At 72.0% G+C, this 54,820-nt stretch carries 52 protein-coding genes and 4 pseudogenes (1 of these 56 running past the window's edge); 26 read left to right on the top strand and 30 right to left on the bottom strand.

Features of this window, described 5'->3' with window-relative positions; genetic code table 11:
• Positions 1-222, bottom strand: partial view of an HAD family hydrolase gene (locus ABD932_RS19505; RefSeq protein ID WP_345014357.1) — the start only. Its footprint begins 552 nt before the window's first position; only the first 222 of its 774 coding nucleotides appear in the window; it begins with the start codon at positions 220-222; its stop codon lies beyond the left edge, outside the window.
• Positions 223-679: 457 nt separating this feature from the next.
• Positions 680-1,561, bottom strand: coding sequence for a LysR family transcriptional regulator (locus ABD932_RS19500; RefSeq protein WP_345014355.1), 882 nt, complete (start codon positions 1,559-1,561; stop codon positions 680-682).
• Positions 1,562-1,629: 68 nt separating this feature from the next.
• Between ABD932_RS19500 and ABD932_RS19495 the strand changes: the two genes are divergently transcribed.
• A complete protein-coding gene (locus tag ABD932_RS19495; protein ID WP_345014353.1) occupies positions 1,630-2,547 on the top strand; it encodes an EamA family transporter in 918 nt (305 codons plus the stop codon).
• Between the two features lie 75 nt (positions 2,548-2,622).
• Here the strand turns inward: ABD932_RS19495 and ABD932_RS19490 are convergent, their stop codons facing one another.
• Positions 2,623-2,970: a DUF418 domain-containing protein gene (locus tag ABD932_RS19490; protein ID WP_345014351.1), complete on the bottom strand. Its 348-nt coding sequence runs from the start codon at positions 2,968-2,970 to the stop codon at positions 2,623-2,625.
• 536 nt (positions 2,971-3,506) lie between these two features.
• Here ABD932_RS19490 and ABD932_RS19485 point away from each other — a divergent pair.
• The 3 genes from ABD932_RS19485 to ABD932_RS19475 all read left to right on the top strand — a co-directional run bounded on the left by ABD932_RS19485 (position 3,507) and on the right by ABD932_RS19475 (position 7,389).
• Complete coding sequence (locus ABD932_RS19485) at positions 3,507-4,178, top strand: response regulator (protein WP_345014349.1); 672 nt, start codon at positions 3,507-3,509, stop codon at positions 4,176-4,178.
• A complete protein-coding gene (locus ABD932_RS19480) occupies positions 4,175-5,299 on the top strand; it encodes a sensor histidine kinase (RefSeq protein ID WP_345014347.1) in 1,125 nt (374 codons plus the stop codon). The genes ABD932_RS19485 and ABD932_RS19480 overlap by 4 nt, the downstream gene beginning before the upstream one ends.
• Positions 5,300-5,436: 137 nt before the next feature.
• On the top strand, positions 5,437-7,389 hold the full coding sequence (locus tag ABD932_RS19475; protein ID WP_345014345.1) for a protein-arginine deiminase domain-containing protein: 1,953 nt from the start codon (positions 5,437-5,439) through the stop codon (positions 7,387-7,389).
• A gap of 57 nt (positions 7,390-7,446) precedes the next feature.
• Here ABD932_RS19475 and ABD932_RS19470 read toward each other — a convergent pair whose 3' ends face one another.
• The 4 genes and pseudogenes from ABD932_RS19470 to ABD932_RS19455 all read right to left on the bottom strand — a co-directional run bounded on the left by ABD932_RS19470 (position 7,447) and on the right by ABD932_RS19455 (position 11,824).
• Positions 7,447-9,417 (bottom strand): potassium transporter Kup, encoded by a 1,971-nt coding sequence (locus ABD932_RS19470; protein ID WP_345014343.1) that lies wholly within the window; start codon positions 9,415-9,417, stop codon positions 7,447-7,449.
• 408 nt (positions 9,418-9,825) lie between these two features.
• Entirely contained in the window at positions 9,826-10,113 is a 288-nt protein-coding gene (locus tag ABD932_RS19465) for a hypothetical protein (protein ID WP_345014340.1), read from the bottom strand.
• A gap of 343 nt (positions 10,114-10,456) precedes the next feature.
• A pseudogene (locus tag ABD932_RS19460) lies at positions 10,457-10,799 on the bottom strand (PLP-dependent transferase); the annotation flags it as partial.
• Complete coding sequence (locus ABD932_RS19455; protein WP_345014338.1) at positions 10,796-11,824, bottom strand: isopenicillin N synthase family dioxygenase; 1,029 nt, start codon at positions 11,822-11,824, stop codon at positions 10,796-10,798. The pseudogene ABD932_RS19460 and the gene ABD932_RS19455, both read right to left, overlap by 4 nt.
• A gap of 564 nt (positions 11,825-12,388) precedes the next feature.
• Here ABD932_RS19455 and ABD932_RS19450 point away from each other — a divergent pair.
• The 3 genes and pseudogenes from ABD932_RS19450 to ABD932_RS19440 form a co-directional block, all read left to right on the top strand.
• Positions 12,389-12,700: pseudogene (locus ABD932_RS19450) on the top strand (PLP-dependent transferase); the annotation flags it as partial.
• A 262-nt stretch (positions 12,701-12,962) separates the two neighbouring features.
• The gene (locus tag ABD932_RS19445; protein WP_345014336.1) at positions 12,963-13,793 is read left to right on the top strand and encodes a DUF1684 domain-containing protein; all 831 of its coding nucleotides are present in this window, start codon (positions 12,963-12,965) and stop codon (positions 13,791-13,793) included.
• 37 nt (positions 13,794-13,830) lie between these two features.
• Positions 13,831-14,049, top strand: coding sequence for a hypothetical protein (locus ABD932_RS19440; protein ID WP_345014334.1), 219 nt, complete (start codon positions 13,831-13,833; stop codon positions 14,047-14,049).
• A gap of 4 nt (positions 14,050-14,053) precedes the next feature.
• Here ABD932_RS19440 and ABD932_RS19435 read toward each other — a convergent pair whose 3' ends face one another.
• The 7 genes from ABD932_RS19435 to ABD932_RS19405 form a co-directional block, all read right to left on the bottom strand.
• A complete protein-coding gene (locus tag ABD932_RS19435) occupies positions 14,054-15,181 on the bottom strand; it encodes an LLM class flavin-dependent oxidoreductase (RefSeq protein WP_345014332.1) in 1,128 nt (375 codons plus the stop codon).
• A complete protein-coding gene (locus ABD932_RS19430; RefSeq protein WP_345014330.1) occupies positions 15,174-16,256 on the bottom strand; it encodes an LLM class flavin-dependent oxidoreductase in 1,083 nt (360 codons plus the stop codon). The genes ABD932_RS19435 and ABD932_RS19430 overlap by 8 nt, the downstream gene beginning before the upstream one ends.
• On the bottom strand, positions 16,253-17,629 hold the full coding sequence (locus ABD932_RS19425) for an NtaA/DmoA family FMN-dependent monooxygenase (RefSeq protein ID WP_345014328.1): 1,377 nt from the start codon (positions 17,627-17,629) through the stop codon (positions 16,253-16,255). The genes ABD932_RS19430 and ABD932_RS19425 overlap by 4 nt, the downstream gene beginning before the upstream one ends.
• Positions 17,630-17,650: 21 nt before the next feature.
• Positions 17,651-18,859, bottom strand: coding sequence for an LLM class flavin-dependent oxidoreductase (locus ABD932_RS19420; RefSeq protein ID WP_345014326.1), 1,209 nt, complete (start codon positions 18,857-18,859; stop codon positions 17,651-17,653).
• Between the two features lie 82 nt (positions 18,860-18,941).
• Positions 18,942-19,076 (bottom strand): putative leader peptide, encoded by a 135-nt coding sequence (locus ABD932_RS19415; RefSeq protein WP_345014482.1) that lies wholly within the window; start codon positions 19,074-19,076, stop codon positions 18,942-18,944.
• 11 nt (positions 19,077-19,087) lie between these two features.
• Entirely contained in the window at positions 19,088-19,834 is a 747-nt protein-coding gene (locus ABD932_RS19410; RefSeq protein ID WP_345014324.1) for a GNAT family N-acetyltransferase, read from the bottom strand.
• A gap of 226 nt (positions 19,835-20,060) precedes the next feature.
• Positions 20,061-20,672: a nucleotidyltransferase domain-containing protein gene (locus ABD932_RS19405; RefSeq protein WP_345014322.1), complete on the bottom strand. Its 612-nt coding sequence runs from the start codon at positions 20,670-20,672 to the stop codon at positions 20,061-20,063.
• Between the two features lie 268 nt (positions 20,673-20,940).
• On the opposite strand from ABD932_RS19405, the gene dhaK reads away from it, so the two are divergent.
• The 3 genes from dhaK to ABD932_RS19390 are packed head-to-tail and all read left to right on the top strand — an operon-like array spanning position 20,941 to position 23,012.
• On the top strand, positions 20,941-21,933 hold the full coding sequence (gene dhaK, locus ABD932_RS19400; protein ID WP_345014320.1) for a dihydroxyacetone kinase subunit DhaK: 993 nt from the start codon (positions 20,941-20,943) through the stop codon (positions 21,931-21,933).
• Positions 21,934-21,982: 49 nt separating this feature from the next.
• A complete protein-coding gene (gene dhaL, locus ABD932_RS19395) occupies positions 21,983-22,582 on the top strand; it encodes a dihydroxyacetone kinase subunit DhaL (RefSeq protein ID WP_345014318.1) in 600 nt (199 codons plus the stop codon).
• A 7-nt stretch (positions 22,583-22,589) separates the two neighbouring features.
• The gene (locus ABD932_RS19390; protein WP_486389368.1) at positions 22,590-23,012 is read left to right on the top strand and encodes a PTS-dependent dihydroxyacetone kinase phosphotransferase subunit DhaM; all 423 of its coding nucleotides are present in this window, start codon (positions 22,590-22,592) and stop codon (positions 23,010-23,012) included.
• Between the two features lie 211 nt (positions 23,013-23,223).
• On the opposite strand, the gene ABD932_RS19385 is transcribed toward ABD932_RS19390, so the two are convergent.
• Entirely contained in the window at positions 23,224-23,874 is a 651-nt protein-coding gene (locus ABD932_RS19385; RefSeq protein WP_345014314.1) for a TetR/AcrR family transcriptional regulator, read from the bottom strand.
• A gap of 120 nt (positions 23,875-23,994) precedes the next feature.
• Here ABD932_RS19385 and ABD932_RS19380 point away from each other — a divergent pair, with 120 nt between their 5' ends.
• Entirely contained in the window at positions 23,995-24,756 is a 762-nt protein-coding gene (locus ABD932_RS19380; RefSeq protein WP_345014312.1) for an SDR family NAD(P)-dependent oxidoreductase, read from the top strand.
• A gap of 23 nt (positions 24,757-24,779) precedes the next feature.
• Here ABD932_RS19380 and ABD932_RS19375 read toward each other — a convergent pair whose 3' ends face one another.
• Positions 24,780-25,556, bottom strand: coding sequence for a glycoside hydrolase family 75 protein (locus tag ABD932_RS19375; protein WP_345014310.1), 777 nt, complete (start codon positions 25,554-25,556; stop codon positions 24,780-24,782).
• 417 nt (positions 25,557-25,973) lie between these two features.
• Between ABD932_RS19375 and ABD932_RS19370 the strand changes: the two genes are divergently transcribed.
• Positions 25,974-26,948 (top strand): fibronectin type III domain-containing protein, encoded by a 975-nt coding sequence (locus tag ABD932_RS19370; RefSeq protein ID WP_345014308.1) that lies wholly within the window; start codon positions 25,974-25,976, stop codon positions 26,946-26,948.
• Between the two features lie 165 nt (positions 26,949-27,113).
• The gene (locus tag ABD932_RS19365) at positions 27,114-27,653 is read left to right on the top strand and encodes a hypothetical protein (RefSeq protein ID WP_345014306.1); all 540 of its coding nucleotides are present in this window, start codon (positions 27,114-27,116) and stop codon (positions 27,651-27,653) included.
• A 69-nt stretch (positions 27,654-27,722) separates the two neighbouring features.
• Here the strand turns inward: ABD932_RS19365 and ABD932_RS19360 are convergent, their stop codons facing one another.
• Positions 27,723-28,274 carry a PadR family transcriptional regulator gene (locus ABD932_RS19360; RefSeq protein WP_345014304.1) on the bottom strand — a complete coding sequence of 184 codons (552 nt, stop codon included), beginning with the start codon at positions 28,272-28,274 and terminating at the stop codon, positions 27,723-27,725.
• 31 nt (positions 28,275-28,305) lie between these two features.
• Positions 28,306-30,321, bottom strand: a complete 2,016-nt coding sequence (locus ABD932_RS19355) for an oxidoreductase (protein WP_345014302.1) — start codon at positions 30,319-30,321, stop codon at positions 28,306-28,308.
• Positions 30,322-30,454: 133 nt separating this feature from the next.
• On the opposite strand from ABD932_RS19355, the pseudogene ABD932_RS19350 reads away from it, so the two are divergent.
• Positions 30,455-31,612 (top strand): annotated as a pseudogene (locus ABD932_RS19350) (M20 family metallopeptidase); the annotation flags it as partial.
• A 54-nt stretch (positions 31,613-31,666) separates the two neighbouring features.
• Here the strand turns inward: ABD932_RS19350 and ABD932_RS19345 are convergent.
• Positions 31,667-32,047: a hypothetical protein gene (locus ABD932_RS19345; RefSeq protein ID WP_345014480.1), complete on the bottom strand. Its 381-nt coding sequence runs from the start codon at positions 32,045-32,047 to the stop codon at positions 31,667-31,669.
• A gap of 167 nt (positions 32,048-32,214) precedes the next feature.
• Complete coding sequence (locus ABD932_RS19340) at positions 32,215-33,087, bottom strand: hypothetical protein (RefSeq protein ID WP_345014300.1); 873 nt, start codon at positions 33,085-33,087, stop codon at positions 32,215-32,217.
• Between the two features lie 267 nt (positions 33,088-33,354).
• Between ABD932_RS19340 and ABD932_RS19335 the strand changes: the two genes are divergently transcribed.
• The 3 genes from ABD932_RS19335 (at position 33,355) to ABD932_RS19325 (ending at position 36,328) form a co-directional block, all read left to right on the top strand.
• Positions 33,355-35,433, top strand: a complete 2,079-nt coding sequence (locus ABD932_RS19335) for a SpoIIE family protein phosphatase (protein ID WP_345014298.1) — start codon at positions 33,355-33,357, stop codon at positions 35,431-35,433.
• Between the two features lie 141 nt (positions 35,434-35,574).
• Positions 35,575-35,856 carry a hypothetical protein gene (locus ABD932_RS19330; protein WP_345014296.1) on the top strand — a complete coding sequence of 94 codons (282 nt, stop codon included), beginning with the start codon at positions 35,575-35,577 and terminating at the stop codon, positions 35,854-35,856.
• A 52-nt stretch (positions 35,857-35,908) separates the two neighbouring features.
• On the top strand, positions 35,909-36,328 hold the full coding sequence (locus tag ABD932_RS19325) for a hypothetical protein (protein WP_345014294.1): 420 nt from the start codon (positions 35,909-35,911) through the stop codon (positions 36,326-36,328).
• 18 nt (positions 36,329-36,346) lie between these two features.
• Here the strand turns inward: ABD932_RS19325 and ABD932_RS19320 are convergent, their stop codons facing one another.
• Positions 36,347-37,153, bottom strand: coding sequence for a putative protein N(5)-glutamine methyltransferase (locus tag ABD932_RS19320; protein ID WP_345014292.1), 807 nt, complete (start codon positions 37,151-37,153; stop codon positions 36,347-36,349).
• Between the two features lie 288 nt (positions 37,154-37,441).
• Here ABD932_RS19320 and ABD932_RS19315 point away from each other — a divergent pair, with 288 nt between their 5' ends.
• The 3 genes from ABD932_RS19315 (at position 37,442) to ABD932_RS19305 (ending at position 39,473) form a co-directional block, all read left to right on the top strand.
• Positions 37,442-38,047 (top strand): sulfite oxidase-like oxidoreductase, encoded by a 606-nt coding sequence (locus ABD932_RS19315; RefSeq protein ID WP_345014290.1) that lies wholly within the window; start codon positions 37,442-37,444, stop codon positions 38,045-38,047.
• The gene (locus tag ABD932_RS19310; protein ID WP_345014288.1) at positions 38,040-38,810 is read left to right on the top strand and encodes a ferredoxin reductase; all 771 of its coding nucleotides are present in this window, start codon (positions 38,040-38,042) and stop codon (positions 38,808-38,810) included. Before ABD932_RS19315 ends, ABD932_RS19310 begins: the two co-directional genes overlap by 8 nt.
• Positions 38,811-38,888: 78 nt before the next feature.
• Entirely contained in the window at positions 38,889-39,473 is a 585-nt protein-coding gene (locus ABD932_RS19305) for an Rv1733c family protein (protein ID WP_345014286.1), read from the top strand.
• A gap of 16 nt (positions 39,474-39,489) precedes the next feature.
• Here ABD932_RS19305 and ABD932_RS19300 read toward each other — a convergent pair whose 3' ends face one another.
• A complete protein-coding gene (locus ABD932_RS19300; protein WP_345014284.1) occupies positions 39,490-40,869 on the bottom strand; it encodes an 8-oxoguanine deaminase in 1,380 nt (459 codons plus the stop codon).
• Between the two features lie 103 nt (positions 40,870-40,972).
• On the opposite strand from ABD932_RS19300, the gene ABD932_RS19295 reads away from it, so the two are divergent.
• The 3 genes from ABD932_RS19295 to ABD932_RS19285 all read left to right on the top strand — a co-directional run bounded on the left by ABD932_RS19295 (position 40,973) and on the right by ABD932_RS19285 (position 44,141).
• Positions 40,973-41,941, top strand: coding sequence for an acetylxylan esterase (locus ABD932_RS19295; protein ID WP_345014282.1), 969 nt, complete (start codon positions 40,973-40,975; stop codon positions 41,939-41,941).
• Positions 41,942-42,100: 159 nt separating this feature from the next.
• Complete coding sequence (locus ABD932_RS19290) at positions 42,101-43,267, top strand: serine hydrolase domain-containing protein (protein ID WP_345014280.1); 1,167 nt, start codon at positions 42,101-42,103, stop codon at positions 43,265-43,267.
• 130 nt (positions 43,268-43,397) lie between these two features.
• Positions 43,398-44,141: a GntR family transcriptional regulator gene (locus ABD932_RS19285; protein ID WP_345014278.1), complete on the top strand. Its 744-nt coding sequence runs from the start codon at positions 43,398-43,400 to the stop codon at positions 44,139-44,141.
• On the opposite strand, the gene ABD932_RS19280 is transcribed toward ABD932_RS19285, so the two are convergent.
• From ABD932_RS19280 to ABD932_RS19270, 3 genes are all read right to left on the bottom strand, one after another.
• Positions 44,111-44,887 (bottom strand): acyl-CoA thioesterase, encoded by a 777-nt coding sequence (locus ABD932_RS19280; protein ID WP_345014478.1) that lies wholly within the window; start codon positions 44,885-44,887, stop codon positions 44,111-44,113. The genes ABD932_RS19285 and ABD932_RS19280 overlap by 31 nt on opposite strands.
• Before the next feature lie 81 nt (positions 44,888-44,968).
• A complete protein-coding gene (locus ABD932_RS19275; protein ID WP_345014276.1) occupies positions 44,969-45,697 on the bottom strand; it encodes a class I SAM-dependent methyltransferase in 729 nt (242 codons plus the stop codon).
• A gap of 5 nt (positions 45,698-45,702) precedes the next feature.
• Positions 45,703-46,260 (bottom strand): PadR family transcriptional regulator, encoded by a 558-nt coding sequence (locus ABD932_RS19270; protein ID WP_345014274.1) that lies wholly within the window; start codon positions 46,258-46,260, stop codon positions 45,703-45,705.
• 70 nt (positions 46,261-46,330) lie between these two features.
• Here ABD932_RS19270 and ABD932_RS19265 point away from each other — a divergent pair, with 70 nt between their 5' ends.
• Positions 46,331-46,729, top strand: a complete 399-nt coding sequence (locus ABD932_RS19265) for a nuclear transport factor 2 family protein (RefSeq protein ID WP_345014272.1) — start codon at positions 46,331-46,333, stop codon at positions 46,727-46,729.
• Between the two features lie 255 nt (positions 46,730-46,984).
• On the opposite strand, the gene ABD932_RS19260 is transcribed toward ABD932_RS19265, so the two are convergent.
• Genes ABD932_RS19260 through ABD932_RS19250 form a run of 3 tightly spaced genes read right to left on the bottom strand, consistent with a single transcriptional unit; the run spans position 46,985 to position 49,292 of the window.
• Positions 46,985-48,244: an RNA polymerase sigma factor gene (locus ABD932_RS19260; RefSeq protein WP_345014270.1), complete on the bottom strand. Its 1,260-nt coding sequence runs from the start codon at positions 48,242-48,244 to the stop codon at positions 46,985-46,987.
• The gene (locus tag ABD932_RS19255) at positions 48,241-48,582 is read right to left on the bottom strand and encodes a YciI family protein (RefSeq protein ID WP_345014268.1); all 342 of its coding nucleotides are present in this window, start codon (positions 48,580-48,582) and stop codon (positions 48,241-48,243) included. The genes ABD932_RS19260 and ABD932_RS19255 overlap by 4 nt, the downstream gene beginning before the upstream one ends.
• Complete coding sequence (locus ABD932_RS19250) at positions 48,579-49,292, bottom strand: SgcJ/EcaC family oxidoreductase (RefSeq protein WP_345014266.1); 714 nt, start codon at positions 49,290-49,292, stop codon at positions 48,579-48,581. Before ABD932_RS19250 ends, ABD932_RS19255 begins: the two co-directional genes overlap by 4 nt.
• 369 nt (positions 49,293-49,661) lie before the next feature.
• Between ABD932_RS19250 and rho the strand changes: the two genes are divergently transcribed.
• Together rho and ABD932_RS19240 are read left to right on the top strand one after the other, a co-directional pair.
• Positions 49,662-50,804: a transcription termination factor Rho gene (gene rho / locus ABD932_RS19245; RefSeq protein ID WP_345014264.1), complete on the top strand. Its 1,143-nt coding sequence runs from the start codon at positions 49,662-49,664 to the stop codon at positions 50,802-50,804.
• 94 nt (positions 50,805-50,898) lie between these two features.
• A pseudogene (locus tag ABD932_RS19240) lies at positions 50,899-51,732 on the top strand (D-alanyl-D-alanine carboxypeptidase family protein); the annotation flags it as partial.
• Positions 51,733-51,818: 86 nt separating this feature from the next.
• Here the strand turns inward: ABD932_RS19240 and ABD932_RS19235 are convergent.
• Positions 51,819-53,195 (bottom strand): glycosyltransferase 87 family protein, encoded by a 1,377-nt coding sequence (locus ABD932_RS19235; protein ID WP_345014263.1) that lies wholly within the window; start codon positions 53,193-53,195, stop codon positions 51,819-51,821.
• Positions 53,192-54,586, bottom strand: a complete 1,395-nt coding sequence (gene mptB / locus ABD932_RS19230) for a polyprenol phosphomannose-dependent alpha 1,6 mannosyltransferase MptB (RefSeq protein ID WP_345014262.1) — start codon at positions 54,584-54,586, stop codon at positions 53,192-53,194. Before mptB ends, ABD932_RS19235 begins: the two co-directional genes overlap by 4 nt.
• Between the last annotated feature and the right edge of the window lie 234 nt (positions 54,587-54,820).

Genomic DNA, 54,820 nt, shown 5'->3' with positions numbered 1-54,820 from the left:
GTGGCGCAGGTAGTCGTCCCGCTCGTCGAAGGGGCGGCGCAGGTCGGGGTCCTCGGGCGGGTGGGCCTGCAGGAAGGCGTCGAAAGCCTCCTTCCAGGCGGCGGCGTGCACCCGGGCCGAGTCGGTGATCACGCCGTCGGTGTCGAAGACGACGGCGCGTACGTCGCGCAGGACGGGGGCGAGCGCGGCGCGGGACGTGTCGGGGCTGCGGGGCCGGGGCATCGGTCACCTCCGCCGCGGCAGGACGGTGACCGGGCCTGGTGCGGGGCGGCACCGCGGGCGTACGGCATCCAGGGGATGCCCGCGCGCGCCGACGTCACGGAACGCGAATCGCACGGCCTCCTCACCTCCGCTCGACGGCTCTCCCACGCCCTGCGGGATCCGCTCATGGGTACCCGCCGAGCCCGCCTTGTCACCTCCGGGCGTCGTCTCCGGCCGCAACGGGGCCGAGCGGCCCTGGCGCATCCGCCCGGCGCGTGGTGTGCTGGAGGTGACGGGAAGGACCCGTAACGACGCGGAGAAGCGGCTGACGGCCGTGCACCGCGCAATCAGGATCCGCGAGAAGTGGATGGGGCCCTTCCCGCCCCGTGCTGTGGCCCGCCTTGTTTCCCGGGCTCGTCGCCACACCTCTCATGACACGCCACCGCAGGCCTGCGCGCATCCCCGGGACACGACGGCGTCAGTCCCCCCGGTACAGCGCGGTGAGTAGTTCGATCGCCGCCTGTGCGGCGGGATGCGGGTCGTCGCGCCACCAGGCCAGCCGGACGGCGATGGGTTCGGCGTCCCTTACCGGTCGGTAGACGACGCCGGGGCGCGGGTACTGGTTGGCGGTGGCCTCGGCGGTCACGCCGACGCAGCGGCCGGTGGCGATCACCGTGAGCCAGTCGTCGACGTCGTGCGTCTCCTCGGTCGCCGGGCGCGCGTCGGGCGGCCACAGGTCGGTGGTCGTGGTCCCGGTGCGGCGGTCGACCAGGAGGGTACGGCCGCTGAGATCGGCCAGCCGCACCGCGCGGCGCCGGGCCAGCGGGTCGTCGGCGGCCACGGCGCACAGCCGCCGCTCCAGCCCGACGATGGCGGAGTCGAACCGCCGGTCGTCCAGCGGCCGGCGTACGACTGACAGGTCGCAGGCGCCCTCCGCGAGCCCCGCGGTGGCCGAGTTGACGCGCACGAGCTGCAGATCGGTCCCGGGGTGCGCGGCGGCCCAGCGGCGCTGGAAGGCCGGGGTGTGCCGGCCGAGCGCCGCCCAGGCATAGCCCATCCGCAGCCGGGCGTGCCCGGAGGTGGCCTCCCGGACCAGGTCGTCCACCTCCCCGAGCACGCGCCGGGCGTGCGCCAGGACCCGCAGCCCGGTGCCGGTCGGGGTCACCTCGCGGGAGGTGCGCCGCAACAGCCGTACGCCCAGGGCGCGTTCGAGGGAGGCCAGTGAGCGGGAGACGGCCGCCTGGGAGACGCCGAGGGCGATGGCGGCGTCGGTGAAGGTGCCCTCGTCGATGATCGCGACGAGACAGCGCAGCTGCCTCAGCTCCACACCCGCGACCGACGCGTTGACCGAAGCATCCATGACCGAAGCGTATAGCTGGGCTCGACAACGCATTTTGCGCAAGCACGGAGCGGTCCCACGATGGGCGCATGCGCACCCGCCCCGCGTCAGCGCCTGCTCCCGCGTCCGCCCCCGCACCTGCCTCCGCGGCCTCGCCCGTGGACGCCGAGCCGGTCCGCGGACGTCTCGCCGGTGTGGCCACCATGATCGGCAGCGGTCTGTCCACCCAGACCGGTGCCGCGATCGGTTCCCTCGCCTTTCCCGTCCTCGGCCCCGTGGGCGTCGTCGCCGTACGCCAGTACGTCGCCGCCCTGGTTCTGCTGGCCGTCGGCAGGCCGAGGCTGCGTACGTTCACGTGGGGTCAGTGGTGGCCGGTCGCCCTGCTGGCGCTGGTGTTCGGCACCATGAACCTCTCCCTGTACTCCGCGATCGACCGCGTCGGGCTGGGCCTGGCGGTGACGCTGGAGTTCCTCGGCCCGCTCGCCATCGCGCTGGCTACCTCCCGCCGCCGTGTCGACGTCTGCTGTGCGGTGATCGCCGCGGCCGGCGTCGTCACCCTGATGCGCCCGCAGCCCTCGACCGACTACCTCGGGATGGCCCTGGGCCTGCTGGCCGCCGCCTGCTGGGCGTCGTACATCCTGCTCAACCGCACCGTCGGCCGACGTGTCCCCGGAGCGCAGGGCGCGGCGGCCGCGTCCTGCCTCTCCGCCCTGATGTTCCTGCCGATCGGCGTCGTCGTCGCCCTCCGGCATCCGCCCACGGCCGGCGCCGTCGCCTGCGCGGTGGCCGCCGGTGTGCTCGCCTCCGCCGTGCCGTACCTCGCGGACCTGTTCACCCTGCGGCACGTCCCGGCCCGGGCCTTCGGACTGTTCATGAGCGTCAACCCCGTCCTCGCGGCCCTGGTCGGCCTGATCGGTCTGGGCCAGGAGCTGGGGGCGCCGGAGTGGGCGGGCATCGGCGCGATCGTGGCCGCCAACGCGCTCAGCATTCTGACTTCGCGGAGATGACGCGAGGGCACGTCGGCCGACTCGATCGTCGCCCCGTTCCAGGGCCGGCCCCCGAGGCGCTTCCCGCCGGGCCGCTCACCGGACCAGCTCCGCGACCTTGGTGACCTTGCCGAGCAGCCACTCCAGGGGTCCCCGGCGGAAGAACCGGGACCACACCACGGCGAACACGGTGACCGTGACGATGAAACCGAGCAGCACGCGCGGTGAGGATCCGGGCAGTTCCTCGATGCCGAGGAGCCGAATGGCGACCACGTGGAAGACGTAGGCGGTCAGGGACATCGTGCCGACCGCGATCACCGGGCGGACCATGCGGTGGAAGCGCGGCAAGGAGTCGACGGCCGCGATACAGGCAATCAGGACCGCCAGGGCCACACCGGTGTTGGCCACGACCGACAGGGTCGTCTCACTGTGCGGCGAGGCCACCAGGAGGGCGTACGGGGTGTCACCGCCGGGGTAGCCCCAGGTGTCGGACCACCACGCCGACGCCGCCGATCCGCCCTCGCCCCAGCCGCCGTCGCGGCCAGCACAGCCCCGTACACGCCTCCGAACAGCACGTTCGGCTGGGCCACCGCGCGGCGCAGGCCACGGCCACCATGGCGGAGGGCGGGGAGAACAGGCATGGACGGTTCCTCGGGATGGTGGGAGGGGTGTGCGGGGGCTGAGAGGTGCCTCTGCGGGAGGGAGACGGGGCTGACCTCTCCTCCACGACAACCGACCGGTCACGGCCGCCGCCATCCGTCACGCCACCGGAACCACCCCACCAGCCGGACCCCATGAACCCCCCGGTCGGCTGGTCCCGTCCCCCCGAGTGGCGGGAGTGCCCGGCCGGGCCGTCTCCCGCCGCGCGTGGCGCTCTACGGTCGGGTCTACCGTCGGAGCGACAGCGCCGACGATCGGCATCGGCCGAGCGCGCGGCCCAACACCTACGCGCAGCACAACGACGACGAGGCGGGACACGCGTGATCCGGGTAGTGGTGGTGGACGACGAGGCCCTTGTGCGGTCCGGCTTCAAGCTGATCCTCGGCGCGGCGGACGACATCGAGGTCGTCGCCACCACGCAGGGCGCCGAGGCGGTCGACACGGTGCGTCGGGAGCGGCCGGACGTCGTGCTGCTCGACATCCGGATGCCGGACGTCGACGGGCTGACCGTGCTGCGGCAGCTGCGCGCGCTGCCGGTACCGCCGGTGGTGGCGATGCTGACGACGTTCGACGCCGACGAGTACATCCTGACCGCGCTGCGCACGGGGGCGGCAGGGTTCCTGCTCAAGGACACGGAGCCCGAACAACTCGCTCACCTGGTAAGGACGTTGGCCGCGGGCGGGGTGGTCCTGTCGCCCAAGGCGTCCCGTGCCATCTGGCAGAACCACCCCGGTGCCGCCGCGGCGGACGACGTCGAGGCCGGTCGTGTGCGCCTGCTGACCGAACGCGAGCGCGAGGTGCTCGTACTGATCGCGGAGGGACTGTCCAACGCCGACATCGGCGCCCGTATCCACCTCAGCGCGGGCACGGTCAAGGACCATGTGAGCGCCATTCTCACCAAGCTGCGGGTCAGCAGCCGGGTCCAGGCGGCGCTGCTCGCCCAGCGGGCCGGGCTGCTCGACCAGGCGCCCCGCTCGGGGTCGGAGCGATGACCGGGCTTCGGCCGTGGTGGGCGCGTGTCCCGGATCCGGTCATCGACGCCGTGATCGTGGCCGTCGCGTCCGCCGACGTCTGGTTCAGTCTGGGGGAAGAGGGCGGCGTCGAGCGGGCGATGGCCGCGCTCGCCTGTCTGGCGCTGGCCGTCCGCCGGCGCTTCCCGCTCGCCGTTTTCCTGCTCACGCTCCCGGCCAGCCTGATGCTGGACATTGTGTTCGCGCCGTTCGCGGCGCTGTTCACCCTGGCCGAGCGGTGCCGCGACCGACGGCTCCTCATCACCTGCGCCGTGCTGTTCGCCGTCGCCTCCGCGGCCCCCTGGCCGCTCGACGCACTCTCCTCGCACGACCGGACCTGGACCCTGGTCTACTTCTTCTACACGCTGGCCACCGCCGCGACGCCCGTCCTGCTGGGCCAACTCCTCCAGGCACGACGGGACTTGGCGCGCCAACTCGTCGAGATCGAGGAGGCCCGCGAACACGAGCGGCTGCTGCACGCCCAGGCGGTTCTGGCCCGTGAGCGCGCCCAACTCGCCCGCGAGATGCACGACGTCGTCTCCCACCAGGTCAGCCTGATCGCCGTACAGGCCGGAGCCCTCCAGGTCGCCGCCAAGGACCCGGACGTCAAGGAGGGCGTCCGCACCATCCGCTCCCTCAGCGTCGGCACCCTCGACGAACTGCGCCAGATGGTCACGCTGCTGCGCGCCTCCGGGGGCCACGCCACCGAGCTGACCCCGCAGCCCACACTCGCCGACCTCCACGAGCTCGTCGCGACGAGCGGCATCACCACCAACCTCACCGGTGAACTCCCGCCGGACATCGGCACCCCTGCGCAGCGGGCCCTGTACCGCACCGTCCAGGAGGCCCTCACCAACGTCCGCAAGCACGCCCCGGGTGCCGCCGCGACCGTACGGCTGTGGCAGGCCGACGACGGTGCCGCGCTCGGCGTGACGGTGACGAACACGCCGCCCACTCGCCCTTCGCTGCCTCTCCCCGGCTCGCACCAGGGCCTGGTCGGCCTCAGGGAGCGGGCCGAACTCCTCGGCGGCACCTTCGAGTCCGGCCCGACCGCCGACGGCGGCTACCAGGTACGGCTCCGGCTCCCGGCCCGCGCCGACTGACGTCTGCGCATCACCTCTCCCAGCCCTGGCGGGAGTTGCCGTCAGCCTCAGGTATGAACTGTGTTCCCACAGTGAACGCACAGTGTGCGTTCACCCTCTTGCACGGCGAAACACCCCCCACCTGAAAGGGATACGCCGTGCGCACACGTACGCGTATACGTACGACCCCTGCGGGACATGTGCTCCTCGCCCTCACCGCGGCGGGCTCCGTGCTCGCCACCCCGCTCTCCCCCGCCTCCGCGGCGCCGTCGGCCGCGACCGCCGACCTCCGCGCGGACGTCGACCGCGACGGGCGGGTCGACGTCACCGGGGACACCGACTCGGCCGGCGAGGACAGATGGTCCGTCGGCCGGGGAGCGGTCCACCTCCCCAACCTCGACGACGACACCAAGCGCTGCCCGGTCAAGGGCCCGGATGGCCGGCCGCTGTCCGACGCCAAGCTGGCCGCCTGCAACGACGCCTCCGACAAGAAGGTCAATGGCAGTGCCGACGCCGCCGATCTCGCCCGGGTCCGCTCGGTGCCGATGCCGGGCCTGGCGTCCGGGGCGAAGGGCAGCGTGCAGGTGACGGCCGGGGCCAAGTACACCCGGGTCTTCCTCAAGCGCTCCGGTGACTGGGTCCTGGTCACGGCCGACACCCGGCTGTCGGCGGCGGAGTTGCGCTCCGGCGTGGAGTTCGGCGTCGAGGCCACCGACATCATCCGGGACACCGCGAAGTGGGACGGCCGGGCGGTGATCCGGTTGAGCGTGACGTCCGCGGGCCGGACCACGTCCGACGCGGTCACCCTGCGCGTCGCCCCGCTCCTGACCCACCACCACCTGCAGAACACGCAGCAGGTCATGGTCACCAAGGTGCCCGGCAACAGCTCCGCCGACCAGCCCTACCGGCAGTTCGTGAAGAACCTGGAGACGGAGGTGCGGCGCGCCGGGATCACCAAGCCGCTCGTGACCTTCGACAAGTACGGCGACATCTGGGCGCAGGACTTCGTCGAGCCGGCCTACGTCAGCATGGCCGGTCCTGGCGGGAAACGGCACGCGATGCGCGTACTGCTGCGCTCGGCGCAGCCCGACCGCGAGGCGGGCCGGGAGCTGTTCGAGAAGGTGCGCGGCCGCGACGTCGGCGTGGTGCAGGTCTCCGGCGTGCGCGACTCGGAGGAGTGGACGCTCAACTCCATGGGGAACCTGGAGACCATTCCGCCCTACACGCACGGCGGACGCTCCTTCCCGGCCGGCCGCATCATCATGGGCCACCGCAAGGACACCGGTTCCAAGCCGGCGCAGGCGATGCGCACCCTGCTGAAGTCCCAGGGCCTGCAGGACCCGCTCCTGCTGGACACCTCGTGGCTGGGTGTCGGCCACGTCGACGAGTTCGTGCAGTTCCTGCCCGCCGACACCCCGCGCGGCTGGCGGATCGGGGTCGCCGACCCGCAGGCCGGGCTGAAGCTGCTGCGCGACGCACAGCGTGACGGCCACGGCAGGACGAAGATGTTCTCCGTTCCCCGCCTGGGCGACCAGCCGGCGCCGAAGGAGACCATCGACCAGGCCCTCGCCGCCCGGCACTTCGTGGCCGACAACACCATGGCCGCTGAGCGCATCGAAGCCAACCTCGACATCCTCAAGCGCGAGACGGGCGTCACCGACGAGGAGATCGTGCGTGTGCCGGCCCTGTACACCCGGGAGGCCGAGATGTCGGCGGCCGACGGACAGGAGGTGTCCGTGCCGCGTCTGACGCGGATGGGCGGCGACCCGGCGCTCGTGGACGCGCTCGGCAGGTACGGCCAGCAGCAGTGGCTCGCCCAGGACCACCGCGCCTCCGCCGCCCCGGCCGCCGTCCCGACGAGCGCCTACGTCCCCGGCGCCGTCAACGGTGTCCTGCTCGCCCGGGACCGCTTTCTCGCCCCGCGCCAGTGGGGGCCGGTCATCGGCGGCAAGGACATCTTCACTCAGGCCGTCACCGCCGCGTACACGCGAGTCGGTTTGAAGGTGTCGTACATCGACGACTGGTACACCTACCACCTGGGCATGGGCGAGGTGCACTGCGGCACCAACACCCTGCGTGACACCGCCGCGGCCTGGTGGAAGTCGAGCTGACGGCCGTGTGGTCCGCGTCTGCTCGTGCGGGCGCGGACCATGCCTTCTGCGGCGGGGCTACACCTCGATGTGCGAGCCCATGATGACCGTGCGGTCGCGCGGGAGGCTGAAGTACTCGGCGGCGTCGGCCGTGATGTAGGACGTGGCGATGAACAGCCGCTTGCGCCAGGAGGCCATGGTGGGTGCCGTGCCGCGCCGGAGCTCGATCTTCGACAGGAAGTAGGACGCCTCGTCGAGCTGCAACGGCCCTTCGGTCGACGACGGGGCGAGCAGCGCCAGGGTGCCGGGCACGTCCGGGGTCTCCATGTAGCCGAACCGGGCCGTGACGTGGATGATCCCGTCATCGGCGTAGCCCAGGTCGTCCACGACGACCCGCTGGTCGGACGGGACACGGGGCACCGGCTCGGTCTTCAGGGCGAGGATCACGACGTGCTCGTGCCGGACATGGTTGTGCTCGACGTTGGCCCGCATGGCCAGCGGCGCGGCCTCCTTGCCCCGGTTGAGGAACACCGCCGTGCCCGGGACCTGGCGCGTCGCGGCCTTGCCGCTGCGCAGGTCGTCGACGAACTCGGGCAGCGGCCCTTCGGCACGCGCCCGTTCCGCGGTGACCACCTCGCGGCCGCGCTGCCAGGTCGTCATGACGGTGAAGGCCGTGAGGCCGATCAGCAGGGGCAGCCACGCTCCGTGCACCAGCTTGGTCATGTTGGCCGCCACGAACAGCAGGTCCACGAAGAGGAGCATGCCCCCGCCGACGGCGAGCAGCCACTTGGGCGTGCCCCACTTGGCGCGGGCGACGTAGAAGAACAGCAGGGTGGTGATGGTGATGGTGCCGGTGACCGCCATGCCGAAGGCGTACGCCAGCTCTGCGGAGGAGCGGAAGGCGAAGACCAAGGTGAGGACCGAGACCATCAGCAGCCAGTTGATCCAGGGGACGTAGATCTGGCCGATGGTCGACTCGGAGGTGTGCGCGATGCGCAGCCTCGGCAGATAGCCGAGCTGAGCCGCCTGGGAGGCGACCGAGTACGCGCCGGTGATCACCGCCTGGGAGGCGATCACGGTGGCCGCCGTCGCCAGCAGCACCATCGGCCAGCGCCCCCAGTCGGGCACGAGCAGGAAGAACGGGCTGCTGATGTTCTCCGGGTCGTCGAGGATCAGCGCACCCTGACCCATGTAGCTGAGGACACAGGCGGGCAGGACGAGAATCAGCCAGCCTCGGGTGATCGCCCGGCGGCCGAAGTGCCCCATGTCCGCGTACAGGGCCTCGGCGCCGGTGACCGAGAGGACGATCGCGGCCAGGGCGAAGAAGGCGGTGCCCCAGTGGCCGACCAGGAAGCCCAACGCGTACGTCGGTGACAGTGCCTTGAGGATGTCCAGGTGGTCGGTGATGCCGACGACGCCGCACGCGCCGATCGCCACGAACCAGGCAATCATCACGGGCCCGAAGATCCTGCCCACCGCCGCGGTTCCCCGGCGCTGTACCAGGAACAGCAGCACGATGATCACCGCGGTGATGGGCACGACCGCGTCCTCGAGCGACGGCTCGACGACCTTGAGCCCCTCGACCGCCGACAGCACCGAGATGGCCGGGGTGATCATGCTGTCGCCGAAGAAGAGCGACGCGCCGAAGATGCCGAGCGCGGCCAGGACGACGGCGGCTCTGCGGCCGCGCTGTGCGTTCCAGCGCCGCAGCAGGGTGATGAGCGCCATGATGCCGCCCTCGCCGTCGTTGTCGGCACGCATCGCGAGCAGCACATAGGTGACCGTCACGATGATCATCACCGACCAGAACACCAGGGACACCACCCCGTACACGTTGTCCGTGCTGACCGGGACGGGGTGCGGGTCGTCGGGGTTGAACACGGTCTGGAGGGTGTAGATCGGGCTGGTCCCGATGTCGCCGAAGACCACGCCGAGGGCGCCGACGACCACCGCGAGCCGCACGGTGTCCCGTGCGCTCGCCCCGTGCCCCCGCGGCGGCCGCGCCGCGGATTCGCCGCCCGGCTCGGTCCCCTGCCGGTGATCGGCCATGGTGATCCTCCTCCTCGCGGCTGCGGTGCCGTGGGCCGGTGCGTCGGGGCGGACGATACCGATGGCCGAAGCGATCGCCGCGGTGTGTGCGAGCCACGCCGTCGCGAACGGTCTCGGCGCGCTGCCCGACCGTGCGACCTCTCGCGGCGGTCGCGCTCCTTCCTGCCTCCTCTGCTGCGCCGATCTTCGCGCCGCGACGCCCTTCGGGCCACCTGAGGGGCTGTGCCCCGACCACGTCCCTTCACCCGGTGCCCTGTGCGCGGCCGTACATGCGTGATGGGGAGCGCGCCGCGTTGAAGCAGGGGCGGCCGCTGCGGCATGAGGGTGGGTCAGCTGCGCGGGGAGGGGGTGGGCCGGAAGGGTGAGCAGGTCCGGGCCACGCCCCTGTCCCTTGCCGTGGCACAGGGCTCACGAGGTCACCCTGACGGCGGAGACCGGATCGGCGGGCTCCGCCGACGTGGGTACTGACGGATGGGTTCGTGTGGCTGCCCGGCGCAGCAGTGACAGGGCCAGGGCTACGGCGAGCAGGCCGGCGCAGACGCAGGAGGCCAGGGCGTGGCCGGCCCGAGAGTGGCTGTCCTCCGGCGGGCCCGGTGCGGCGTGCAGGTAGACCGCCAGGACGGCGCTGAGGCAGACGGCCGCCGCGATGCGCTGGGCCATCTGCAGGATGGCGCCGCCCACTCCGGCGGCTTCCACCGGTGCATGCACCCACCCCCAGGACGAGGCCGACGGTCACTCTGCGCGGCCCGATCCGCCGCACAAGGCGCCAAGAGAGCCCTGAGGAGACGCCCATGGCGACAGCGGTGCCCAGCACATACGGCCTCGAAGACATCAGCCCGGGATGAACCAGCGGCTCGCGGCCTCTGCGCAATCGCAGTCACTGGTGCACGGCGAAGAAGACCGCCAGTGCACACACCATGGCCCCCACAGGAATGCCTCTCCCCCGCTGTCCGGAGTGCGGATGAAGGGCATCATCAGCGTCAGTGTGCATCCGCAGGCCAGTCCGAGGCCGAGGACGTCCAGCCGCTCGGCCCGCAACGCGCGGGTGCGCTCGTCGCCGGAGGGTGCGGGTGCCGCCGTAGAGCGAGGCCGAGGCGACGATGTGGTCGCCGGAGCGGGCCAGGTTCAGCAGCGCGAGCGAGGTCGCTGCCTGGCCGCCGGCCACGGCGGTGGTCGGGTTGGACAGCCTGGTGTAGGCGTGGGTGGTGAGGTCGGCCAGTTCGAACGCCGCGGCGGCGTGCGCGGTGTCCCGGTAGACGTAGCTGGTCGTCTGGTGGATCGGCACGGCCCGTGCGCCCGTGGTGGGGTCCGGTACGGCGCCCGCGTGCACCCTGCCGTGTCTCGAACTGCCAGCCGCCGCCGTGGTGTCGGGTGGTCGTCATCGGGCGGCGCCCTGCTTGGCCAGGACGTCCGCCCACCAGCGGTCGGCCACCCGCGGATGCGAGCGGAGCCAGCCGACGACGGCGTTCTCGCCGTAGGCGGCCAGAAGGGGGTTGTTCGGATCGTCGGTGACACCGCGGCTGCGCGAGGCCAACTCCGCCGGCAGGTGCAGAGGCTCGACGACGGCGTCGAGGCGGGGACCCAGGAAGAACGGGATGGAGTAGCGGTCGACGCCCGTCTGTGGGCTGACGACCCGGTGCCGAGTGGCCTTCAGATAGCCCTGGGTGGCGATCTCCAGCATCTCGCCGATGTTGAACACGAAGGCACCGGGCACGGGCGCGGCGTCGATCCACTCGCCGTCCTCGCGCTGCACCTGGAGCCCGCCGACCTCGTCCTGCTGCAGGAGAGCGAGGTAGCCGTAGTCCTTGTGCGCGCCCACTCCCTGGTCGGCGTCCTGCGCGGCGCGCGGCGGGTAGTGGACGATCTTGACGTGGACGGCCGCCTCGTCGTCGAACCACTGGTCGAAGTAGCCCTCGTCCTGTCCCAGCGCGGCTGCCAGGGCACGCAGCACCTCGCGGCTCACGCGCAGCGCCTCCGCCTGCCAGCGCAGGACGATGTCCCGCAGCTCCGGCTGCGCGGACGGCCATTGGTTGGGGCCGATCAGGCGCAGGTAGTCGGGGTCGCCCGGGCCCGTGTCGAGGGCCGCGCGTTCCGGGCCGATGTCGATCTGCTCGCGCCAGTCGGCGCTGCCCTCGGTGTACTCGGTCCCGGTGCGCGTGTAGCCGCGGAACTGTGCCGAGTTGATGTTCTCGATCTCCAGCCGCCGTTCCTCCGGCAACGCGAAGAAGGTGCGGGCCGCACCGAGGATCTCTCCCTGCAGCGATGCGGGGACGCCGTGCCCGGTGACGTAGAAGAAGCCCACCTCGTGGGCCGCGGCACGGAGTTCGGCGAGGAAGGCCTCGCGGTCCGTGTCCGGGGCGCGGAAGCGGGAGATGTCGATGACGGGCAGGGCTGTGGGCTGGGCCATTGATTGTTCCTTCGTGGGGGCAGCCGACCGGTCACGGCGGCACGCCGCAACGGGGCTGCCGGGTAGGTCAGTTGCCCGAAGGGTGCGCCGAGAGCGGGGTGGGACAGGAGAGAAGCGTCGGGGTCGTCGGCCGTCGAACGGCGATCAGCAACAGACCTCGTCGAACTGGTCGGCGCGGCGGCTCACCCAGAACGGGTCGAGCAGCACCGTGTGTGCCTGGCCAGTGGTTTCCATAAGCCCGGATCAAAGCACACCCGGCAAGGTGCGTCCACTGTCCACCTCGATCGGCGGCCTGCGCCCGGTGTGCTGGTGCGCGCCTGCCCCCGTGTGGTTACCTGGCTCCATGACCGTGCTCGTGACCCGCCGCCACGTCGACTACGTGCGTGTCACCACCACGGGTTGTTCCGCCGTGAGCTGACTCCGCCCTCCGGCGTTCGAACTGCCATACCCGCCGCACCGCGCTGACCGCTGCCCGTGTCCGGGCGCACCTTCTCAGCCTGCTGTTTCCTCGCTTCCCCCGCTTCCACGCACCCAGGCAGCGCCGTACCCGCACCAGGGAGAACCATGAGCCGGCCCATCGACTCCGTCACCGCAGGCCACACCCCCGAGGACGCGCCCGCCGGACCCGACACCTCGGCGTGGTCCTTCGAGACCAGGCAGATCCACGCCGGTGCCGTCCCGGACCCGACGACCGGCGCACGCGCGACGCCGATCTACCGGACGACGTCCTTCGTGTTCCGGGACACCCAGCACGCCGCCGACCTGTTCTCGCTGGCCGAGCCGGGCAACATCTACACGCGCATCCACAACCCCACCCAGGACGTCTTCGAGCAGCGGATCGCCGCCCTGGAGGGCGGTGTGGCGGCCGTGGCGTTGAACGGCTGCGTGCGTCCCCCGGCGTTCCGGACGGCTACCGGCCACTCTCCATCACTGCGTTAGGGGCCCTGGCCCCGGCGGACCTCCTCCCGCAGGAGCTGCGCGACCGCGAGACCGCCGCACGCGAACGGCGACCTCTGACGGGGACGTTCTTCGCGGAGAGCTGGGGCCATCCGCTTCCGGTCGACACCGACACCTCACCGTCCTGATCCTTACCCCGCACCCCACCGACCATCAACACCCGTGTTCCGCAGGAGTACACATGACCGTCCAGGACTCCCCCACCGGCATCGAGACCTTCGCCGCCGAATGGCAAGCGTGGCATCAGCGGAAGGATGCCGCCCTCGCCCATGAGCACGGATTCCTCGCCGTCACCGGCCTGCACTGGCTGGCCCCCGACCCTCAGCGCTTTCCCGACGCACCGGGCACCTGGTCGACGGGCCACGACGGCGTCACCGTCGTTCTCGACGAGGGCGAGGAACTCGTCGTCGACGGCACCGCGGTGCGCGGGCGGCACCGATTCGGTGTCATCCCGGAACGCGGCGGAGTCAACGCCGTCTGGGGCGATGCGGTGATCGAGATCGCCAAACGCGGCGGCCTCGACCTGATCCGGCCACGGCACCCGGAGCATCCGCTGCGTACCGCGTTCACCGGGACACCCGCGTACGCGCCGCACCCCCGCTGGCTGGTCACCGGCACGTATACGCCGTTCCCGGAACCGCGGCCGATCACCGTGGGTGCCGCCGTCGAAGGGCTGCAGCACGTCTACGACGCGCCGGGCAGGATCCGATTCCGGATCGACGACGGCCAGGCACTGGGTCTGACCGCGTTCAACGGGCACACCCCAGGCAGCCTCATGGTGCTGTTCACCGACGCGACCTCCGGCGTGACCACGTACGCGGCCAGTCGCGCCCTGCAGGTCGACGCGCCCGGACCCGACGGCACCGTGGTGCTGGACTTCAACCGCGCCACCAACCTGCCGTGCGCCTACACCGACTTCGCGACCTGCCCCCTGCCGCCCGCCGAGAACCGGCTCCCCGTCGCGATCGAGGCCGGCGAGAAGCTCCCTCACGAGCGGAAGCCGATCGCGTAGCACGCGTTTTCCTCGGCGGCGGCCTTCCTCGCCGCCGATGACCGACGCACGGCGGCACGCCTCAGCCGGTTGCCAGCTCTCCAACAGCTTCCAGGTTCGGAGCCGGTCGGCGGAGAACGCGCGGCCGGCGTACGAGTACTACGTCGGGCACGCCGAGTGGTTCACCGGTGCGGACGGCCGCCGTCTCCTCGACCGGACCGCGGCCGTCGTCGCCGACGGTGTCAGGAGGTGGCCAGTGTCGGCTCCCCACCGATGACCCTTCACCTCCGGCTCCACTCCTCCGCCAGCAGCTCGTACGACCTCACCCGGTCGGCGTGGTCGTGGGTGATGGTCGTGATGAGCAACTCGTCGGCCCCGGTGGCCTCTTGGAGCTGCTCGAGGCGGTCGGCCACCCGCCCCGGCGAGCCGACGAACTGCGTGTCCACGCGGTCCCGCACGAGCTCGCTGTCCGCGTCACCCCACTCAAGGGCACGGGCCTGCTCCGGCGTCGGGTACTCGATGGCGCCCTCGGCCGTGCGGATGCTGCGGACCCAGGCCGCGTATCCGGTGGCGAGTTCACGGGCCGTCGCGTCGTCCTGCGCCACGACCACGTCGGCCGAGACGCTGACGTATGGCTTGTCGAGGAAGTCGGAGGGCTGGAAGAAGGCCCGGTAGCCGTCCACCGCCTCCAGCACCGTGGCCGGGCTGACGTGGTAGTTCGCGGCGAACCGCAGCCCCCGCGCGCCCGCCGTCTCGGCGCTCTGGCCGCCGCTGCTGCCCAGGATCCACAGCTCGACGTCGGCGCCCTCGCCCGGCACGGCGCGCGCCTCGACGCCCTCCGGGGAGCGGTAGGTGCCGGCCAGCAGGGCGAGGATGTCGTCGATCTGCTCGGCGTAGTCCTGCGACTCGGCGCCGGGCAGCAGGAGGAGCTTGCGCTGAAGGGCGATCCGGGGTGAGCCGAGGAGACGCTCGAAGGAGAAGCGGGGCGGGATCAGCAGTCCGTTCGGGGCCCTGCCGTCCACGACAGGAGTGGCCGTCTGCTGCGGGGCGGCCCGCTGTCCCGGCGGTCGGCCGCCCGAGCGGCCCAGGCCGAGGTCGAGGCGGCCCGGGTGCAGGGCGTCGACCAGGCCGAACTCCTCGACCGTGCTCAGCGCGGTGCGGTGGCCGAGCTGTACGGCGCCGGAGCCGAGCCGGATCCTGGAGGTGGCGGACGCGGTCAGCGCGAGCACGACCGCGGGGGACGTGCCCGCGACGCCCGGGTTGAGGTGGTGCTCGGCGAACCAGTAGCGGGCGTAGCCGAGGCGCTCGGCCTGCTGGGCAAGGTCGATGGAGTTACGCAGGGCGTCGGCGGCTGTCGAGCCGGACGGGATCGGCACCAGGTCGAGGACGCCGAGGGGTACGTCAGACATGGGCGGGCTCCTCGGTGACGGGCCGTACCGGTCCCCAGGGGAAGGGCGGGTCCGGGATCTCGCGGCGCAGGACGGGGGCGACCTCGGTCTGGAAGAGTTCCAGCGAGTCACGGTGCTGCGTGTCCGTCAGCCCGCCGGCGTCCGCGTGCAGATGGAGCACGGTGTGGCCGAACTGCTCGTGGTAGCGGTGCACCTTCTCGATGACCTGCTGTGGGCTGCCGATCAGGGCGGAGCTGCGTTCGACGAAGTCCTCCAGGGTCTCGAAGACCACGGGCAGGCCGAACCGCCGCTGGAACGTCAGGTTCGCCTCGAAGATCGGCCGGTACACCTCGAGGGCGTCCTGGGAGGTGCGGCTCACCAGGAGTCCGGCCGTGCCGGCGCCGACCGCGATGGCGGCCGGATCGTGGCCGTAGTGCTCCCAGCGCTCGCGGTAGTGGCGGATCAACTCGGCGTACGGCTCGATGGGGTGGGTGACGTTCGCCGAGAACAGCGGGTCGCCGTAGCGGGCAGCCAGGTCCACCGACTCCTTGCTGGTGGCGCTGCCGTGCCAGACCCGGACGGGCTGCTGGTAGGGCCGCGGCCACACCTCGGCGTCGGTCAGTTCGGGCCGGAAGCGGGTCTTGGCGGTGACCTTGTCCTGCCGCCAGATCTGCCGGAACACCTCGTAGCTCTCGGCGTTGCGGTCCCACTGGTCCTCGGGCGTGACGTGGAACAGCTCGCGCTGGGCCGCGCCGTTGCCCTTGCCGATGATCAACTCCAGGCGGCCCTCGGCGAGATGGTCGAGGGTGGCGTAGTCCTCGTAGGCCCGCACCGGGTCCAGGAGGCTGAGGGTCGTCACGGCGGTGAACAGCCGGATGCGCCGGGTCAGTGCCGCTATGTGGCTGAGGACGACGGTCGGTGAGGACGAGATGAACGGCCGCTCGTGCCGCTCCCCCACGCCGAAGCCGTCGAAGCCCAGTTCCTCGGCGAGCAGCGCGTTGTCGAGGACCTCGCGGAACCGGTCGTGGGTCGGCTTGTGCACTCCGGTGACCGGGTCCGGGCGGTGCACGATCAGGGTGATGGCGAGGAACCTCACGACGCCGCCCGCTGCTCACCCGGTACGTCGTCCGGGTGGGCCAGGCCGAGTTGGTGCCGGAGGGTCGGGCCCTCGTACTCGGTGCGGAAGACGCCCTGTTCCTGGAGCAGCGGTACGACCTTGTCGGCGAACTCGTCGAGGCCGCCGGGAGTGATGTGCGGGACGAGGATGAAACCGTCGGCCGCGTCGTCCTGCACGAACTCGTTGATGGTGCGGGCGATCGTCTCCGCCGAACCGATGAAGTTCTGCCGGTTGCCGGTCTCGATGACCAGGTCGCGGATCGACCAGTTGTTGGCGGCGGCGAGCTCGCGCCACTCGCGGGCGGTGGTCAGCGGGTCGCGGTACATGCGGACCTGGGCGCGGCCCTTGGAGATGTGGTTGTCACTGACGTCGGGGTCGATGTCGGGGAGCGGCCCGTCCGGATCGTAGGAGGACAGGTCCCGGTTCCAGACGAACTCCAGGTGCTTGAGGGCGGTGGCGCCGCTGACCTGCCGGCGGCGCACCTGCTTGGCCAGTTCCTCGGCCTCGGCGTCGGTGTCGGCGAGTGTGAAGGTGGCGGCGGGCAGGATCAGCAACTGGTCGTGGCGGCGGCCGTACTTGGCGAGGCGTTTCTTGACGTCGGTGTAGAAGGCCTGGCCGGCTTCGAGGGTGGCGTGCCGACTGAAGATCGCGTCGGCTTCGGAGGCGGCGAACTCGCGGCCCTCCTCGGAGTCGCCGGCCTGGAAGATCACCGGGCGGCCCTGTGGGGAGCGCGGCACGTTGAACCGGCCGTGGATGTCGAAGTGCTGCCCGGTGTGGACGAAGGCTCCGGCCTTCGCGTCGCGCAGGAAGGCACCGGTCTCCTGGTCGGCGAGGATCTCGTCGCCGTGCCAGGAGTCGAAGAGTTCGTTCGCCGTGGCCAGGAACTCCTTGGCGCGGGAGTAGCGCTCCTCCTGCGGCAGGAATCCGCCGCGGCGGAAGTTCTCGCCGGTGAAGGCGTCCCAGGAGGTCACGACGTTCCACGCGGAGCGGCCGCCGGAGAGGTGGTCGAGGCTGGCGAACTGGCGGGCGACCTCGTAGGGCTCGTTGAAGGTGGAGTTGATGGTGCCGGTCAGTCCGAGGTGTTCGGTGACGGCGGCGAGCGCGGCGAGGACGGTGAAGGTGTCGGGGCGGCCGACGACGTCCAGGTCGTAGATCTTCCCGCCCTGTTCCCGGAGCCTGAGCCCCTCGGCGAGGAACAGGAAGTCGAACTTGGCGCGTTCGGCGGTCAGCGCGAAGTGCACGAAGGAGCTGAACTCGACGTGGCTGCCCGCCTGTGGGTCGCTCCAGACGGTGGTGTTGTTGACGCCGGGGAAGTGGGCGGCCAGGTGGATCTGCTTCAGCGGCTTGCTCATTATCGTGGACGTCCCTCCGGCTCAGGCGTTCGCGGCGGCGTAGCGGTTGGCGGGGCGGGTCAGGCCCAGCAGCCCGCGCAGGGTGTCGGCCTCGTAGGCACGGCGGAAGACGCCCCGGCGCTGGAGTTCGGGGACCAGGCCCCGGGTGATCGCCGGGAGGTCGTGGCCGGCGACGGCGGGACGCAGCCGGAAGCCCGTCAGCCCGGCGCTCTGCAGTTCCTGGAGCAGATCGGCGAGTTGGTGGGGAGCGCCGGTGAATATCAGCGCGTCACTCGTGTACGGCTCTCCCGCGAGGGTCTCGAGCCGTTCCCGGCGGGCGAGCGCGACGGCCGGATCGTCGTCGAGGAAGACCACCAGGTCGCCGAAGATGTGCAGGGTCTCGGCGGCTCGCCCTGCCGCGCTCTGCTCGGCGCGGATCTGGGCGACGACGGCGCGGGCCTCGTCGGCGTCGTACGGGGTGACATAGCCGATGTCGGCGGCGCGGGCCACGAGCCGATAGGGAATGGTGTCGTGGGCGAGGGCACTGACGATCGGCTGGCCCTGTGGCGGCCGGGGCGTGATGGACGGGCCCTTGACGCTGAAGTGCCTGCCCTCGAAGTCGATGTAGTGCAGCTTGTCGCGGTCGATGAAGCGGCCGGTGGCGGCGTCCCGGATCTCGGCGTCGTCCTCCCAGCTGTCCCAGAGCCGGCGCACCGCCTCGACGTGGTCGGCGGCCTCGTCGAACAGGTCGGTCACCACCTCCTGCGCGACCGGGCTGTCGTAGGCCTCGATGCGGGGGACGGTGCGGCGTCCGAAGTGCGCGGCTTCGTTCGGGCGGGCGGTGATCTGCACGCGCAGGCCGGCGCGGCCGGCGCTGACGTAGTCGAGGGTGGCGATGGCCTTGGAGATGTGGAACGGCTCCGTGTGGGTGGCCACCACGGTCGGTACGACACCTATGTGCCGGGTCAGCGGGGCGACGCGGGAGGCGATGAGGACGGCGTCGAGACGGCCGCGTACCTGGTCTGTGCGCTCGTCCGGGTCCAGCCAGTGGGAGGACTGCGGGCCGAGACCGTCCTCGATGGTCACGAAGTCGAGCAGCCCGCGCTCGGCCTCGGTGACCAGGTCGGCCCAGTACTCCGCGGTGAACAGGTCCCGGGGGCGGGCCACCGGCTCGCGCCAGGAGGCGGGATGCCAGCCCGTGCCGTCCAGGGCGACGGCAAGGTGCAGGAAAGAAGAGGGAGTTGAGGACACGAGTCGGTGCCTTCCTGGAAGTCCGTAGCGAGAACGCCGGGCCCTCACACACAAGAGGGGGCAACGGCGGTGAAGGAACGGGTCAGGAACAACAGAGCGCGCCGGCCACGCGCTGGAGATCGATGTGGGGCCGGGAGTGGAGATGGACGGCGTGGAATATGTGCGTCACGTCCGCCACCTCCGTCCGCCGGGTCGCGCGCTTCGGCGCCTCGCACATCTCGTCGTAAGTCACAACGCCCTGACCTCGCGCGGTGTTCCCGGACTGCGGACCAGCAGGATGGGCGAACGGCGGCGCAGGGTGAAGCCGATGGACTCGTACAGCCGGATCGCCGGGGTGTTGCCGGCGGCGGCGTGCAGGAACGGGACGTCGCCGCGGGCGCGGATACCCGCCGCGACGGCCCGTACGAGGCGCGTGGCCAGACCGCGGCCGCGATGCTCCGGGTCGGTGCAGACGGCGCTGATCTCCGTCCAGCCGGGCGGCCGGATCCGCTCGCCGGCCATCGCGATCAGCCGCCCCTGGTGCCGGATGCCGAGATAGGCGCCCAGTTCGACGGTGCGCTTGAGGAAGGGGCCCGGCTTGGTGCGGGCGACCAGATCGAGGATCTCGGGAACGTCGTCGGGACCGAGCCGTACCGCTTCCGGGGCGGGTTCGGCCCGCAGTGCGGTGTCGACGAGCTGGACTCCCACACCACCGCCGACGACCTCCCATCCGGCGGGAACCTCCTCAACCGGCTTGACCCGTACGACGGTTCCGGGACCGACGAGCGTGCGCAGGTCGGCCCAGGCGGCCGGATCGGCCGGATCGGCGAGGGCGGCGAAGCCGTAGACGTCGGCTGGGTAGCGGGCGGCACGGCCGAGCCGTTCGGCGAAGCGGGCGTGCGGGCCGGCCAGCGCGGCCCAGATCGCGTTGTCCAGGAGGGGCGTGCTCGGGTCGGCCAGGGCTTCGCCACCACGAACGTCGATCGAATGTGCCACGGAGGCGGAGTCCTTAGGGGTCGAGGAGGGTCCGGGACCGGGGTTCTGCTTCACGGGACGTCTTCAGGAGGCGGGCTGCCGCTCCGAGGGGGTCACCCCACCATGTCTAGCAGGAAGTTGAGGGGCAGATCATTGCAGGTGCATGAATTCCGTCGCGGGTCGCTCGGAGAGTCCCGGAGGACGGCAGATAACGATCTCCCGGGAACCGTCCCAGGAGGTTCGACGGTCACGCCTCCAGGCGCCTGCTCCAAGGGTGAGCCCCGTACGTCATGGAGATCGCGTCGACGAGCCACTGTCGCTGCTGATCCGTGAGCACGGGCAGCGCGGCGTCGAAGTCCTCCTCGTCCTTGGGGCGAGGCGCCTTGGCTTTGTAGTAGAGCTGCACATCCGGAGCCAGGAAGGGAACGCCCTCGGCCGTGGTCATCCCCAGCGCGCTGATCGGCCTGCGCACCCGGGGATCACGCCGCGACACCCATTCCTGGGCGTGGGACTCGTCCAGCATGATCTGAATACGCCAGGGATCGGCGAGCCCGGGCCGGCACCAGATGTCATGAACCCCCGGGGGCAGGACCTCGTCGGACGCCCACCGACGCAAGCTCCCTGGCGGATCGGCGGCCCACCACTGCCAGCCCGCCAGAGCCTGCTGCGCCTCTCGCTGGTCACGCCGCAACAGCAGGACGTCGATGTCCCCGTGGGACCGGATGCGATGCCCCACCGCGAGCTCGATCGCCAGACCGCCGGCCACCCACCAGCGGCACTCCAGGCCGGAGAACCTCGCGACGACCTCACTCAGAGACGCGGGCTCCCACCTGCCGAACGGAGCTCGCAGACGTGTCATGCCGCTCATTCTCCCGCGGCCGTCCGTGGCGACGCGGACCACGCAGCGGCGAGCCCTGCGCTCCGCCCACGTGACCTTCGCTGCCGCAAGGTCGATACTGCCGAGAGCAGGGTTCTGACCCGCGACGCAACCGACCTCCGACCGACAAGAACCTCCGAGAACCGGCGACAACCGGCGAGAGCCAGCCCGATCAAAACCTGCCGAGTCCACTCTGACCTGCAAAGACACAGGTCCGAAGCCGACCTGCCAAGCCCACCGGGAGGTACTCATGAAGATGCTGATCAACGTCGCGGAGAACGTGGTCGCGGACGCCCTGCGCGGAATGGCGGCGGCCCATCCCGACCTGGTCGTCGACGTGGAGAACCGGGTGATCGTACGGCGGGACGCGCCGGTGGCGGGGAAGGTCGCCCTCATCTCCGGCGGCGGGTCGGGGCACGAGCCACTGCACGGTGGATTCGTGGGCCCGGGGATGCTGTCGGCGGCCTGTCCGGGCGAGGTGTTCACCTCGCCGGTGCCGGACCAGATGGCGCGGGCCGCGGCCGCGGTGGACAGCGGGGCGGGTGTGCTGTTCATCGTCAAGAACTACACGGGTGACGTCCTCAACTTCGACATGGCCGCCGAGCTCGCCGAGGACGAGGGCATCCAGGTCGCGAAGGTGCTCGTCAACGACGACGTGGCGGTCACCGACAGCCTCTACACGGCCGGGCGGCGCGGCACGGGCGCGACGCTGTTCGTGGAGAAGATCGCCGGTGCCGCCGCGGAGGAGGGGCAGCCACTGGAGCGGGTGGAGGCGATCGGGCGGCAGGTCAACGAGAACGCGCGCAGCTTCGGTGTCGCTCTCAGCGCCTGCACCACGCCCGCGAAGGGCAGCCCCACCTTCGATCTGCCGCCCGGCGAGCTGGAGTTGGGCATCGGCATCCATGGCGAGCCCGGACGGGAGCGGCGGGCGATGATGACATCGCGCGAGATCGCCGACTTCGCCGTGGGCGCGATCCTGGACGACATGACCCCGCGCAACCCCGTCCTCGTCCTGGTCAACGGCATGGGCGGGACACCGCTGCTGGAGCTGTACGGCTTCAACGCCGAGGTCCAGCGCGTACTCGCCGAGCGCGGTGTCGCCGTCGCCCACACGCTCGTCGGCAACTACGTCACCTCGCTCGACATGGCCGGCGCCTCGGTCACCCTGTGCCAGGTCGACGAGGAGCTGCTGCGGCTGTGGAACGCGCCGGTGAAGACACCGGGGCTGCGTTGGGGAATCTGATCCGGCGGAGTCAGACGATCACAAGGCATCTGTCACACAAGGAGATCCAGTGCTCGACGCCGATTTCTTCCGCCGTTGGATGACGGCGACCGCCGCTGCCGTCGACCGCGAGGCGGAACGGCTCACCGCCCTCGACTCGCCCATCGGGGACGCCGACCACGGCAGCAACCTGCAACGCGGGTTCACCGCCGTCGCGACGACGCTGGAGAAAGAGGACCCGCAGACGCCCGGTGCGATCCTGATGCTCGCCGGGCGCCAGCTCATCTCGACCGTCGGCGGGGCGTCTGGGCCGCTGTACGGGACGCTGCTGCGCCGGACCGGCAAGGCCCTCGGGGACGCCGGCGAGGTGAGCTCGGAGCAGTTCGCCCAAGCGCTGCGGACCGGGGTGGACGCGGTCATGGTGCTCGGCGGCGCGGCGCCGGGCGACAAGACCATGATCGACGCGCTGGTGCCGGCCGTGGACGCGCTCGGCGACGGCTTCACCGCGGCGCGGGCCGCCGCCGAGGAGGGCGCCCTGGCGACCACGCCGTTGCAGGCCCGCAAGGGGCGGGCTAGTTATCTCGGGGAGCGCAGCATCGGGCACCAGGACCCGGGGGCCACGTCCTCGGCGCTGCTGATCGCGGGGCTGGCGGAGGCGAACGGTGAGTGAAGAGACGGTGAGCGACGGGAAGAAGGGCGAGCGGCGCGTCGGCATCGTGCTGGTCTCGCACAGCGCCCAGGTGGCCGCCTCGGTGGCCGAGCTGGCGCAGGGGCTCGCGGGCGGCGGCACGGCCGTGCCGGTGGCCCCGGCGGGCGGCACCGAGGGCGGTGGCCTGGGCACCAGCGCCGAGCTGATCGCCGCGGCGGCCGCGTCCGTGGACCGCGGCGCCGGGGTCGCGGTCCTCACCGACCTGGGCAGCGCGGTCCTCACCGTGAAGGCCCTGCTCGCCGAAGGCGACGAACTCCCGGACGGGACACGTCTGGTGGACGCTCCCTTCGTCGAGGGCGCGGTGGCCGCGGTCGTCACGGCCGCCACCGGCGCCGACCTCGCGGCGGTGGAGGCGGCGGCCGCGGAGGCCTACGCGTACCGGAAGGTGTAGGTCGGGCGCGGCAGCGGTTGTGCCGTCGGGCCCCTCGGCCGTGGACCCGAGTTCTGGGTACACGGCCCAGGGGCCTTTGCCGCAGCTGGGCGGGCAAGGCGGCCGATCTTCGACGTCACGGCGGCCCCTGCCCGCACTCCGGCTCCGCTCCCGCAGGCTCGTCGGCGACGCGGGCCGGACACCGCACTCCTGTGCACAGGCCTGTCTCCCCCTACGCAACCCCCTCCGCCACAACCGCCAGCGCCGAACGCAACGTCGCCATCAGCTCGGCCTGGACCCTCTCCGGGTCGGGATCCGTGTCGGTGGTGTGCCAGGCGTGATACTCGACGGCCGCGCGCAGCGCCGCGTTGAACACGGCCGCCTGGATCGCCGGGCGCAGGTCGCCGGCGGGCAGTCCGGCGCGTTCGGCGAGAGCGCGGGCGAACGCCGGTTCTGCCTCGTCGTACGTCTGGAGCCAGATCGCGCGCAACCCGGGTTCGGTTCGGGTCAGCCGTACCAGCGCCCCCACGGTCGAGCGGTCGGGCACGGCAGGCAGGTGCCCCTCGACCGCGAACTCCCGGTCGATGACCTCTTCCAGCGGCTCCCCGGGACGCCACCGTCGCAGGCACTCGGCGATCAGGTCGATACCGGCCGAGAACAGCGGCCGTACGCAGCTCTCCTTGCTCGGGAAGTAGCGCCACACCGTACGCGCGGAGACACCGACCGCCGCTCCGATCTGCTCGCCCGTGGTCGCCGCCACGCCCTGGGTGACGAAGAGGTCGACCGCCGCCCGTGCGATCTCCAGCCGGATCTCGGCCTTGCGCTCCTCGGTCAGGGGCGGTCGTCCCGTCGGTCTTCCGGTGCCTCCACGGGCTGCGGTCATGGTCTCCTCCGGCCGGCATTGATCGCTCTCCCGGAATTCTCCCCGAAGACTTTATGTCACTCAGAGACATTAAGTCGTATGGTTGGCCCTCGGACATCGGCCATACGGATGGAGCACTTCATGAGCGGCGGACCGGACGGACGCAGCGTCATCGTCACCGGAGCGGGATCGGGCATCGGGCGGGCGGCCGCGCTGGCCTTCGCCGCGGAGGGCGCCCGGGTCGTGGCGGCGGATCTGAGCGCCGAGGGCGCGCAGGCCGTCGTCAAGGAGATCGAGCAGGCGGGCGGCGCCGCGGTCGCCGTCGTCGGCGACCTGAGCGAGCAGGCCGTCGTCGACCAGGTGGTCGCAACCGCCGTCGAGCGGTTCGGCGGCGTGGACGTCCTGGTGAACAACGCCGGGATCATGGACCGTATGTCGGCCCTGGCGGACGTCACCGACGCCGAGTGGGAGCGGGTCATCCGGGTCAACCTCACCGCCCCGTTCCTGCTCACCCGGGCAGCGCTGCCGCACATGCTGGCGGCGGGCAGAGGCGTGATCGTGAACACGGCGTCCGAGGCCGGTCTGCGCGGCAGCGCGGCGGGCGCCGCGTACACGGCGTCGAAGCACGGTGTGGTGGGGCTGACGAAGTCGCTCGCGGTGATGTACCGCAAGCAGGGGATACGCGCGAACGCCATCGCTCCGGGCGGCACGCAGACCGGCATCGTCGTGGACGCCGCGCAGGACGCCCACGGACCGGCGGCCCTCGGCCCGCACTTCGTCAACCTCGGCAAGCTGGCCCAGCCCGAGGAGCAGGCGGCCGCGATCGTGTTCCTCGCCTCGGACGCGGCGAGCAACGTCAACGGCGTGATCCTGCCGGTCGACGACGGCTGGTCGGCGGTCTGACGTCTCCTCAACAACCGTGCGGGTCAGTCGTCGTGCACGGACCGCTCACCGTGCACGACTTGCCGGCCCTGCACAACTTCCTGGCCCTGCAGGGCTTCCGCGCCCCGCACGAACTCCCTCGCCAGCCGTTCGCCGGCCGTCACGGCGGCCGTGCGGTTCTCGATGGGCTCCACCGGCTTCTCCTTGAAAACGATGTAGGTGACCCCGTGGGCCGTGCCGCCGGCGTGCGGGTCGGCCGGGATGCCGAGGGCCTTCGCGGTGGCGTACGACGCCTCGCCGATCATGTCGTCCGGGCCGACGTCGCCGACGACCGCGTACAGCACCCGGCCCCGGTACACGACAGCCGCGAGCGAGCCGCCGCGGATCCCGTGGTCGCGGTGGTTCCAGATGGGGCTCGGGGCGGGCACCACGATGTACGGGAGGCGTTCGGCGCTCGGATAACGGCCGTCGGACTGCCGATAGGCCGTCGCGGCGGTGAAGAACGGATCCGTACGGCGGTTGCAGTGGCCGGTGGGCCGACCGTCGCAGTCGATGTCCATGTCGGCCTTCCAGAACACCGCCCCCCGCTCCCCGCAGACCGGGACGGTCGCCCGCACACCGCGGTCGGTGCGATAGCGCCCCTCGGAAACGACACTGCAGTCACGCACCTTTGACAGCAGGTCAGCGGCGCTGACGTCCGCATCACGACGCGCTGTTGACCCTTGCGGCGGGGGTGGCGGGACGGGCAGGGCGGTGGACAAAGTCGTCGGAGCGAGCAGAGCGGCACTCGCCGCCGCCAGCGTCAGCGACCTGACACGCACAACAGGAAACCCTCTCCTCGGCAACAATGGCAGGCTCTCAGCCCGAACGGTCATCTAATCGGACAACTCGGCCCAATCTGATGCTGTTTCGATCATGCTGCCACCCGCAGGGCCCACCCGTGCGCACCCCGGCGACACGACGGCCGCCCCCGAACTTCCGGCAGGGGCCGGGGTTCTGAGTCCGCGACTGACCCCAGACCCCCCGGCCGCCACCGTTCGGCGCGGGATCAACGACGACAGCGACCCGCGCCGACGACATGAACTCCCGCCTTGCCATGGAGAGTTCAGCCGCGAGGAGCTTCAGCATACGTAACTCCCGGAGCCGGTCATCAAGCGACCGCCCTCTTGATGTGATCGCGCCAGCCGCGCGATATTGGTACGGACCATTGCCGCGAGACCGCCCCGGGAGGCAGTGTCGTGCGACGTACCTTCGTTCCCCTTTCGACCTTCTGTGCGGTCGCGTTGCTCTCCTCCTGCGCCTGGAGCGGGGCGGACGAGGGCGGCGGCCGGCTGCCCGGGGCGCCCACGGGTGTCACGGCCGCGGCGGGCAGCTCGACCAGCGTGCACGTCATGTGGAACGCCGTCTCCGCGGAGCGCGGTGTCCGCATCTACGAGGTGTATCGGGGCCCCACGAAGGTCAAGGAAGTGCCGGGTTCCGCACACATGGTGGATGTCACCATGCTCAAGCCGTCCACCATGTATGCCTTCACCGTGCGGGCCCGTGACACCGACGGGCGGCTCGGTCCACCGAGCAAGGAGGTCCGGGCGAGGACTCCTGAGGCCGTGGCCGCCGACCGCGCCGCCCCGACCCGTCCGGGGCAGGTCCATGGGCGGGCGGTCGGCAGCCGGGCGGTCCAGCTGTCGTGGTCGCAGGCGACGGACGACCGGGACGTGGTGTCGTACGACATCCATCAGGGCGGCACGAAGATCCACAGTGTGGGCGGGAACCAGACCGCGACCGTGGTCACGGGTCTTCGGCCCGGCACGCGCTACTCCTTCACCGTCCGGGCCCGGGACGCGGCCGACAACCTCTCCCCCGCCACGGCGGCTGTGCGGGTCACCACGCCCGGCACCGACGACGGGCGCGGCACCGCGCCGACCGCCTTCCGGGCGAGTGCCCATCGCGAGGACGGGGCGTACTACCTCGACCTGGACTGGGTGCCACCGCGCACGGACGGTGTGGTCGTGGAGTACCAGGTGCAGCTCGACGGCCGTACGGTCACGTCGCTGGTGTACGGCGGGACCGCGCCGCGCGAGCGGGCCGAGTACAGCTTCTACCTGGGGCCGGAGAAGGGGGTCGCTCACCGGGTCCGGATCCGGGGCAGGCTGCCGGACGGCACCTGGGGCGGCTTCTCCGCGGAGCGGACGGTGACGACGGGCGCGCAGGGCTGATGCCTCTCCGCGTCCCTCGAACGCAGCAGCACGTCACCTGTCCGGGGGCGGCCCGCATGCGGGCGGAGCCGGGGGCGCGTTGGCTGCCCCTGAGGCAGCACGGGCGTTCCCGACCCTCGGCGGCGCCAGGGATGTACCGCCGACCGTGCCGCCGGAGGGAACCCCATGCGCATTTCATCGCTACTCCTCCGCTCGGGCCTGACCGTGGCAGCCGCCTCCGTTCTTCCCCTCTCCGTGGCCGCCGTTCCGGCCGCCGCGGTCTCGGGGATCTCCGTGAGCACCACCGGGTCCACGGTCTCCGTCACGACCAGCGCGTGCACCAACGTCAACGGCAGCTGGGGCACCGCCTCGCTGCTGAACAGCAGGCAGTCGAACTTCGCCCAGGGACGCCAGGTGTCCCTGTCGGGGACGGCGGCGCTGCAGTCGGCGGCCTGGGCGGGCGTGAGCGCGGGCACCTACACCGTCATCGTCGTGTGCTCGAACGGCGTGACGGCGGGCACCCAGTCGGTCATCGTCTCGGGCGCCACCCCGACCCGCACGATCTCCGCCACGGCCTCCCCGTCGCGCGGCGTCATGGGCGGCATGGGCGGTTCCTCGACGGACTACGGCACTCTGACGCTGGTCGGCGGCGGGGTCCTGGTGGGCGCGGGCGGCCTGGCCACGGCCTGGTTCCTGCGCCGCAAGTCGAAGCCGTACCGGCTCTGACGACGGGGGCGAAGCCCCGCCGGGCACCGGCTCAGTGAGCCGGAGCCCTACCTGCTCCGGGAGCCCGGCTCACGCCCTTTCGTTCCCCGGCAGCTCCGCGAACTCCTCCAGGGCGCGCGTGAGCCACTGCGTCCAGAAGGTCTCCAGATCGATGCCGGCGCGCAGCACGAGGTGCCGCAACCGGTCCTGGGAACTGTCCCTGCCGGGCGGGAAGTCGCGCTTCTCGATCTCCTCGTACTCGGCCAACTGCCGCTGGTGAAGGTCGAGATGGCGCCGAAGGTCGCCCTCGATGCCCTCCGTCCCCACGACGGCCGCGGCGCGCATCCGCAGCAGCAGTGTGTCGCGGTGCGGCCTCGGGTCCTGGGAGGCGGCGGTCCAGCGGGCCAGTTCGGCGCGGCCCGCGGGCAGTACCTCGTAGCTCTTCTTCTGCCCACGGGCCGGCTGATCGCTCGGCAGCGTGCGGATGAAGCCCTCGGTCTCCAGTTTTCCCAGCTCGCGATAGATCTGCTGATGCGTCGCCGACCAGAAGTAGCCGATCGACCTGTCGAACCGGCGGGTCAGCTCCAGCCCCGAGGACGGCTTTTCGACCAGGGCGGTGAGGATCGCGTGCGGGAGTGACATGGGCTCATCCTAGGGACGCGCTCGGGCGCCCCTACAGGCTCGCCGCCAGCTCCGTGCCCTGCTTGATGGCGCGCTTGGCGTCCAGTTCGGCGGCCACGTCGGCACCGCCGATGAGGTGCGCGCTGCGACCGGCGGCGAGCAGCGCCTCGTACAGGTCGCGGCGCGGCTCCTGCCCGGTGCAGAGCACGATCGTGTCGACCTCGAGGACCGTGCTCTCCTCACCGACGGTGACGTGCAGTCCGGCGTCGTCGATCCGGTCGTAGCGCACGCCCGGGACCATGGTGACGCCCCGGTGCTTCAGCTCGGTGCGGTGGATCCAGCCGGTGGTCTTGCCGAGGCCCGCGCCGACCTTGCTGGTCTTGCGCTGGAGCAGGTGGACGGTGCGCGGCGGGGCCGGCCGCTCGGGGGCGGCGAGGCCACCGGGGCCCGTGTAGTCCATGTCGACGCCCCACTGGCGGAAGTACGTCGCCGGGTCCTCGCTCGCCTTGTCGCCGCCGTCGGTGAGGAACTCGGCGACGTCGAAGCCGATGCCGCCCGCGCCGAGGACGGCGACGCGCTCGCCGACGGGGGCACCGTCGCGCAGGACGTCGAGATAGCCCACGACGCTCGGGTGGTCGACGCCGGGGATGTCCGGGGTGCGCGGGCTGACGCCCGTGGCGACCACCACCTCGTCGTAGGCGGCGAGGTCCTCGGCCGACACCCAGGTGTTCAGCCGCACGTCCACGCCCTGCCAGTCGAGCTGGTGGCGGAAGTAGCGCAGCGTCTCGTCGAACTCCTGCTTGCCGGGGACCTTGCGGGCGACGTTCAGCTGGCCGCCGATCTCGCCCGCGGCGTCGAACAGCGTGACGTCGTGGCCGCGTTCGGCCGCGCTGACGGCGCAGGCCATTCCGGCGGGTCCGGCGCCGACGACCGCGACCCTCTTGCGCAGCCGGGTCGGGGACAGCGTCAGCTCGGTCTCGTGACAGGCGCGCGGGTTGACCAGGCAGGACGTGATCTTGCCGCTGAAGGTGTGGTCGAGGCAGGCCTGGTTGCAGCCGATGCAGGTGTTGATGGCCTCGGGCTTGCCCGCCGCGGCCTTGGCTACGAAGTCGGGGTCGGCGAGCATCGGGCGGGCCATCGACACCATGTCCGCGCAGCCGTCGGCCAGCAACTCCTCGGCCAGCTCGGGGGTGTTGATGCGGTTGGTGGTGACGAGCGGGACCGACACCTCGCCCATCAGCCGCTTGGTGACCCAGGTGTAGGCGCCGCGCGGCACCGAGGTGGCGATGGTCGGGATGCGCGCCTCGTGCCAGCCGATGCCGGTGTTGATGATCGTCGCCCCGGCGGCCTCGACGGCCTTCGCGAGCGTGATCACCTCGTCGAGCGTGGAGCCGCCCGGGACGAGGTCCAGCATGGACAGCCGGTAGACGATGATGAAGTCCTCGCCGACCGCCTCGCGCACCCGGCGGACGATCTCGACCGGGAAGCGCATGCGGTTCTCGTACGATCCGCCCCAGCGGTCGGTGCGCCGGTTGGTCTGCGTGGCGATGAACTCGTTGATGAGGTAGCCCTCGGAGCCCATGATCTCCACGCCGTCGTACCCGGCCTGCCGGGCGAGGCGGGCGGCGCGGGCGTAGTCGTCGATGGTCCGCTCGACGTCGGCGTCGGTGAGCTCGCGGGGCGGGAAGGGGCTGATCGGCGCCTGGAGCGGGCTCGGGGCGACGAGGTCCTGGTGGTAGGCGTACCGGCCGAAGTGCAGGATCTGCATCGCGATCCGGCCGCCCTCGCGGTGCACGGCCTCGGTGATGACCCGGTGCTGCTCGGCCTCCGCCTCGGTGGTGAGCTTGGCGCCACCTTCGTACGGGCGCCCCTCGTCGTTGGGCGCGATGCCGCCGGTGACGATCAGACCCACTCCCCCGCGGGCCCGCTCCGCGTAGAAAGCGGCCATGCGCTCGAAGCCGCGCTCGGCCTCCTCCAGGCCCACGTGCATGGAGCCCATGAGGACGCGGTTGGGCAGCGTGGTGAAGCCCAGATCGAGCGGGCTCAGCAGGTGCGGGTAACGGCTCATCGGGCCCCTCCGTGCGCGGTGTCGTGCTTCACGTAGTTGTAGAGGACCGCGGAGCCTTTATGCAACTAGTTGCACAACCGGAGAGGGGTGACACCCGCCACTGACACCGAGCGCCCTCGGGCACAGTGACCCCATGACCGCACACGCCGACGTGATCGACCTCGCCCAGCGGCTGATCCGCCGCCCCAGCCGCGCCGGGATCGACGACTACGGCCCCGTCCTGGGCGTCCTGGAGGACTGGCTCGCTGGGCACGGGCTGCCGCATCGCCGTCTCCACGGCGGCAAGGGCGACGCCGTCGGCCTGTTGATCGAGGTCGCGGGCGGCCGGCCCGGCCCCTGGTGGGCGCTGGACGCCTGCGTCGACACCGCCCCGTACGGCGACGAGACGGCCTGGTCGTTCGCGCCGGACTGCGGCGAGGTCGTCGACGGCTGGCTGCGCGGCAGAGGCGCGGCGGACTCCAAGCTCGCCGCGGCGATGTTCTGCGGCATCGCGGCCGAGCTGCACGGCCGTGCCGAGACCCTGCGCGGCGGGCCAGGGCCCTGTCGCCGGAATCCGGCGACAGGGCCCTGGGTGCTGCTCGACGTCGACGAGCACACGGGCGGCTTCGGCGGTGCCCGCGCCTATCTCGCGGACCCGGAGGCGGTCCGTCCGATCGGGGTGATGATCGGCTACCCGGGGCTCGACGAGGTCGTGGTCGGCGGGCGGGGACTGTGGCGGGCCACGATCGCGGTGCACGCGGCCTCGGGCCACTCGGGCTCGCGCCGTACGGCACCCGGAGCGGTCTCCCGCGCGGCGCACCTCGTACGGCTCCTGGAAGAGGCCGAACTCCCCGGCACCGACGGCGAGTTCCCCCTGCCTCCCAAGCTGACGGTGACCTCCTGCCACGGTGGCCAGGGCTTCTCGGTCGTGCCCGGCCTGTGCGAGCTGGGCGTCGACATCCGTACGACGCCGAACTTCGACGCCCGCGCCGCCGAGCGGCTGGTCCGCGACGCGGTGGGCGAGCTGGACGTGCGGGTGCCCACACCGCGGCCGACCACGATCACTCCGGTGGCCGCCTGGCCGTCGTATCGGCCGGCCGAGGGACAGGAACCCGCGGCCGCACTGCTGGCGGCCGCCGCCCGGGAGGGGCTGACCGTCCGGCCGAAGACCGCCGGGCCGTCGAACATCGGCAATCTGCCGGCGGGTGAGGGCATCCCGGCCACGGCGGGCTTAGGGGTGCGCTACGAGGGGCTGCACGGCGTGGACGAGCGGGCCTGTCTGGAGGACCTGCCCGTCATCCATGCCGTCTACCGCCGTGCCGTGCTCGGCGGTAGACGGCTCGTCATGAGCGGCCGGGCGCTCTCGTCATGCGACGCCGGGTCGGCTCTTCAGCACCACGTGCAGCTCGCGCTCCTGGTCGCCCGAGGCGGAGGTGAGGTCGTGCACCGTGAACAGGGAGTCCAGCGTGGTACGGAGCCGTTCGATGGCCCAATAGCCGCCCTGGGCGTCGGCCTCGACGGACGACGAGAGCCGCGCGGGCGGCGGGCACTCGTGCGTGTCGGTGACCTCGAACGTGCCCAGCCAGACCATGGGGCGTGTCTCATGGAGCTGCTGCGGCACGTCGTCGGGGCCCCGGTCGGACTCGAAGCACGTGCACAGCGTGTCGAAGACGATCCGGGCGTCCTCCTTGCTGCATCCGCTGATCTCGACGGAGACGGGTTCCTCGTGCATTCGTTCACGATCCATCGTGATCGCTCCTCTCGTGGCCGCGCCGCGGTGCCACGGGTAGCCCGCGGAACCGGACCCCAACCCCAAGAAAAGCACCACGGCCGGCGGAGCACTACCGGCGGAGCCTTCCGGTCCGCACAGACGGAGTGATCCCGTCCGCACCGGCAGAGGCTTCCGTCCACGCTTCAGCCGCGTGTGAACCGGTACGTCTTGCTGTCGGTCAGCACACAGAAGCCCGGCGAGATGACGATCACGCGCAGGGTGCCGGTACGGCGGTCGTAGTCGATGCCCTCGGTCTCGAAGTCGCCGGAGCAGGAGCTGCGCAGCGGGAGCTGGCGCAGGGCCGTGACGCGGCCGGTCACGTCGGAGGCGCCGGGCTCGGCGGAGAGGTCGATCTGGAGGAGCGGCTTGGTCATGCCGAAGAGGGTGCCCGCGGGGTCGTCGGAGGAGCACAGCAGGGTCGTGGCACCGAGGAAGTCACAGCCCTGGACGTCGCGGACGGCGCGGTCCAGCCGGATGCTGGACGTCCAGGGGAGGTTCGCCGAGGGGGACGTGCCGGGGTTGACGCCGGGCGTCGGGTGGACCAGCAGGCGGGTCATGGTGCCCCACTCCCCCGAGACCATCCACTGGCCGCCGGGCGAGATGGCGGCGAAGGAGTTGTTCAGTGCCTCCCCTGAGCCGAGCGTGTGGACGTACTCCGACCAGGTCCCGTCCGGCGCCTGCACCCGGAACATCTTCGCGCTGCCCGAGTCCGCCTGGTACGGCTCGACGTAGTAGCCGTTGTAGGAGGCGTCGGGGTCACCGACGTGGTTCCAGCCGCGGCTGCTGAGCGAGGTGGGGATGGTGCCGATGCCGGTGTAGCGGTTGGCGCTGTTGGCCGGGACCTCGACGGAGGTCAGGCCCTGGCTCTCGGTCAGCGGGTCGGCGCGGTCGGAGCCCACCTCCGTCCAGGTGTCGGCGGCCTGCGCGGGGGTCGCGGTGGACAGCACCGCGGCGGAGGCGAGGGCGACGAGGCCGGAGAGAACGGCATGACAACGTTGCCGGGCACGCAGGGCCATGGGAGCGACTCCTTGGGGGGGTGGGAGCGTGTCGGCGGACAGTCTGGCGGGACGGTGTGGTCATGTACAGACCAAGGCGGTGAACGTGCACTGTCTGATCGACCACAGTCCCGTGCCCTCGTGACCGCTTCGTCGGACGTTCCCCGTCGTGTTGAGGGATGGTGGAGGTGAACGACCAAGGGGGCCCGAATCCGGTTGAACGCGGTAGAACAAGGGGAGTCGGCACGGGGGAACGGCGTGCCGCGAGGATGGGCGAAGGCGGTGCGGATGTCTGCAGCCGAACGTCCCGTGCCCGAGGGCCAGGAGCCCGAGCGCGGGCCGGTGGGGCCGAGCGGGCTGCTCGACGTGCTGGGCGTGGCCTCGGTCGTGCTCGACGTCGAGGGGCGCATCGTGCTGTGGAGCCCCCAGGCCGAGGATCTGTTCGGCTATCCCGCGCGCGAGGCGCTGGGCCAGTACGCCGCCCGGATCATGGTCCACGAACAGCACCTGGACCTGGTCGTCAAGCTGTTCGCCGACGTCATGGAGACCGGTCAGGGTTGGGCCGGCGCCTTCCCGATCCGGCGCAAGGACGGCAGCACGCGGCTGGTGGAGTTCCGCAACATGCGGCTGCTCGACGACGAGGGGGACGTCTACGCGCTGGGCCTGTGCGCCGACCAGACGACGGTCCGCCGGCTGGAGCGGGACGTGGCGCTGTCGACGCGCACGATCGCGCAGGCTCCGGTCGGCCTGGCCGTCCTCGACACCGAGCTGCGGTACGTCTCGGTCAACGACGCGCTGGCGGAGCTCAACGGCATCCCCGCCGAGGACCACATCGGTCATACGCCGCGCGAGCTGCTGCCCGGCATCGACGCCGACGCCATCGAGGCGGCCCTGCGCGACGTGCTGCGGACCGGTGACCCGCTCATCAACCAGCGCATCGTGGGCCGGACCCCGGCCGACCCGGACCGCGAGCACTTCTGGAACATCTCCCTCTACCGGCTGGATGACACGGCTGGGTCGGTGCTGGGCGTGGCCGGCATGGCCGTGGACATCACCGAGCAGCACCAGGCCGCAGTCGAGGCCGAGACGGCACGGCGGCGCCTGGCTCTCATCGCCGACGCCTCCGCGCGGATCGGCACCACGCTGGACCTGGACCGCACGGCGCACGAGCTGGCCGACGTCGCCGTGCCGGAGCTCGCCGACGTGGCGGCCGTGGATCTGCTGGAAGCCGTGATGGAGGGCAGACGCAGCAGCCTCGGGCCCACCGAATCGGCGGTGATCCGCGCCCTGGCCGTGCAGACCGGGCATGCCACGGAGGCCCTCGACGCCGCCGACCCGCCCGGACAGGTCGCCCGCTACGGCCCCGACCGCCTCGTCACCGAGTGCGTGCGCACTGCCGCCCCGGTCATGGTCGCCCGGGTCGAGGAGAGTGACCTGCCCCGGATCGCCCGCTCCCCCGAGGCCGCCGTCCAGCTGGGCCGTGCGGGCGTGCACTCCTATCTGGCGGTGCCCCTGATCGCGCGCGGCGAGGTGCTCGGCGCCCTCGACCTCAAGCGCACCCGCAATCCGCTGCCGTTCAGCGAGGACGACCTGCTGCTCGCCCGTGAGCTGGCCGCCCGCGCGGCCGTGCAGATCGACAACGCCCGCTGGTACAAGAACGCCCGCGACACCGCCCTCACCCTGCAGCGCAGCCTGCTGCCCAGCCATCCGCCGGTGACCGGCGGCCTGGAGGTCGCCTCCCGCTACCAGCCCGCGGGCGCCAGCGCCGAGGTGGGCGGCGACTGGTTCGACGTGATCCCGCTGGAGGACGGCAAGACCGCGCTCGTCGTGGGCGACGTGATGGGCAGCGGCATCGACGCGGCCACCACCATGGGCCGGCTGCGCACCGCGACGCACACGCTGGCCTCCCTCGACCTCGAACCGACCCTGCTCCTGGAACACCTCGACAAGATCACCGAGGGCCTCGACCACTCCATCGCGACCTGCGTCTACGCCGTCCACGACCCACGGCTGCGGCAGTGCCGGATCGCCAACGCCGGGCATCTGCCTCCCGTCCGCGTCCGCCCCGGCCACGCACCGGAACTCCTGGAACTGCCGACCGGAGCACCGCTGGGCGTGGGCGGTGTCGCCTTCTCGACGACGACCGTCGACCTCGAGCCCGGCGACCGGCTGGTGTTCTACACGGACGGACTGGTCGAGACCCGGCAGCATCCCCTCGACGAGCGCCTCGACGCGCTCCTGGAACTCCTCGACGACCCCGACCGCCCCCTGGAGGAGTGCTGCGACCTCCTCCTGCGCACCCTGCACCAGCCCGACAACTCCGACGACGTGGCGCTGCTCATCGCCCGGGTGCTGCCGCCGAGTTGACGGGTACGGCGCCGACGAGCGGTCTTGCCGCGCGCCGCGTTCTCACAGGAACTGATTACTTGTTCCTTATCGTCCGCGACCCACAATCACAGCAAGGCATGGCATGGGGATGCCGGGTGCCGTGACCGATGGGAGCGAGCCGTGACACACGATCCGGATCAGGGACACCATGCCGGCGCGGAGCCGGGCGGCACGGACTTCGAGGTCCTCACGGGACCGGGCGGTCCGGAGCGGGAGAGCATCCGGGGTGCGGCGCTGCGCGGGCTGTGGCAGCGGCAGTCCGTCCGGGCCCGGGCGGTGACCGCGGCGGCCACGGTCGCCGCACTGGCCCTTGGCGGTACGGTCGCGTACGCCGCCACGTCGTCGGGCTCGGGCGACGGTGCCTCGCCGGCCGCGTCCCGGACCGGCCTCACCATCACCTGACGCGCCCCGCGAACGGCACGGGCACGGCTGGTTCGGCTTCGGCGGAGGCGGCGTGCACGGTGAGGCCACCGTCACGGACCCCGACACCGACGAGTGGGTCGTACGGATCTGGCAGCGCGGCACCATCGAGAAGGTCGACGGCGACCAGGTCACCGTCAAGAGCGAGGACGGCACCGAGTGGACGTGGACCGTCGACTCGGACGCCACCGTGCGTCATGACGGGGACAAGAGCTCCGGCACCGGCGCCCTCAAGAAGGGCGAGGACACATTCCTCGCGGGCACCCGGTCCGACGACGACACCAGGAAGGCCTCCCGGGTACTCGCGGGCGACTGGGACGAGTGGGGCGAGTGGAAGAAGGACCGGGACCGGGGGCCGGGTGACTGGCGGGGCAAGCTCCCCGGGCAGCGCCACTGGGATCGGAACGGCTCCGGCCCCTCGGAGAGCCCTTCGAAGAGCGGTGCCCAGACCTGACCCGGCTCTCCGGCCGGCTCAGTTGAGGCCGACCACGACCGTCGCGTACAGCTCCTCGGAGACGGCCAGACGCGCCGACAGCCCACTGCCGGCGAAGGCCTCCAGAGCCGTGGGCGCCTGACGTTCGCTCGTCTCGATCAGCAGGCAGCCGCCGGGCGCGAGCCATCGGGGCGCCTCGGTGGCGACCCGGCGCAGAACGTCCAGCCCGTCCGGACCGCCGTCCAGCGCGACATGCGGCTCGTGGTCACGTGCCTCGGCGGGCAGGAGGCCGACCTCGCCGGTGGGGACGTAGGGCACGTTCGCCGCGAGAATGCCGACGCGGCCGCGCAGGGCGCCGGGCAGCGCCTCGAAGAGGTCGCCCGCGTGGACCTGCCCGCCGAAGGGGGCCACGTTACGGCGGGCGCAGCGCACCGCCGCCGGGTCGATGTCGGCGGCGTGCAGTTCGACCCCGACGAGTGCGGCGGCCAGTGCCGCGCCGACCGCGCCCGAGCCGCAGCACAGGTCCACGACGACGGACGGGTCCGGGGCGTGGGCGAGGGCCTGTTCGACCAGGAACTCGGTGCGCCGGCGGGGGACGAAGACGCCGGGTTCCACTTCGATGCGCAGACCGCGGAACTCGGCCCAACCGAGGACGAGTTCGAGGGGCAGGCCGGTGACCCGGCGCTCCACCATGGCGGTCAGCTCGTCCGGGGTTCGGGCGGCGGCCAGGATCAACCGGGCCTCGTCCTCGGCGAAGACACAGCCGGCGGCCCGCAGTGCGGTCACCACGAAGTCGCGCGAGAGCGGCGAGGGGGACGCGGGCGAGGAAGAAGTGAGAGGGGGCATGAATGCCGAGAGCCTTTCGGAAACCGAAGGATGCTCTCGCGGTCGCCTAAAGGCGGTGATCCGCGCCGATTCGAGATGAGAGCACCCGACCTGACACAGCGGTAATGGGTCTCACCTCCCGCGCTCCGCATGCCGGGACCCTCCCGACCGGACGGCCACCCTACCCCAACGATCACGCGGGGTCCCGGGCATCGGGGAACCTGCGCGAACGCGTACGGTTGAATGAATACGTACTGATCACGCCCGACCCGCGGACCGCACGCACGGCGGCCTGGAGGCCCCACCCGCATGAACGTCACCCGAGGCTTCACCGGACGCCCCCGCGTCCAGAACGCCGGACTGCCGCCCGGCCAGTACGACGCCGGCGACGACTGGCCCGTCCTCTCCGCCGAGGTCACACCCGAGCTGACACCCGCCGAGTGGTCCTTCCGCGTCGACGGTCTCGTCGAGGAGCCCCGGACCTGGAGCTGGGACGAAGCGCACCAGCTGCCGGCGTCGGCGTACGAGGGCGACATCCACTGCGTGACGAGCTGGTCGAAGTTCGGCGTGCGGTTCGGGGGCGTGTCGCTGGACACCTTCCTCCATATGGCCCGGCCCCATGGGTCCGCCACCCATGCCGTCGCCTATTCGCACACCGGGTACACCACGAACCTGCCGCTGGCGGACCTCACCGGCGGGCGGGCCTGGATCGCCTGGGAGTACGAAGGGGAGCCGCTCGCTCCCGAGCACGGTGGCCCGGCACGGCTGCTGGTGCCGCACCTGTACTTCTGGAAGAGCGCCAAGTGGATCGCGGGCCTGCGGATCCTCGACCACGACGAGCCGGGGTTCTGGGAGCAGAACGGCTACCACGCCCGCGGCAACCCCTGGGAGGAGCAGCGGTACTCCGGTGACTGAGGTAACGAGGACCGACGTGTTCACTCCCCCGAGCCGGTTCGCCGTGCCCGGCCGGATCGCCGTCAGCAACCGGGCCGCAGCGGTGTGGCAGACCGCCACGGTCACCGAGATCCGCCGGGAGACCCCGCACGCCGCCACTTTCCGGCTGGCGGTGCCCGCGTGGGAGGGTCATCTGCCCGGCCAGCATCTGATGCTGCGGCTGACCGCCGAGGACGGCTATGTGGCCCAGCGCCACTACTCGATCGCGTCCGCGCCGGACGACTCCGGGCACATCGAGCTGACCCTCGACCACGTCGAGGGCGGTGAGGTGTCCGGCTGGTTCCACACGGTGGCGAAGCCCGGCGACTCGGTCGAGGTGCGCGGCCCGCTCAGCGGCTTCTTCGCCTGGCCCGGGGACCGGCCCGCGCTGCTGATCGGCGCCGGCTCCGGTGTCGTGCCGCTGATGTCGATGGTGCGGCACCACCGGACGCGGAGCCTGGACGTGCCGCTGCGGCTGCTGGTGTCGGCACGCAGCCCGCAGGAGCTGATCTACGCGCGGGAGTACGACGTGGAGACCACGCCTGTGTTCACGCAGAGTGCGCCGGAGGGTGTGCCGGTGGGACGTATGGCCGCAGCACATGTGGCGCCGCTCCTGGCCGAGCAGCCTCCCGGTGGGTGGGAGGCCTATGTGTGCGGCTCCAATGCATTCGCGGAGCACGCCTCACGGCTGCTCGTGGCGGCAGGTCAGCCCGTGGACCGTATCCGGATCGAGCGCTTCGGCTGATCAGCGGCCCCGCTCGGGGACGCGTGTTCGTCCGGGATTGTCAGGAACGAAGTCCGGTGCGCGGGGTACCTGGACGGCATGCGAAGCCAGGTAAGTGGCCGGCGCCGGCGGCCGAATCCGCTGCGGCGCCGGTCGGATGTCACGGCGGCGTGGGCCTTACGGACCGTGGCCGTCCTGCTGGTCGTCGTCGCTCCCCTGGTCGGGGTGGCGGCGGGCTGGTGGGCTCATGACGACGCCCGGGCCACGGCCCGCGAGCAGCGCGCCGATCGCCGTCATGTCCGGGCCGAAGTGGTCGACGGGACGTCGGAGGCGCTGCCCACCGCGCACGGCGGACGGCAGCCGGCCGCAGAGGTGACGGTGCGCTGGACGGAACCCGGAGACGGTGCGCGTACGGCCATGGCGCGCGTCCCGGTCGGCACACGGGCCGGCGAGACCGTCCGGGTGTGGTTGGACTCCCGGGGCCGCAGCGTGGCCCCGCCGGCCGACGGAACGGCGGTCTGGCAGCACACCGTCACCGTCGGCGTGTGCGCGACGGCCGGCGCGGTCGCCGTGATCCTCCTCGGCCACGCCGTCGTACGGCATGCGGCGATGCGGCGCCGCATGGGCGAGTGGGAGCGGGACTGGGCCCGCATCGAGCCGGACTGGACGGGCCGCAGGGCGTGAACCCTGTGTGCCGTCGCTACGCCCCCCGCTGCATCCGTCGTGCGATCCCGCTGTGTGCCCGCAGGGCATCCGCCAGCCCGGGCAGCCGGGGCTCGCCTCGGTCGACCAGGATCCGGCCCGCGACCACCGTGGTCCAGGCCCGGGCGGGCCCGCACCGCAGCCATGCCTCCACGGGGTCGCTCAGGGCACCGGCCAGCGCCACCTCGTGCAGGTCCCAGACGACGAGGTCGGCGCAGGCCCCGGGCCGCAGATGGCCCAGCTCGTCGTCCCGGCCCAGGCAGCGCGCCGAGCCGCGGGTGGCGATGTCGAGGGCGTCGCGGGCGGTCATCGCGCCGGGTCCGCCGCGGTACCGGCCCAGCAGCAGCGCGGCCCGGGTCTCCATCCAGAGGGAGGCGTGGTCCGTGGAGGCGGAGCCGTCGCAGCCGATGCCGACGGGCAGGCCCAGCTCGCGCATCTCCTGCACGCGCGCGGTGCCGCCGCCGATGAGCATGTTGGAGCTGGGGCAGTGCGCCACGCCGACGCCCGCGGCCGCGAGGCGGCGCAGCTCGGCGTCGTTCGGGTAGATGCAGTGCGCGACCCAGCTGCGGTCGCTCATCCACCCGGTCTCCTCGAAGTACTCGACGGGCCGACAGCCGTACGTCTCAAGGCAGTACGTGTCCTCGTCGAGGTCCTCGGCGAGGTGTGTGTGCAGCCGTACGTCGTGCCGCTCGGCGAGTTCTGCGGTCGCGGTCATCAGCTCCTTGGTCACCGAGAACGGTGAGCAGGGCGCGAGCGCGACCCGCACCAGCGCGCCCGGCTCGGGGTCGTGGTACGCCCCGATCAGGCGCTCGCTGTCGGCGAGCACCTCCTCCTCGGTCTGCGTGACACTCCTCGGCGGCAGCCCGCCGTCCTCGGTGGAGCGGGTCATCGAGCCGCGGGTGGCGTGGAAGCGGAAGCCGATGTCGCGGGCGGCGCCGATCTCGGCGTCGACGAGGCGCGGTCGGGGATGGACGTAGAGGTGGTCGGACGACGTGGTGCAGCCGCCCATCAGCAGCTCGGCCATACCGACGTACGCCGACACGTACGCGGCCTCCTCGTCGAGGCCCGCCCAGAGCGGATAGAGGGTGGTCAGCCAGTCGAACAGGGAGCCGTTCACGGCGGGCGCGTAGGAGCGGGTGAGGTTCTGGTAGATGTGATGGTGCGTGTTGACCAGGCCCGGGGTGACGAGCCGTCCGGCCGCCGAGACGGTCGTGCGGGCCTCGGGTTCGCTCCCGGCGCCGCCGACTGCGGTCACCCGACCATCGGTGACGGCCAGCCAGCCGCCGGGGATCTCCCGCCCTCCGTCCACGACGAGCAGTTCGGCATCCCTGACCAGCAGTTCCGCGGCCCTGACCGGGGGATCGACGGCAGTCGTCATGGCGCCATCGTAGGGGCTCCGCGCGGCAAAGATCTGGCGAGTCGTCCGATCACCCACGTACGGTGTGATCATCCGCAGGCATTCTCCGCAAAGGCGGTCCTCCATGGCCCTGTTCGACCTTCCGCTCGACGAACTGCGCGAGTACCGCAGCGAGTCCGTCGAGCCCGAGGACTTCGACTCGTTCTGGTCCAAGACTCTCGAGGAGGCACGCGGGCACGATCTCAACGCCCGCTTCGAGCTGGTCGACACGGGCCTGTCCACGGTGCAGGTGTACGACGTGACGTTCGCCGGGTTCGGCGGTCACCCGGTGAAGGGCTGGCTGCGGCTGCCCGCCGGCGCCACCGAGCCGCTGCCGCTGGTCGTGGAGTACATCGGCTACGGCGGCGGGCGCGGCCTGCCGCACGAGAACCTGCTGTGGGCCTCCACGGGCCGCGCGCACTTCATGATGGACACCCGCGGCCAGGGCAGCGCGTGGGGCGCCGGCGGCGGGACCCCTGACCCGGTGGGCGCCGCGCCGGCCTACCCCGGGTTCATGACCCGTGGCATCGACGCGCCCGAGAACTACTACTACCGCCGGGTGTTCACGGACGCGGTCCGTGCCGTGGAGGCCGCTCGCTCGCACCCGCTGACCGACGCCTCGCGCACGGTCGCGCTGGGTGCGAGCCAGGGCGGTGGCATCACGCTCGCGGTCGGTGGTCTGGTGCCGGACCTGACGGCGATCGCGCCGGACGTGCCGTTCCTGTGCGACTACCCGCGCGCGGCGACCCTGACGGACCGCCACCCGTACCGCGAGATCGGCCTCTACCTCAAGACGCACCGGGGCCGCACCGAGGACGTCCTGCGCACCCTGTCCTACTTCGACGGCGTCCACTTCGCGTCCCGCGGCCGGGCACCCGCCTTCTTCTCGGCGGCCCTGGAGGACCAGACCTGCCCTCCCTCGACCGTCTTCGCGGCCTTCAACGCCTGGAGCCACAGCGAGAAGGCCATCGAGGTGTACGACTTCAACGACCACGAGGGCGGCGGCCCCTTCCACGAGGCGGCCAAGCTGGACTGGCTGCGCTCGCACGGCTGAGCGGGCCGGGCCGAGCAGGCCGTGGACGCGCTGCGGGGCCCTTCCCCGTGATTTGGGGGCGCCCGGCACCTTCCGTCCAGTCCGACCAGTCGGTACGTTCAGGGAGCCCGGGTCGCAGTGTCGCGGCCCGGGTTTCCGGCGGACGACGAGGGACGGCCCATGACGGAGCACGAGGCGCAGGTGCACGGGCACTGCGATCCGCGGTTCGCGGCGGTGCGGACGGCGTTCGAGACGAACTTCCGGGAGCGCGGGGAGCTGGGCGCCGCGGTCGCCGTCACGCTCGGCGGCCGGACCGTCGTCGACCTGTGGGGCGGGTGGGCCGACGCGGCACGAAGCCGCCCCTGGGACCGCGACACGCTGGTCAACGTGTGGTCCACCTCCAAGGGGCCGACGGCACTGTGCGCGCACATACTCGCCGACCGGGGACTGCTCGACCTCGACGCGCCGGTGGCCGCGTACTGGCCGGAGTTCGCCGCCGCGGGCAAGGACGGGGTCCTCGTACGGCATCTCCTGTCGCACCGCGCCGGTCTGTCCGGCCTGCGGGAGCCGCACTCGCTTCAGCAGCTCTGCGACTGGGAGTTGACGACTCAGCGACTCGCGGCGATGGAGCCCTGGTGGACGCCGGGGACGGGGTCCGGATATCACGCGCTCACGTACGGCTTCCTGGTCGGGGAGGTCGTGCGGCGGGTGTCGGGGCTGCTGCCCGGGGCCTTTCTGGAGCGGGAAGTGACCGGGCCGCTCGGGATCGACTTCGCGATCGGGGTGCCGGAGAAGGACGCCGGGCGGGTGGCCGAGCTGGTGCAGCCGCCCGTCGCGTCGACCAGTGAACAGGCCGCGATCTTCAGCCAGTTGGCGCCCGCCGCGCTGGCCGCGCTGGTCAACCCCGCCGTGGGGGCGGCTCAGGCCAACTCGCCCGAGTGGCGGGCCGCCGAGATCCCCGCCGCGAACGGTCACGGCACGGCGCGGGCGATCGCCGCGCTGTACGGGATCTTCGCGGGCGGCGGATCGTACGACGGCCACCGCGTCCTCTCCCCCGAGGCGGCCGAGCGGGTGCGTGAGGGGCAGGGCAGCTGCCGCGATCTGGTGCTCGGGGCCGGGTTCGAGCACGACACCGAGGCCGGCCTGGGCCTGTGGCTCAGCGGGCCGAACGGCTCGTACGGGCCCAACCCGAAGGCTTTCGGACACGACGGCTTCGGCGGCTCCTGCGGGCTGGCGGATCCGGAGGCCCGGGTGTCGCTGGGCTATGCGATGAACAGCATGGGCCCTCATATCGCCGATGACCCACGGAAGATGGCGCTGATCGACGCGCTGTACGGCGCCCTGTGAGCGCCGGTCCGCCCGGGCCGTTTCGGCCGAAGTGACGGACCACCCTTCCCTGGTGGTTTAGACCACTGCTTAGATCTGGTGACGCAAGGAGCCCGCACGACTACGACACGTCACCAACAGGAGGCGCGGCATGGCCCGCACCACTCCGCACGACCGCCCGCTCACCACAGCGCAGCCGCTGTACTGGAGGGTCGCCACCGAGCTGCTCGACGAGTTGCGCGACGGAACCATCCCACCGGGTGAACGGCTGCCGGGGGAAAGGCGGTTGGCGGAGAATTTCGGGGTCAGCAGGGAAACCGTACGGCAGGCGCTGGAGGTGCTGCGCCACAGTGGCCTGGTCGCCACGGACCGGCGGGGCAGCCATGCCACCCTGTCCGGTCCGCCGGTCGAGACCGCGACCTCGCTCACCTTCCCCATCGGCGCCCGGGCCACGAACCCAGGCGCCGTGGACCTGGCCACGGTCGCCTGGGAGGCTCCCCCGCCGGAGCACGCCGAGGCTCTGGGACTGGCCCCGCACTGCCCGACCCTGATCCACCGCTACGAGTCCGCGGGGGCCGACGGACGCGGCCGGCGCACCGCCGTGACGTCCTTCTCCGCGGTGGCGCTCGCCGAGGTGGCGGAGCTGGCCCGCTATCGGGACCGCGCCCACGACACCGGGTCCGCCCAGCTGCGCCGCGCCTACGACTGGATGCGCAGGGCCGGCCTCACGCTGCACCATCGGGACGCCATCACCCGGCTCCCGGGGGCGCCTTCGGTACGGGTCACCCGGCGGGTGCACGACCAGCACGCCCGCCCCCTGGAGATCACGGATCTCGTCGTGGACGCCCAACAGGACGCCCTGGTCTACGAGTTCACGCTCCCCGCGGCGGGCTGAGCGCGCACGACCCGCGACTGCCGGGCGAGCGCGAGCAGCCTGCCGTCCGCCGACCAGACCGCACTGTCGTCGACCGCCCAGCCGTTGCCCGCGTGTTCGGTACGGATCCGGACGAGGGCCCAGCCCTCGTGGGTGCCGTCGTCGAGGGCGTCGGTGAGGTGGACGGTGAGTTCGGCGGTGGGCACCGGGCACGGAGTGCGCCAGCGGGCGTACAGCGCGGGCGGGAGGACGTCGGTGAGGGTGACGGCCGTCGGGGCGTCGAGGGCGCGGCCGTCGAGGAAGCGGATCCATGCGGTGAGTTCGGCCTTGTCGCCGCCGGCCAGCGGAAGGTCATCGGTTGCCGGGCGGATCGCCAACTGCCGGGCGAACGGGGACAGCTCCTCGGGGAGTTCCAGGGGCACGCAGTCCTGGGGTCCGGGAACCTGCGGGGCCGGGTGCCCGTCGTGCGACGGTCCTGGGCGCCCCGCACCGAACAGTGCCGAACCGAGGAGGACCGGTTCGCCGTTCTGGTGACCGGTGAAGACGCAGGTCGCCGTGCGGCGGCCGGTGGCGGGGGCCGTACCGGAGAAGTGCAGCGGGCTCTCGTCGACCGGGGCCAGATAGTGCGTGGTCAGCATGCGGACCGGGTGGGCGCCGCCGGCGAACCGGTCACGTACGGCGGTCAGGGCGAGGGCGGCGACATGGCCACCGTGCGCCCCCTCCCAGGACCACCACTTGGGGTCGATGCGGATGTGGGTGTCGGTCATCGCGGTCACGGGCTCACCCTAGCCCGGTCAGTTTGAAAAACAAACCCTCTCCGAAGATCAGGGTAGGAAATTCCAACCCACCTAGTCCGCGCGGCGTCGCGCCACCACCATCCGCACGCGTGGGCTCCCGTCCCGCCGCCGCCCGAACTCGCGCAGGGCTCGCAGCTCCACCTGGAAACCGGCGCGCTCCAGCTCGCTCCGCACCTCCCCGAGCCGGAAGGCCCGGTAGTACATGACGAACGGCGGCCGCCACACGGCGTTGCGCACCCGCATCACCGCGTCGAAGCCCAGCAGCATCCAGTAGGCCGGGGACGTGGGGCCCGCCGGGGCGACGACCGGGAACGCGAAGCACCCGCCGGGCCGCAGCACGGAGTGGACCTGGGCGAACAGCCCCGGCAGCTCACGGGGCAGGAAGTGGCCGAACGCGCCGAAGCTCACCACGAGGTCGAAGGCGGGGGCGAACGGCAGGGCACGGGCGTCCGCGCGGACCCAGGCGACGCGCGGCTCGTCCACCCCCACCCGGCGCCGGGCGACGTCGAGCATGCCGGCGCTGAAGTCGACGCCGGTGACACTGCGCCGGCACACCTCTGCCAGCACCTCCACGCCCGCGCCCGTACCGCAGCAGAGGTCGAGTCCGTCGTCGTAGGGGCCCGTGCGCCCGAGCGCCGTCGCGACGGCGGACAGCACGGAGTCCGGTGTGCGGAACGGGGTGTGGTCGAACTTCGGGGCGAGCAGGTCGTATCCGCGCTCGACGGACGACAGTGCCTGGACGACGAGTTCGCGCAGGGACGGGCCCTCGGGGCTGAACATTCGCGTCACCCCCACGCAGCTCGGTGCTTCAGGACGCCGAGAACGCGCTCGCACCAGCGCAGGTTCTCCTCCTCGAAGGAGATGCCGCGCAGCAGCGTCAGATACGGCCCGACGCGGTCGGACTCACGCAGGTACTCGTCCTCGGTCCGCCCGTCGAGGAGGCGGTCGCGGACGCGTTCGTACCGGTCGAGCTTGCCGCGCGCCCAGGTCATGCGCTCCTCGACCAGGGCGTGGGCGGCCTCGGGGTCCTCCATGGCCTGGAGCTTGATCAGGAGCTCGTCACGGACGGCGGTGGGCCGCCGGGGCGGCTCGACGGCGAAGGCGCGCAGGTCCTCGCGTCCGGCCGGGGTGAGCGTGAACATCCGCTTGTTCGGCCGCCGTTCCTGCTGCACGAACCGGGCCTCGACCAGGCCGTCCTGCGCGAGGCGTTCCAGCTCCCGGTAGAGCTGCTGCGGGGTCGCGGGCCAGAAGTTGGCGAACGACACGTCGAAGACCTTGGACAGCTCGTAGCCCGAGGCCTCGCCCTCGAGGAGGGAGGCGAGAACGGCGTACTTCAGGGACATGTGGACACGTTAACAGCAGGTGATTATTCTCATCTGCACCTACTCAACTAATTGACTATGAGGTGATCCGATGCGCGCGTTCCGCGAGGCGGTGGAGGCGGGCGACGCCGACGCCATCGAGGCCCTGTTGGCGGAGGACGTCGTCTTCACCAGCCCGGTCGTGTTCAAGCCGTACGCCGGCAAGGCGATCACGGCGGCGATCCTGCGTGGTGTCATGCGGGTCTTCCAGGACTTCCGCTATGTGCGCGAGATCAACGACCCGGGCGGCCGTGACCACGCGCTGGTCTTCGCCACGCGCGTGGGCGACCGGGAGATCACCGGCTGCGACTTCCTCCGGCTGAACGAGGACGGCCTGATCGACGAGTTCACGGTGATGGTCCGTCCGCTGTCCGGCGCGCAGGCTCTGGCCGCGGCCATGGGGGCGCAGTTCGAGCAGATCGAGAAGGAGGCGGCGGAGCGCTCGGCGTGAGGGAGGCGCAGGCGCGGTCGGCGTGACGCCCGCGCCCGGGCCCTGGGTACGCCTCCACTCAACCTCGCAGGCGGAGTCCGGCGAGCCAGACGTCGGGCGTGCCCGGTCCGCCGCCTGGGGCAGAATGCGTTCGGCAGGCCCGCAGCAGCGAGGCGAGGATCTCGTGCACCTTGCCGGTGCGGCGCGCGGGGGCGTGCGTGGCCATCGGGGTCTCCAGTGTCGTAGGGGCTCTTTCACCCCACCGACGAACGGCCCCTACGCGGATCGACACTCCGCGAGCCGCCTTTCGAGGAACCGGCGTTCCGCGTCGTTCTCCACCAGTTCCAGGGCCCGCCGGTACGCCTCCGCCGCCTCCTTCGTACGGCCGCTGCGGCGCAGCAGATCGGCACGGGTCGCCGGCAACAGGTGGTACCCGGCCAGCTCGCCCTGCTCCTCCAACTCCGCCACCAGGGCGAGGCCCGCCTCCGTGCCCTCGGCCATGCCGACGGCGACCGCGCGGTTGAGGCGGACGACGGCGGAGGGCACGAAGCGGGCCAACTCGCCGTACAGGGCCGCGATGTCGGCCCAGTCGGTCTCCTCGGCGGTGGGCGCGGTGGTGTGGCAGGCGGAGATGGCGGCCTGGATCTGGTACGCCCCGGGGCGGCCGCGCCGCAGCGCGGTCTCCACCAGGGCGGCGCCCTCGTCGACCTCGGCCCGGTCCCAGGCCGAGCGGTCCTGGTCCTCCAGGGTGACCAGGTCTCCGGCGGCGTCCACGCGCGTGTGCCGGCGGGCGTCGTGCAGCAGCAGGAGGGCGAGCAGGCCGAGCACCTCGGGTTCGTCGGGCATGAGGCGGGCCAGGACGCGGGCCAGGCGGATCGCCTCGGCGCAGAGGTCGGTGCGGACGAGATCGGCGCCTGCGGTGGCGGCGTACCCCTCGTTGAACAGCAGGTAGACGACGCCGAGCACACCCGTCGTGCGCTCGGGCAGCAGGTGCGCGGGCGGTACCCGGTACGGGATGCCGGCGTTGCGGATCTTCCGCTTGGCCCGCACCAAGCGCTGCGCCATGGTCGCCTCGGGGACGAGGAAGGCGCGGGCGATCTCCGGTGTGGTCAGGCCCGCGAGCGTACGCAGCGTCAGCGCGACCCTGGCCTCGATGGGCAGCGCGGGATGGCAGCAGGTGAAGATCAGCCGCAGCCGGTCGTCGCGCACCCCGCTGTCCGCGCCGTCGTCATCAGGTCCGTACGACGGTTCGTCCCGGGCCGGCACCGCCACCTCCCGGAGTTTCGCCGCCCCCACCGCCTCCCGGCGCAGCACGTCCAGGGCGCGGTTGCGGGCGGTCGTGGTGAGCCAGGCTCCGGGGCGGCGCGGCACCCCGTCGCGCCGCCATCGGTCGAGGGCCTGGGCGAAGGCGTCCTGTGCGCACTCCTCGGCGAGGTCCCAGTTGCCGGTCACCCGGATCAGGGTGGCGACGACCTGGCCCCATTCCTCGCGGAAGGCCGCGGCGACGGCCTCCTCGACGCCGTTCGTGTCGTTCACTCCCAGACCGGCCGTACTTCCACCGAGCCGCCGCCGAGGGCCGCGGGATGCCGGGACGCCAGGGCGATGGCCTCGTCCAGGTCGGCGACCTCGATGATGTCGATTCCGGCGACGTACTCCTTGGACTCCGCGAAGGGCCTGTCGCTGAGCAGCACTTCGTCGCCCTGGACGCGCACGGTGGTGGCGTCGGTGTGCGGCCGCAGGCGGGCCCCGCCCTTGACGACGTCGCGTCCGCGGACCTCATCGATGTACGCGGTGAAGCGCGGATCCTCGGCGATCTCCTCGGGGCTGAGTTCCTCGCCGTCGACCGGCGTGCAGATGAACAGGACGTACTTCATGACCGCTCCTCGATGTCGAGAGAGACATGTTCGTGCGCGATCAGCCAGCGCAGGCCGACGTTGCGGTAGCCGGTGGTGACGTGCAGCCGGTCGCCGACTCGCGTGCCGTCCGTGCGGGTGGCGCGCAGGCGGACGAGGGCGTGACCGAAGGCGACGCTCTCGTCGACGTGGACACGGAAGTCCAGCACCTCGCGGCTGACGGGGCCGGTGAGGGAGGCCAGAAGTTCTTCCATCGACTTGCGCAGGGCGTGGGTCCCGCGGTGTTCCCGGCCGTCGGCGAACGCCGCCGCGTCCGGGGCGTAGCAGGCCACCATGCGGTCGACGTCCCGCTCGCGCGCCGCCGAGGTCAGCTCGGCGTCGAGCGCGCGGATCTGCGCCTCGGCGTCCTCGTCCTCCCAGAAGGGCCGCACCTCCATGGCCCCGATGGTGGCGACGGGATGCCGCGCGGCCGCCTCGATCGCCTCCTCCAAGCTTTCGCACTCGAGGATGTCGAAGCCGGCGACGTACTCCTTCGTCTCCGCGAACGGGCCGTCGCTGCGCAGCACCTCGCCGTCGCGCACCCGCACGGTCACGGCCCGGTCCGGGAGCGCCAGACGGTGGCCGTGCAGGCGTACACGGCGGTCGCCCAGATCCTCCACCCAGGGCTCGACGGGGGCCATTCCCGAGGCGTCGGCGGTGTCGTCGCCGCAGACGAGCAGCATGTACTTCATGGGTCCTCCCGGTCCTCACGAGCTTCCTACACCCCACCGACGAACGGGACCGGGCCGAATCGACAACTGACGTCGCACCGGGCGCCCTACCGCTGTGGTACCGTGCTATTAGCACTTGTGTACGCCCTGTTGTGGGCGCCGGTGCGAGTTTCCCTTCAGATCGCTGATCCTTCCCGGCCGTCGCGGTCGGCGCATCAGCTTCCCGGCACCACCTCGTGAGCACGTCTTTTGTCGTCGGCTCTTCGACGCCGTGCGCGAGGTGACGTTCCCGCCGCCCGAAGGCGCGCTCGTTCTGCCCGCCTTCCTCTCGCGGCTCTCCCTTCCCTTCGCATGTCTCATGCCGTCCGTCCGTGAAAGGACACCACCACCATGACCACCACACTCGAAAATCCCCCAGTCCAGCAGCAGCTCCCGGCCCGGGCCGGCACCGGAGTCCTCGACATCGACGCGAGCGGGAAGGGGCACCTGCGTGCCGAGGGCTGCCTGCCGTCGCCGTCCGACCTGCAGGTTCCCGCCGCGCTGATCAAGCGGTACGGCCTGCGCAAGGGCGACCTCGTGGACGGCGTCCGCGGCGAGCGGCGCTCCCTGACCGAGGTGGCGCGCGTCAACGGCCGCCCGCCCGAGGAGCCGCGCACTCGCCCGCACTTCCGTGACCTCACCCCGCTGCACCCGCGCGAGCGGCTGCGCCTCGAACACCCGGCGGCCGGCCTGACCGGGCGCGTCGCCGATCTGATCGCGCCCGTCGGCAAGGGTCAGCGAGGGCTGATCGTGGCCCCGCCCAAGACGGGCAAGACCGTGCTGCTCCAGCAGATCGCGGCGGCCGTCGCCGGCAACCACCCGGAGTGCCGGCTGATGGTGGTGCTCCTCGACGAGCGCCCCGAGGAGGTCACCGACATGCGACGCTCGGTGCGGGGCGAGGTGTACGCCTCCACCTTCGACCGGGCGCCCAAGCAGCACATCGCGCTGGCCGAGCTCGTGATCGAGCGGGCCAAGCGGCTCGTCGAGGCGGGCGAGGACGTCGTCATCCTGCTCGACTCGCTGACCCGGCTGTGCCGGGCGCACAACAACGCGGCCGCGTCCGGTGGCCGCACCCTGAGCGGCGGCGTCGACGCGGCCGCCCTGCAGGGGCCGAAGCGGTTCTTCGGCGCCGCGCGGCTCGCCGAGGAGGGCGGCTCGCTCACCATCCTCGCCACGGCACTGGTGGAAACCGGTTCCCGGGCCGACGACTTCTTCTTCGAGGAGCTCAAGAGCACCGGCAACATGGAGCTGCGCCTGAGCCGTGACTTCGCCTCCCGCCGGGTCTTCCCCGCCGTCGACATCAACCCGTCCGGCACCCGGCGCGAGGAACTCCTCCTGCCCCCGGCCGAGTTGACCACCGTCCGCGGCCTGCGCCGGGCCCTGCAGACCCGGGACGGCCAGGCCAATCTGGAGACCCTCCTGGAGCGCATGCGGGAGACGCCCGACAACGCGACGTTCCTGCGGCGGATCCAGCCGACGCTGCCCAGCGACTGACACACCACCACGGGCATCGCCCGTCCGGGTGCCGGCGCGGCCCGCCCGGCCCGGGCAGCGCGGTGGACGACGGCCGCGTTCCTAGGTTGGCGGTATGAAGATCGGATTTGCCTCCCGAACCCTCGTGGCCACCTGCGCGCTGTGCGCGGCCGGCCTGCTGGCGCTGGCGCCGACAGCCGCGGTCGCCCGCACCGGGCCCGACCCCGACCCGCCCGGCGGGCAACAGGCGACGACACCACGACCGGCGCTGCTGTACCGGCCCGGCACTCATGCGCGGCCCCACGCCGACGTACCCCGGCCGCCGCGGGTCTCCGCGCTGTCGTGGCTGGTGGCCGACGCCGACACCGGCGAGGTGCTCGCCGCGCGCAACGCGCACCGTGAACTGCCGCCCGCCAGCACCTTGAAGACGCTGTTCGCCCTCACCGTGCTGCCGACGCTGCCCGTCGGCATCCGGCACCGGGTGAGCGAGGAGGAGCTTGCGGGGATCGGGCCCGGCAGCAGTCTCGTGGGGGTCGCCGAGGGACGGACGTACAAGGTCGCCGATCTGTGGCGCGGGGTGTTCCTCAGCTCGGGCAACGACGCCGTGCGGGTGCTGGCCTCGATGAACGGCGGCTGGCGCTTCACGGCCGCCCGTATGCAGGACAAGGCCCGTGCGCTGGGCGCCCTCGACACGCGGGTGCTGTCCCCGGACGGTTACGACACGCCCGGCCAGGTCTCGTCGGCGTACGACCTGGCGGTGTTCGGCCGGGCAGGGCTGCGCAACGCGGACTTCGCCCGGTACTGCGGCATGGCGGACGCGTGGTTCCCGGGCAGGAACGGCTGGTCGTACGAGATCCGGAACACCAATCGGCTGCTGACCGGCGCGGACGGCGTGGACCCCTATCCGGGGCTGATCGGCATCAAGAACGGCTACACCAGCAAGGCGGGCAACACGCTCGTCGCCGCCGCCCGCCACGGCGATCGCACCCTCGTCGTCACCGTGCTGAACCCTCGGGCGGGCGGCGGGTTCGCCGTCTACGAGGAGGCCGGGGAGTTGCTCGACTGGGGGTTCGACGCGGCCGGGCGGGTCGAACCGGTGGGGTCGCTCGACGCCTTGCGGGCGAAGCCCAGGCCGGGGCCCGTGACGGGGCCCGTGGTGGCCGCGGTGGCACCGGAGGGCGGGGGGCGGTCGCAGCCGTCCGGGGTCGGCTGGGCGGAGGCGTGGGCGATCGCCGGCGCCGCCGGTATGGGGGCCGGCTTCATCTCGCTCGTGCTGCGTGCCAGGTTCTTCGAGCGGGTGGACCCGGACTGACCGACCGGCAGCCACAGCAGCAGACCGAGCGTGATCCAGGCGTACGTGTTGCTGCCGAGGAAGCCGTCCACGCCGGACGCGTCGTCGAACCACAGCCACACCACACTGGTGCACAGCACCGCGTACAGGACCCCCGCGATCCGGGCGTGTCCGGCGCGGACCAGGACGGCGAAGGACGGCAGCAGCCACACCAGGTGGTGGACCCAGGTGATCGGGCTGACCAGACAGGCGGTCAGCCCGGTGAGGGCGAACGCCGCCCTCCAGTCCCCCGCCACGACCGCCCGCCGGGTACGCGCCACCCAGACGCCCAGGACCAGCAGGACCACCACCGCCCAGACCGCGCGGTCCTCAACTCCGAGCCGGGCCAGGATGCCCTGCACCGACTGGTTGGAGACGTAGTCGAGGCGGCCCACCCGGGTGGTGTCCCACATGGCGTGCGTCCAGTAGAAGCGGGAGGCGTCGGGGGCCACCCAGGCCGCCAGCGCCGTGGCCGCGGCCGCAACAGCCGTCGCCACGGCGGCCGTTCGCCAGCGCCGGGCCACCAGCAGCAGGCCGATGAACGCGGCGGGCGTCAGCTTGATCGCGGCCGCGAGGCCGATGCCCACACCCGCCCAGCGCTCCCGCCCCGTGGACAGCAGCCAGCAGTCGAGGAGCACCAGCGCCAGCAGCAGGACGTTCACCTGGCCGAAGCTGAACGTGTCCCGCAGCGGTTCGAACAGCGCCAGCACGCAGGCCACGAGCGCGCAGCCGTACCAGCCGTAGCGCCGCCAGGACCTTCCGGCCAGCACGCGCAGCGCGAAGGCGAGTGCCGCCAGGTTGAGCAGCAGCGCCAGGGCGATCGCGACGTGCAGACCGACCAGCGCCATGGGCAGCATGACGACGGCCGCGAACGGCGGGTACGTGAAGCCGTACATGGTGCCGGGCACCCGGTAGTCGTAGATGCGGCCGTCGTGATGGATCCAGCTGTCGATGGTGCCGTAGTAGACGCGCAGGTCGAACCAGTCGCGCAGCAGCGGCACGGTCGCGGTGAAGACGATCACGACGGCGGCGAGTACGACCACGAGGGCGAGCCGGCCGCGGTCGGTGCGCGGGAGTCTCATGCGGTGCGCTCCAGAGCCGGGGCCTGCGCGGCCAGATGTGCCTGCCACAGGACGACCACGGCGAGCGCGCCCCCGGAGACCGCCAGCACCAACTGGCCGACGTCCGCGGAGCCGCCGCTGGGCAGGACGGCCAGCGCGAGCACTCCGGTCAGGGCCGCCACCCGGTGCCGTACCGACGTGCTGGGCGCCGCGGCGGCGATGAGGAACAGGCCCCACAGGGCGTACCAGGGGCGGATCGCCGGTCCGAACGCGGCCACCGCGGCCAGGCTCAGGCCGAGCGCGTACACGGGGCGCGGACGCCAGCGCCACCATATGAGGACCACGAGGACCGCCGTGAGTACGAGACCGAAGACGTGCCACGCCGGGACGGCCAGCGGCGCAAGATCGCTGCCGATCTCGTCCAGCAGGGAGGCGGTGGCCCGGCCGAGCAGGCTGGTGAGCGCCCAGTTCTGCGGGGAGACCGGGGTGTCCAGGGCGCCTATCCAGCCGTATCCCGTGCCCGCGACGGCCGTTGCGGCGACCGTGGTCGCGGCGGAGGCGGCCACCGTGGTGAGCACGGCCTTGGCCACGTGATGGCCGGCTCGCATCATCAGCAGCACGACCGCGGCGAGGCCCAGCGCGGCGGGCGCCTTGACCAGGGCGGCGAGCGTGACGAGCACGGCTCCCAGGAGGGGCCAGCGGCCGAGGGCCGCGACCAGACCGGCACCGAGCAGGCCGAGCATGATGGCGTCGTTGTGGGCGCCCGCGACCAGGTGCAGCAGCACGAGCGGGTTCAAAGCGCCCAGCCACAGCGCGGCGGCCGGTTCGGCACCGCTGTGCCGGGCGAGGCGCGGCAGCGCGGCCGCCATCAGCGCCACGCCGAGCAGCGCTATCAGGCGCATGCCGATGAGCCCGGCGGGGAGTTCACCGCGGGTCAGTCCGGACAGGGCGGAGGCTACGCCGAGGAACACCGGGCCGTAGGGTGCCGCGGTGTGCCGCCACAGTGGGGCGACCTCGTCGGCGAGCGGGCCGCCGAGGTGGGCGGGCCCGTATGCGTACACGTCGATGTGGGCGTCGACCATGGCCCCTTGGGCCAGGTAGCTGTACACGTCCCGGCTGAACAGCGGCGGCGCGATCAGCAGCGGCGTCGCCCAGACGGCCAGGACCAGCAGCAGGGCGCGCGGGGTCGGCGGGTCGGCGCTGCGCACGAGGCGGCCGAGCAGCAGCCATGCCGCTATCAGCAGGACGACGCCGAAGTACACGCCGACCAGGCCCAGGGCCGCGTGCGCCGAGGACGGGGCCAGGAGTTCCCGGACCGGCAGCGCACCGGCCGTCTCACCGCCCAGGGCGAGGAAGGCGGTGCCGGCCAGACCGAGAATCTGGCAGCGGCGGAGATCGACGGGGAAAGCCATGGCCAACACTCGGTCAGCGTGTCAACGTGGGGTGGCCGGAAGTTGACGGGGTTCCCTCCGGTGGGAGGCCGTGGTGTGTCCGGCGCGTGATCGACTGCGGGTGCGTGAGTTGGCTGGGGAGCGTCTGCCTGGTGCGGTGGTTCGCAGGCCGCGGGGCCGGTGGGGCTTGTCGCGCCCACGCGGCGGAGCCGCATATCGAAACAGCCCCGCGCCCCTGCTCGGCGTCTCCGCCCC

The organism is Streptomyces shaanxiensis (genome assembly GCF_039537145.1).
GTDB classification, from domain to species: domain Bacteria; phylum Actinomycetota; class Actinomycetes; order Streptomycetales; family Streptomycetaceae; genus Streptomyces; species Streptomyces shaanxiensis.
The sequence above is the reverse complement of the archived record's forward strand: the minus strand, read 5'-3'. Positions and strand labels throughout refer to the sequence as shown.

Excerpts from the sequence above, each read along its gene's own strand:
- ABD932_RS19480 (WP_345014347.1), top strand. The coding sequence starts at position 4,175 with ATGACCGGGCTTCGGCCGTGGTGGGCGCGTGTCCCGGATCCGGTCATC.
- ABD932_RS19295 (WP_345014282.1), top strand. The coding sequence starts at position 40,973 with ATGGCCCTGTTCGACCTTCCGCTCGACGAACTGCGCGAGTACCGCAGC.
- ABD932_RS19425 (WP_345014328.1), bottom strand. The coding sequence starts at position 17,629 with ATGAGCAAGCCGCTGAAGCAGATCCACCTGGCCGCCCACTTCCCCGGC.
- ABD932_RS19440 (WP_345014334.1), top strand. The coding sequence starts at position 13,831 with ATGACCGACGCACGGCGGCACGCCTCAGCCGGTTGCCAGCTCTCCAAC.
- ABD932_RS19435 (WP_345014332.1), bottom strand. The coding sequence starts at position 15,181 with ATGTCTGACGTACCCCTCGGCGTCCTCGACCTGGTGCCGATCCCGTCC.
- ABD932_RS19300 (WP_345014284.1), bottom strand. The coding sequence starts at position 40,869 with ATGACGACTGCCGTCGATCCCCCGGTCAGGGCCGCGGAACTGCTGGTC.
- mptB (WP_345014262.1), bottom strand. The coding sequence starts at position 54,586 with ATGGCTTTCCCCGTCGATCTCCGCCGCTGCCAGATTCTCGGTCTGGCC.
- ABD932_RS19305 (WP_345014286.1), top strand. The coding sequence starts at position 38,889 with ATGCGAAGCCAGGTAAGTGGCCGGCGCCGGCGGCCGAATCCGCTGCGG.
- ABD932_RS19250 (WP_345014266.1), bottom strand. The coding sequence starts at position 49,292 with ATGAAGTACATGCTGCTCGTCTGCGGCGACGACACCGCCGACGCCTCG.
- dhaK (WP_345014320.1), top strand. The coding sequence starts at position 20,941 with ATGAAGATGCTGATCAACGTCGCGGAGAACGTGGTCGCGGACGCCCTG.
- ABD932_RS19495 (WP_345014353.1), top strand. The coding sequence starts at position 1,630 with ATGCGCACCCGCCCCGCGTCAGCGCCTGCTCCCGCGTCCGCCCCCGCA.
- ABD932_RS19270 (WP_345014274.1), bottom strand. The coding sequence starts at position 46,260 with ATGTCCCTGAAGTACGCCGTTCTCGCCTCCCTCCTCGAGGGCGAGGCC.
- ABD932_RS19345 (WP_345014480.1), bottom strand. The coding sequence starts at position 32,047 with ATGGATCGTGAACGAATGCACGAGGAACCCGTCTCCGTCGAGATCAGC.
- ABD932_RS19340 (WP_345014300.1), bottom strand. The coding sequence starts at position 33,087 with ATGGCCCTGCGTGCCCGGCAACGTTGTCATGCCGTTCTCTCCGGCCTC.
- ABD932_RS19235 (WP_345014263.1), bottom strand. The coding sequence starts at position 53,195 with ATGAGACTCCCGCGCACCGACCGCGGCCGGCTCGCCCTCGTGGTCGTA.
- ABD932_RS19415 (WP_345014482.1), bottom strand. The coding sequence starts at position 19,076 with ATGTGCGAGGCGCCGAAGCGCGCGACCCGGCGGACGGAGGTGGCGGAC.
- ABD932_RS19500 (WP_345014355.1), bottom strand. The coding sequence starts at position 1,561 with ATGGATGCTTCGGTCAACGCGTCGGTCGCGGGTGTGGAGCTGAGGCAG.
- ABD932_RS19445 (WP_345014336.1), top strand. The coding sequence starts at position 12,963 with ATGACCGTCCAGGACTCCCCCACCGGCATCGAGACCTTCGCCGCCGAA.
- ABD932_RS19320 (WP_345014292.1), bottom strand. The coding sequence starts at position 37,153 with ATGCCCCCTCTCACTTCTTCCTCGCCCGCGTCCCCCTCGCCGCTCTCG.
- ABD932_RS19280 (WP_345014478.1), bottom strand. The coding sequence starts at position 44,887 with ATGACCGACACCCACATCCGCATCGACCCCAAGTGGTGGTCCTGGGAG.
- rho (WP_345014264.1), top strand. The coding sequence starts at position 49,662 with ATGACCACCACACTCGAAAATCCCCCAGTCCAGCAGCAGCTCCCGGCC.
- ABD932_RS19265 (WP_345014272.1), top strand. The coding sequence starts at position 46,331 with ATGCGCGCGTTCCGCGAGGCGGTGGAGGCGGGCGACGCCGACGCCATC.
- ABD932_RS19355 (WP_345014302.1), bottom strand. The coding sequence starts at position 30,321 with ATGAGCCGTTACCCGCACCTGCTGAGCCCGCTCGATCTGGGCTTCACC.
- ABD932_RS19255 (WP_345014268.1), bottom strand. The coding sequence starts at position 48,582 with ATGAAGTACGTCCTGTTCATCTGCACGCCGGTCGACGGCGAGGAACTC.
- ABD932_RS19380 (WP_345014312.1), top strand. The coding sequence starts at position 23,995 with ATGAGCGGCGGACCGGACGGACGCAGCGTCATCGTCACCGGAGCGGGA.
- ABD932_RS19275 (WP_345014276.1), bottom strand. The coding sequence starts at position 45,697 with ATGTTCAGCCCCGAGGGCCCGTCCCTGCGCGAACTCGTCGTCCAGGCA.
- ABD932_RS19290 (WP_345014280.1), top strand. The coding sequence starts at position 42,101 with ATGACGGAGCACGAGGCGCAGGTGCACGGGCACTGCGATCCGCGGTTC.
- ABD932_RS19455 (WP_345014338.1), bottom strand. The coding sequence starts at position 11,824 with ATGGCCCAGCCCACAGCCCTGCCCGTCATCGACATCTCCCGCTTCCGC.
- ABD932_RS19385 (WP_345014314.1), bottom strand. The coding sequence starts at position 23,874 with ATGACCGCAGCCCGTGGAGGCACCGGAAGACCGACGGGACGACCGCCC.
- ABD932_RS19335 (WP_345014298.1), top strand. The coding sequence starts at position 33,355 with ATGTCTGCAGCCGAACGTCCCGTGCCCGAGGGCCAGGAGCCCGAGCGC.
- ABD932_RS19405 (WP_345014322.1), bottom strand. The coding sequence starts at position 20,672 with ATGACACGTCTGCGAGCTCCGTTCGGCAGGTGGGAGCCCGCGTCTCTG.
- ABD932_RS19470 (WP_345014343.1), bottom strand. The coding sequence starts at position 9,417 with ATGGCCGATCACCGGCAGGGGACCGAGCCGGGCGGCGAATCCGCGGCG.
- ABD932_RS19315 (WP_345014290.1), top strand. The coding sequence starts at position 37,442 with ATGAACGTCACCCGAGGCTTCACCGGACGCCCCCGCGTCCAGAACGCC.
- ABD932_RS19360 (WP_345014304.1), bottom strand. The coding sequence starts at position 28,274 with ATGTCACTCCCGCACGCGATCCTCACCGCCCTGGTCGAAAAGCCGTCC.
- ABD932_RS19365 (WP_345014306.1), top strand. The coding sequence starts at position 27,114 with ATGCGCATTTCATCGCTACTCCTCCGCTCGGGCCTGACCGTGGCAGCC.
- ABD932_RS19285 (WP_345014278.1), top strand. The coding sequence starts at position 43,398 with ATGGCCCGCACCACTCCGCACGACCGCCCGCTCACCACAGCGCAGCCG.